This window comes from Roseicella aerolata, assembly GCF_020523605.1.
Lineage (GTDB): Bacteria > Pseudomonadota > Alphaproteobacteria > Acetobacterales > Acetobacteraceae > Paracraurococcus > Paracraurococcus aerolatus.
This window is the reverse complement of the sequence record NZ_JAJAQI010000008.1, coordinates 110,238-154,963: the sequence shown is the minus strand read 5'-3', so window position 1 is coordinate 154,963 and position 44,726 is coordinate 110,238. Positions and strand designations below refer to the sequence as shown.

Genomic DNA, 44,726 nt, shown 5'->3' with positions numbered 1-44,726 from the left:
GAATGGACCCTCGTCGCCCTCGCCTACAACTGCCGTAGGCTGCATCGCCTGCGGCCAGCCGCCTGATCCACAATCCAACAAACCCGTCGCCAGCAAACCCAAACCCGACAGGCTGCTAGGGCAGATCGCCGGAGGCCGTGAACGACCGAAGGCGTGAATCTGCTCGGAAAACAAGGAGCTACAACGGATAAGCGTTCAGTTCTGAACGCATTCCGCTGTAGCGCCGATCGTAGGACGCCGTGAACGACCGGGCGCGTGGATCCGCTCCCTGAGCAATGGCCCGCGGCGGATCGGCGGCCAGTTCCGGACGGCCGATCCGCCGCGGGTATCATACCAATCCGCATAAACGCTGACGCCTGCATGCGGCCTCAGTCGCCTGCGCCGCTCTGCGGCCCGGCGACGCGCCACCTGGCGCGGCACCCCCGGTGCCCATGGAAAATGCGGCCGGCATCTTCCATGGGGGCCCGGCCATTCGGGTGCTCGGCCGCCTGCAGCAGCGGCAGGTCAGGATTTATGCGGGTGGGTATCAGATCGGCCGAGGTATGCGAACTGCGACGTGTGCGCGCGGTCCGGAGCAGCAGCCGGCGGCGGTCAGACTGAGGCGCTTGAGCCTGCCCCGGCGACCCTGGCCCGGAGGGGGAAGCTGTGCTGTCCCGCAGGAAAGCCAAGGCATGGCTGCGGGACAGCATGGAACTATGCGGGGATCACCCGCTCCAGCGGCAGGCCGCGCACATCCATCTCGTATTCGAGGCCGACCACCGGCGGCCGGCAATGATGCCAGGTCACGCCGTGGCGCGCGGCGCCGCGCCGCACCAGTTCATCGCCCAGGATGGGGTGGATGTCGTGGATGGTGTAGACCTGCGCCGCCGTCGCCATGCCCCAGGAACCGCCGAGCGCCGCCATCCGCCGCTCCATCTCGTCCAGCACGAATTGCGCCTTGCGTCGCAGGCCGGAAGGCGAGGTGTCGCCGAGCGCGATGGTCTTCTCCTCGTAGCTCCCCTTCCCTTCCGTGCTCTCGCCGCTGCCCGCGGTGACGAAGCTGTGGGCGGCGCCGGCATCCGGCAGGGTGAAGCTGAAGCTGTGGAAGCCCGGCTCCGCCGGCGGGGTCAGTTCCGGGCAGACATTGCTGCGCGCCACCGGGTTGTAGCCCTCGGCCAGGATGCCCCATTCCTCCAGGGTCCTGGCATAGCCCAGGTTGAACTGGCGAAAGCCTTCCTCGGTGAACTGGCCGGGGGAGCGCAGCTCGCACTGGCAGAAGGCGGTCAGCGGCCGGCCGATGCCGCGGAGGTAATCCGCGATCTTCGTGAAGCCGGCCATCAGCGGCACCGGTTCGGCGAAGCGCACCCGCTCGATCCGGAAGCCCGGCAGCGCCGCGACGCCCGCCGAATACTGAAAGACCGCCGGGATTGCCTTGTAGCCATCCGCCGGCCTCTCGCGCGTCTCGTACATGCCTCGCCTCCTCACGCCTCGCTTTGGTGATGCCGGATTATCCGGGCGGAGGATAGCTTGCCAGCACGCCGCGCCCTGCTCCACCGGCTCCCCACGCGCCGTCCGGGCGGCCGCCCGGCGATCGAGGCGCCGCCCGGCAGCGGCGCGCGCGACCCGGCGCAGATGGCCGCGGCGCTGGCCAGGGCTGAGCCCTTCTCCACCGGCCCGGTCCCTGGCCAGTGCCGCGTCATGCGGGATGGCAGCGGGATCAACGCGAGGCAATGCGCCGCGCCCGAAGGCGCTCCGTTCCCTACCCGCGCCGTGCCGGTCCGCGCTGGAGCCCGACGCGCGCGGGGCGAAGCGGCCTGCCTCCGCCGTCAGACGATCTGCTGCCGCCCCCTCCGCAGCGAGTCCACCGTGGCCTGCGCCTCCTCCACCCCCACGCCCAGGCGACGCAGGGCGAAATCGGCGATGCCGAGGGCGATCTCCCGCTCCCCCATCACCGCCAGCGCCACGCCGCCCGCACCCAGCAGTTGCGCCATATCGGCATCGTCATGCGCTCGGGCCGCGGCCTGGATGTCCGGGTTCACGGCCCGGATCTGCTGCAGCACCCGCCGCGCCTCGGCGGCATCGGGCAGGGCCAGCACCACCAGCCGCGCCGCCTCCGGCCGCGCAGCCTCCAGCACCTCCGGCCGCGCGGCATCGCCCCAGATCACCGGCACCCCCAGGCTGCGGGCCCGCTCGGCGATGCGGCGGTCGGCCTCGATCACCACGAGGTCGAGGCCATGGCGCATCAACGCCGCCGCCACTACCCGCCCGACCCGGCCATGGCCGACGAGGATGGCATGGCCGGAGAGGCCGTCCGTCTCCGGCGGGCCGAAGCGCGGCCCCTGACCCGCCGCATGCCAGGACTGCCATCCTCGCGACGCCTCCAGTTGCCGCGCCGCCCAGGCGAAGCCGCGCTGGGAGAGCGGCAGCAGCAGGATGCCGCCGAAGGCCGCGGCCAGCAGCGGGGCGCTCGCCTCGGCCGGCAGCAGGCCAAGGCCGATCGCGAATTTCGCCAGCAGGAAGGAGAACTCGCCGATCTGCGCGAAGGCACCGCCGACCAGCGCGGCCGTTGCGGCCGGCACCCGGAAGGCCAGCAGCAGCAGGAAGGTGGTGATCCCGACCCCGATCACCACGGTCAGCAGCGCCCCGGCTGAGATCAGCGGCGCCGCCAGCAGCGCCGCCGGATCGAGCAGCATGCCGACCGAGACGAAGAACAGCGCGGCGAAGACCCGCTGCAGCGGCATCGCTTCCGCCGCGGCCTGGTGGCCGAGATCGCTCTCTCCCAGCAGGACGCCGGCGAAGAAGGCGCCCAGCGCAAAGGAAACATGAAAGAGTTCCGAGGCGGCATAGGCGGTGCCGAGCGCGGCGACGATGACGCCGAGGGTGAAGAGCTCCCGCGAGGGGCCGCGGGCGAGGCGGGACAGCAGCGCCGGCAGACCGCGCCGGCCGATCAGCAGCACGCAGGCGGCAAAGCCGACCAGTTCCAGCACCGCGGTGAGCAGCGCCGACGGCAACCCCTCCATCCCCGCCCCGGCCGCGGCCGGAACCATCACCAGGGCGAGCACGACGAGCAGGTCCTGCACCACCAGCCAGCCCAGGGCGATGCGCCCGGCCGGGCCGCTGAGATGCCCCCGCTCGGCCAGCATGCGGGTCGCGACCGCGGTGGAGGCGATGGCGAGCGCGAGCCCGAAGACCAGCGCCGCCCCCCAGTGCAGGCCGAAGCCGAGCGCGCCGAGCAGCCCGCCGAGCATCATGGCGAGGCCGACCTGGATCACCGCCCCCGGCAGGGCGATGCGCCAGACCGCCAGCAGATCGGCCAGGCGGAAATGCAGGCCGACGCCGAAGAGCAGCAGCGCCACGCCGACCTCCGCCAGGGTGGTGGTGAGCGCGGCATCGCCGACATAGCCCGGCGTGTGCGGGCTGAGCGCCACGCCGGCCACCAGGTATCCGAAGAGCGGCGGCAGGCGCAGCCAGCGTGCGAGGGTCCCGAAGGCCAGCGCCAGGGCGAGCGCGAGGACGAGCGTGACGAGCATCGGCGGTGCGGCATGCATGCCGCCCCTCTAGCGCAGATCGCGGAGGGGCGGGAACGACCCTGCCGCGAATCCACCCGGAGACCACGGGCCCGTGGCGGATGGCCTTCGGAGATGCCCGCCATCCGCCATCGTCTGGCCGCCGCCCCGCGGCAGCGTTCCTGCTGGCGATGATGCGCCGCGGCGCTACACTCCCGGCCAGCGGGGGCGACGCCCGCAGAGGAGACGGACATGGGCAAGAGCTTCCGGCTGGGCGATCTCGAGATCCATCGGGTGATCGAGGAGGAGGAGCCGCTCTTCGATCCGCTCGAATTCTTCCCCGGGCTGACGCAGGAGGTGCTCGACGAGAACCGGTCCTGGCTGGAGCCGCAGGCGATCGATCCCGCCACCGGCAAGGTCCGGCTCTGCATCCAGTCCTACCTGATCCGCACGCCGCACCACACCATCCTGGTGGATACCTGTGTCGGCAACCACAAGCACCGCCCGAACCGGCCCTTCTGGCACATGAAGACCGCCGAGACCTGGGAGCGGAACCTGGCCGCCACGGGCTTTTCCGTGAGCGACATCGACTATGTCATGTGCACCCACCTGCATGTCGACCATGTCGGCTGGAACACCCGGCTGGAGAACGGCCGCTGGGTGCCGACCTTCCCGAAGGCGCGCTACATCTTCGGCGAGAAGGAATATGCCTACTGGTCGGAGGAGCATGCGAGGGCGCCGAACCCGGTGATCGAGGACAGCGTGCTGCCGGTGGTCGCGGCCGGGCGGGCGGATCTCGTCGCCACCGACCATGCGCTGAACGACCATGTGCGCCTGACGCCGACGCCCGGCCACACGCCGGACCATTATGCGGTGGAACTCGGCAAGGGCGAGACCATCGCCGTGCTGACCGGCGACCTGATCCATTCGCCGCTGCAGGCGCGCTACCCGGAAATCTCCATGCGCGCCGATGTCGACCAGAAGCAGTCGGCAGTGACGCGGCGGCGCTTCCTGGAATGCCATTGCGATACCGGCCGGCTGATCTGCACCGCGCATTTCCCCTCCCCCTCCACAGGCCACCTGACGCGCTGGGGGGACGGCTTCCGCTTCATGCCGACGGAGGGCTGAGATGCGCGCCGCCCGCCGGCGCGCCCTGCTGGCCGGCGGGCTCGCCGCGCCGGCGCTCGCCCGGGCGCAGGACCGCGTCGTGCGCGTCATCAACGCCTATGGCGCGGGCGGCACCGCCGATACGGTCTGCCGCCTGCTCTTCGGCCGATTGGCGGAGCGGACCGGGCGGAGCTATCTGGTCGAGAACCGGCCCGGCGCCGCCGGCACCATCGCCGCGACGCTGGTGGCGCGCGCCCCGCCCGATGGCGGCACGCTGCTCTATGATGCGACGGCGCATTCGGTGAACCCGGCGCTGTTCGGGCCGCGGCTGCCCTACGACACCGGGCGCGACTTCCTGCCCGTCTTCCTCTCGCTGCTGACGCCGAACGCCATCCTGGCGGCGAACGACTTCCCGCCGCGCACAGTGCGGGCACTGATCGCGGCGGCGCAGGCGGCGCCGGGCAGGATCGATGCCGGCACCACCGGCATCGGCTCCGCCCAGCACATCACCCTCGCGCTGTTCAACCGGATGGCAGGGGTCCGGATCAACCATGTGGTCTACCGCGACGCGCCATCCGCGCGGCACGACCTGATGAACGGCCGCCTGCAGCTGCAATTCACCAATGTCCCGGGCAGCGTCGCGCATGCACGCAACGGCACGGCCCATGTCCTCGCGCATGCCGGACGCGGGCCGGTCGCGGTGCTGCCGGGAGTGGAGGCGATCGGCAGCACGCTGCCGGGCCTCGAGACCCATGAATGGAACGGCGTCTTCCTGCCGGCCGGCACGCCGGAAGACCTCCGCCGCGACCTGAACGCGGCGCTGAACGCGGTGGCCGCCGATCCGCCGGTGGCGGAGAAGCTCGCCGCGCTCGGCAACGAGGCGCCGCCCAACACGCCGGAGGAGTTCGCCGCCTTCCTCCGGGACCAGGCCGCCCTGCATGGCCGGGTGGTGCGGGAGGCGGATATCCGCGTGGACTGAACCCACCCGCGCCCCATATCCGCCGGAAGCGAGACGGGAGCGCGCGATGGGACGGATGGTGGACGGCGTCTGGTACGCCGATGAGGCCAGCATGCCAGGCGCGGGCGGGCGCTTCCAGCGGCCGGAAACACGCTTCCGCGACCGGATCGCGCCGGGCGGCCGCTTCCCGCCGGAAGCGGGGCGCTACCACCTCTATGTCTCCCTCGCCTGCCCCTGGGCGCATCGCACGCTGATCTTCCGCCGTCTGAAGGGCCTGGAGGGGATGATCAGCCTGTCGGTCACCCACTGGCTGATGGGCGAGCAGGGCTGGAATTTCGCCCCCAGCGAGGGTGTGGTGGCGGACAGCGTGAACGGCGCGCAGGCCCTGCACGAGGTCTATGCGAAGGCCGAGCCAGGCTATTCCGGCCGCGTGACGGTGCCGGTGCTGTGGGACCGCGCCACCGGCACCATCGTGAACAACGAGAGCGCGGAGATCATCCGCATGCTCAACCATGCCTTCGACGGCATCGGCGCCGCGCCGGGCGACTGGTACCCGGCGCCGCTGCGGACCGAGATCGATGCGGTGAATGAGCGCGTCTATGCCACGCTCAACAACGGCGTCTATCGCGCCGGCTTCGCCCGCAGCCAGGAAGCCCATGAGGAAGCGGTCATCCCGCTCTTCGAGACGCTGGACTGGCTGGAGGCGCGGCTATCGCGCCAGCCCTTCCTCTGCGGGGAAGCCGCGACCGAGGCCGACTGGCGGCTCTTCACCACACTCATCCGCTTCGACGCGGTCTATCACGGCCACTTCAAGTGCAACCTGCGCCGGATCCTGGACTACCCCGCGCTCTGGGACCACACGCGCTCGCTCTACCAGGTGCCGGGGATCGCGGAGACGGTCGATTTCGGCCATATCAAGCGGCACTACTACCAGAGCCACGCCTGGGTGAATCCCAGCGGCGTGGTGCCGCTCGGGCCGATGCTGGACCTGGACCGGCCGGGCAGCCGGACGGTCGCCCCGCTGGCCTGATAGGACCGGCCCCGATCATGGACCCTGCGGCGTGGGCGCCAGCCCACGCCGGGGCCGCCTCCGCGGCCCGCCGCAACTGCGGCGCTCCTGCCCGGATGCGGTCGCGCATCCGGGCCGTTGGTAGGACGCTCCGGGTGCAAGGGCCCGACCTTCGCGGGATCCGTCAGCGCGCGGAACCGGCGGGCAGGCGCGACGGAAACAAGCGCCTGCCGGCGGCGCGCGGCGCCGGGCGCCGCCGGCCCGGCTCAGCCCAGGGCGAGGGCCCGGGTGTGGCGCGCGATCATGCGCTCCTCGTCGGTCGGGATCACCCAGGCCTCCACCGCGCTGCCCGGCGCGCTGAGGCGCGGGCCATGCGCGGCATTGGCGGTTGCATCGAAGGCGAGGCCCAGCCAGCCCAGCGCCTGGCAGATCCGCGCCCGCACCGGCGCCGCGTTCTCGCCCACGCCGGCGGTGAAGACGATGCCGTCCAGCCCGCCCAGCGCGCAGGCGAGCGAGGCGATCTGCCGCGCCGTGCGGTAGCAGAAGACCTCGATCGCGAAGGCCGCGCGTGGATCGTCGCTCGCCAGCAGGTCGCGGAAGTCGGAGGAGATGCCGCCGGACAGGCCGAGCATCCCCGATTTTCTGTAGAGCAGGTCCTGGATCTGCGCCGCATCCATGCCGCGCTGCTGGATGAAGTGCAGCACCACGCCGGCATCCAACTCCCCCGTGCGGGTGCCCATCGGCAGCCCGTCCACTGCGGTGAAGCCCATGGTGGTGGCAATGGAGACGCCCGCCCGCAGCGCACAGGCCGAGGCGCCGTTGCCGAGATGCGCGACGATGCAGCGCCCCTCCGCCAGCCGCGGCGAGACCTCGGGCAGGACGGAGGCGATGTATTCGTAGGAGAGGCCGTGGAAGCCGTAGCGCCGCAGCCCCTCCTCGAACATGGCGCGCGGCAGGGCGAAGGCCTGCGCCACCTCCGGCATGGTGCGATGGAAGGCGGTGTCGAAGCAGGCGACCTGCGGCAGGTCCGGGTCCAGCGCCAGCACCGCCTTGATCGGCGCCAGGTTGTGCGGCTCATGCAGCGGGGCGAGCGGCACCAGCGCCTCCAGGTCCCGCACCACCTCCGGCGTCGCCCGCACCGGCTTCGCGTATCTGGTGCCGCCATGCACCACGCGGTGGCCGAGGGCGGCGATCCGGCGGCTGCCGAGCCGCTCGCGCAGCCAGGGTATCAGGGCCGGCACCACCTCCGCCGGCGTCTGCGGCGGCGGGTCCAGCGCGGGGGGCGCGATTGCCTCGCCGCCGGCATCCCTGGCGCGGGCCTGCGGCCTGACCCCGATTCCGTCCACCTGGCCGGCGAGCAGCCGGCGCTCGCCCTCGTAGAGCGCGAATTTCAGGGAGGAGGAACCGGCATTCACCACGCCGATCAGGTCATCGCTCATGCCGGGCATGCTCCCTGCGGCCGCGGTTGCGGTCCGCTCTCTGCGCGGCACGTCGCCATGGGGGGCTCCTGCGCGCGGCGCCCCTGTCCGGCGCGGCGGGCGGCCCCTTACGGCGACTCCAGGCCGGCGCGCGCACCGCAGCATGAGCAGGGCGGCCCGGGCAAGCCTGCGCCCATGGCCGCGGCCGGGCGATGCGCATCGCATCGCCCTGCCCTGGCTTGGCCTGCCGGGTGGCGATGGACACGGCCCGGCAGGGTCACGCCGCCGCCATCATGGAACGGCAGCGGAACCGCCCGCCTGAGCCGCCGTTCGCCCGTCATGACGCGCGCGCAAGGCTCTGTCCTGGTCCTCTTCGGGCTGCTGCTGGTCCTGCTCTGGCTGGTGCCGGAGGTGCCGCTGCTCGGCTTCGCCGCGGTGCTGCTGGCGACCGCCCTGCGCGCCGGGGCCGATCCGCTGGCGGCGCGCACCGGCCTGCCGGGCTGGGCCGCCGTGCTTATCGTCGCGGCGCTGGTCGCCGGCGCGCTCATGCTCGCCGCCTGGGCGGCCGCGGCGCCGTTGGCCGAGCAGGCGCGGCAGCTTGCCGAGAGCCTGCCGAAGAGCCTTGAGGCCCTCCGCGGGCAGATGGCCGGCACTGTCTGGGGCGACTGGCTGCTGCGGCAGGCGGAGCCGGGACGGCTGCTCGGCGGCGGCGGGGTCGAAGGCGCGGCAACTGCTGCGGCGCGGGCGGCCGGCAGTACGCTCGGCGGCCTCGGCAACCTCGCCCTGGTGGTGCTGGTCGCGCTCTACCTGGCCGCGCAGCCTGCGGGCTATCTCTCCGGCCTGCGCAGCCTGTTCGATCCGCGGCTGGACGGGCGGGTGCAGGCCACCCTGGCGGAGGCCGGCGAGACGCTGCGCGGCTGGCTGCTGGGCCAGGCCTTCGGCATGCTGGTGGTGGGCCTGCTGACCTGGCTCGGCCTCTGGGCGCTCGGCGTGCCGCTGGCCGGGCTGCTGGCAACCATCATCGGCCTGCTGAACTTCATCCCGATCCTCGGGCCGCTGATCGGCGGCATCCCGGCCGTGCTGCTGGCCCTGACGGAGGGGCCGGTGCTCGCCCTCTGGGTCGCCGGGCTGATCTTCGCGGTGCAGGTGGTGGAAGGCAATTTCCTCACGCCCATGGTGCAGGCGGAGACGGCGGACCTGCCGCCGGCGCTGCTGCTGCTGGTGCAGGTGCTGACCGGCGCGCTGTTCGGCCTGCTGGGCGTGGCGCTCGCGGCGCCGCTCTCGGCCGTCGGGCTGGTGCTGGCGCGGCGCGCCTATGTGGAGGGCTGGCTCGGGCGGGAGCCGCCCTGAGCGACAGCGGATGGCGCTCATATCCGAGGGCCAATCCGCTGGTCTTTTTGGTTTTCCAGCAGAGTCACGCGTCCGGTCGTTCACGGCCTTCCGCGGTCTGCTCTACAGCAGCGCTTCGCCCCGCAGCACCGGCACGCAGCCGCCGCCAACCGTGGCGCGGATGCCGCTCGGCGTCCGGCGCGCCGTGGTCCGCAGCAGGCTCGGCCGGCCCATCTCGACGCCCTGGGTGATGTCGAGGCGGGCGCTCTCCGCGCCGCTCAGATGCAGCAGGAAGCCGGCGAGCGGCGTCGCCGCGCTGCCGGTCGCCGGGTCCTCCCAGGTGCCGGTGAGCGGCGAGAACATGCGGGCCCGCACGCCCGCCCCGTCGCGCCGGTAGAGATAGAGGGAGAGCCTGCCGCCGAGCCCCGGATGCGCCGCCACCGTCCGGCGGAAGGCACCAAGTTCCGGCCGTGCCGCCGCCAGGGCGGCTTCCGTCACCTCCACCAGCACCCGCGGGTTGCCGCCATCCGCGGCCAGGGTCGGGACATGGCGGGCGGTGACGATGTCCCCCGGCGCGAGGCCGGCACAGGCGGCCACCGCCTCGGCCGGCAATTCGGCCCCGATGCAGAGCGGCTGCGGCGCACCGATGGCGGCGCCGGTCACCTGGCCCGCGGCATCGCGCCAGAGTTCGACCTCGACGATCCCGGCGATCTGCTCCAGCCGCAGCCTGCCATCGGCGCCGAGGCCGGATTGCGCCAGCACCCAGGCGGTACCGACGCTCGGATGGCCGGCGAAGGGCATCTCCGCGACACGGTTAAAGATGCGGACGCGCGCGCTGTTGGCCGGGTCTTCCGGCGGCAGGACGAAGGTCGTCTCGCTGAGATTGAACTCGGCCGCCAGCGCCTGCATCTCGGCATCGCCGATGCCGCGCGCATCCGGGAAGACCGCCAGCTGGTTGCCGCCGAAGCGCCGGTCGGTGAAGACATCGACCGTGACGAAGCGACAGCTCCGCATCAAAGCGCGGCGATCCGCGCGGGGTCCACCGTGACGCCATGATGGAGCGGGCCATGGCCGCGGCCGAGGCCGGGCGCGGCGAGGATGGCGGCCCGGACATAGGCGCGGGCCCGTGCCACGGCGTCGCGTAGCGGCATGCCCTGCGCCAGCCCGGCCGCGATCGCCGAGGCCAGGGTGCAGCCGGTGCCATGGGTGTGGCGCGTCTCGATCCGGGCGTCCTCGAAGCGCGTGATGCCCGCTGGCGTCGCCAGGATATCCACCACCCGCCCGCCCGGGAGATGGCCGCCCTTCAGCAGCACCGCACGCGGGCCCAGCGCGAGCAGCGCCTCCGCCGCCGCCGGCATTGCCGCCGCATCGGCGACGGGGCGGCCGAGCAGCACCTCGGCCTCCGGCAGGTTGGGCGTGATGACGGCCGCGATCGGCAGCAGGCGGCGCTTCAGCGTCTCCACCGCATCGGGCAGTAGCAGCGGATGCCCGCCCTTCGCCACCATGACGGGGTCGGCGACCAGCGGCACGCCCGGCGCCTCGGCGGCGATCTCCTCGCAGACCGCCTCGATGGTCGGAACGTCGTGCAGCATGCCGGTCTTCAGCGCATCCGCGCCGATGTCGCGCAGCACCACCTGGATCTGCCGGCGGAGGAATTCCGTCGGGATCGGCAGGACGCCATGCACGCCTTCGGTGTTCTGCGCCGTCAGCGCGGTGATGGCGGTGGCGGCATAGCCGCCAAGCGCCGTCACGGCCTTCAGGTCGGCCTGGATGCCCGCGCCGCCGCCGGAATCCGAGCCGGCGATGATGAGAACCCTGCCCATCGCCTGGCCTGGCCGGTCACCGGCAGTGGTCATGCCGGCACCTTGGCGCGCAGGCGGATGGCCTCGGCCAGAGTCTCCACCGTCTCGTTCACCAGCGCCTCCTCCTCCGCCTCCGCCATGACGCGGATCACGGGCTCGGTGCCGCTGGCACGGATCAGGACGCGGCCGCGCTCACCCAGCCGCTCCTCATGCGCCGCGATCTCCCGCTGCACCGCCGGGTCCTTCAGCGGGGAGGCGCCGCTGTAGCGCACATTGACCAGCCGCTGCGGCAGGGGACGGAAGCGGCGGCACACCTCGCTGGCGGGCCGGCCTTCCTCCACCAGCACCGCCAGCACCTGCAGGGCGGCAATCAGCCCGTCCCCGGTCGTGCCGAAATCGGTCATGATCATGTGGCCGGACTGCTCGCCGCCCAGATTGCAGCCCAACTCGCGCATCCGCTCGCCGACATAGCGGTCGCCGACCGGGGTGCGCAGCAGGCCAAGCCCACGCTCCCGCAGGTAGCGCTCCAGACCCATGTTCGACATGACCGTGGCGACGACATTGCCTCCCCGCAGCCTCTCCTGCGCATGCCAGGAGCCGGCGATGAGGGCGAGGATCTGGTCGCCATCGATGATCGCGCCTTTCTCGTCCACCAGCACCAGCCGGTCCGCATCGCCGTCGAGCGCGATACCGAGATCCGCCCGCCGCTCCCGCACGATCTCGGCCAGCCGGCCGGGCGCGGTGGAGCCGACGCCGTCATTGATGTTGAAGCCGTCCGGGGAGACCCCGACCGGCACCACCTCCGCCCCCAGTTCCCACAATACGGTGGGCGCCACCTTGTAGGCCGCGCCATGCGCGCAATCGACCACGATGCGCAGCCTCTCCAGCGTCAGGCCACGGGGGAAGGACTGCTTGGCCGCCTCGATGTAGCGGCCCGGGGCGTCCTCCATCCGGCTGGCGCGGCCGAGCCTGGCCGGGGCGACCAGGGCCTGGGTGAGGTCGCCGGCCATCAGCGTCTCGATCTCCACCTCCTGCGCATCGGAGAGCTTCAGCCCGTCCGGCCCGAACAGCTTGATCCCGTTATCCTCATAGGGGTTGTGGGAGGCGCTGATCATGACGCCGAGATCGGCGCGCAGGCTGCGCGTCAGCATGGCGATGGCCGGCGTCGGCAGCGGACCGACCAGCACCACATCCATCCCGGTGCCGATGAAGCCCGCGGTCAGCGCCGGCTCCAGCATATAGCCGGAGAGGCGGGTGTCCTTGCCGATCACCACCCGGTGCCGATGGGTGCCGCGGTTGAAGGTGCGCCCGGCCGCCTGGCCGAGCCGGAGCGCGGTCGCGGCGTCCATCGGCGCCTTGTTGGCGGTGCCGCGGATGCCGTCGGTGCCGAAGAGGCGGCGGGCAGGTGTCGTCATGTCGGACCCAATGCGCGGAACGGATGGAATGACGTAGCGAAGGCAGCGCCCGCGGTCCATCAACCTGTCCGCGAGATTCCCGGAGGCCGGGCTGCCCATGGCGGCTTTCAGCCCGGGCCGTGCTCCGGCGGCGCGCCGGTCGCCGCGGCGCGCCAGAGGGCGAGCGCCTGGACCGTCTCCGCCACGTCATGCACCCGCAGGATGGCGGCACCGCGGGAGGCGGCGAAGAGCGCGCCGGCGATGCTCGGCACCATGCGCTGGCCGGCCGCCGGGATGCCGGCGATGGTGCCGAGGAAGCGCTTGCGGGAGAGCCCGACCAGGACCGGGCAGCCAAGGCCGGCCAGCAGCGGCAGCCGCTCCAGCAGCGCCAGGTTGTGCGCCATGGTCTTGCCGAAGCCGATCCCGGGATCGAGCGCGATCCGCCCGCGCGGGATGCCGAGGCGCTCCAGCGTCTCGACCCGGTCGCGCAGGAAGCGCGCCACCTCCAGCACCACGTCGCCGTAGCGCGCCTCCGCCTGCATGCGGCGCGGGTCGGTGCCGGGCATGTGCATCAGCACCACGGGCGCCGCGGCACCGGCGACCACCCGCGGCGCCTCGCCATCATGGCGCAGGGCGGTGACGTCGTTGACGATCTCCGCCCCGGCCTCCAGCGCCACCGCCATGGTCGCGGCATGGCGGGTATCGACCGAGACGGGGGCGGCCCGCGCCAGGTCGCGCACCACCGGCAGGATGCGGCGGATCTCCTCCTCCGGCGTCACCGGATCGGCGCCCGGCCGGGTGCTCTCCCCGCCGATATCCAGGATGTCGGCCCCCGCCTCCAGCATGGCATGGCCGCGGGCGATCGCCGCCGCGGCCTCCGCGGTCTCGCCGCCATCCGAGAAACTGTCCGGCGTGACATTGACGATCCCCATGACCAGCGGCCGGCCCGCCTCCGGCGGCTCGATGCCGGCGAAGGCGGGCGGGCGGCGGGTCAGCGCCGGCAGCAGGTGCTGGAATTCATCCGGGATGGCGGTGACCGGCAGGATGCCGCGCCCGGCCCCGTCCTCGATCAGCCGGACCAGCGGGAAGGCGGCGTGGCCGCCCTGCAGCGGCAGGGCGATCCCCTCGCGCACCGCAAAAAAAGCCGCCGGGCCCTCCAGCAGGCCCAGCGGCTCGATCCATCGTTCGGTCATCGCAGTTCCTGGATCCGGGGCCGGTCCGGCCGGACCGATCGGTGCCGGCCCGGGGAGCGATGGCGCCCCGGGCCGCCCGTCTCAGGTCGCCGGCGCCGCGCCGGGATTCAGCCCGCCGCCGGTATTCGGGCGCGGGGAGCGGCCGCTGGTCGGCACGCTGCCGCGGCCCTGCGGCACCGGCTCGTCCGGGCGGTTGCGGATGATCGGCTCGCCGCGGATCACCAGCCGGATCTCGTCGCCCGAGAGGGTCTCGTGCTCCAGCAGGCCCTTGGCCAGCAGGTGCAGCTCGTCGATGTTCTCGGACAGCAGTTGCTTCGAGCGGGCATAGGCCTCGTCGATGATCCGGCGGATCTCGGCATCGATCTGCCGCGCCGTCTCCTCCGAGAGGTTCTTGGACTGGGTCACGGAGTGGCCCAGGAAGACCTCCTGGCTGTTCTCGCCATAGGCGATCATGCCGAGCTTCTCGGACATGCCCCATTCGGTGACCATCCGGCGGGCCTGGTCGGTCGCCATCTTGATGTCGCCCGAGGCGCCGTTCGAGACCTTGTCCGAGCCGAAGATCAGCTCCTCCGCCACGCGACCGCCCATGGCCATGGCCAGTTCCGAGAGCAGCTTCGACTTGTGCTTGGAGTAGCGGTCGCCCTCCGGCAGGGACATCACCAGGCCGAGCGCGCGGCCGCGCGGAATGATGGTCGCCTTGTGGACCGGGTCGCATTCCGGAAGCTTGAGGGCGCAGAGCGCGTGGCCCGCCTCGTGATAGGCGGTCATGCGCTTCTCGTCCTCGGACATCACCAGGCTGCGGCGCTCGGCGCCCATCAGCACCTTGTCCTTGGCCTGCTCGAACTCGTGCATGCCGACGGTGCGGCGGCCGGTGCGGGCCGCCAGCAGCGCCGCCTCGTTCACGAGGTTCGCCAGGTCGGCGCCCGAGAAGCCCGGCGTGCCGCGCGCGATCACCTTCGGATCAACGTCCGAGGCCAGCGGCACCTTCCGCATATGGACGCGGAGGATCTTCTCGCGGCCCATCACGTCCGGGTTCGGCACCACCACCTGCCGGTCGAACCGGCCCGGGCGCAGCAGGGCGGGGTCGAGCACGTCCGGGCGGTTGGTCGCGGCGATGAGGATCACGCCCTCGTTGGACTCGAAGCCGTCCATCTCGACGAGCATCTGGTTCAGCGTCTGCTCGCGCTCGTCATTGCCGCCGCCGAGGCCGGCGCCGCGATGCCGGCCGACCGCGTCGATCTCGTCGATGAAGATGATGCAGGGGGCGTTCTTCTTGCCCTGCTCGAACATGTCGCGCACCCGGCTGGCGCCGACGCCCACGAACATCTCGACGAAATCGGAGCCCGAGATCGTGAAGAAGGGGACATTCGCCTCACCCGCGATCGCACGGGCGAGCAGCGTCTTGCCGGTGCCGGGCGGGCCGACCAGAAGGCAGCCCTTCGGGATCTTGCCGCCGAGGCGCTGGAACTTCTGCGGGTCACGCAGGAACTCGACGATCTCCTCGAGCTCGCCCTTGGCCTCGTCGATGCCGGCCACGTCCTCGAAGGTCACGCGGCCCTGCTTTTCCGTGAGAAGCCGGGCGCGGGACTTGCCGAAGCCCATGGCCCGGCCGCCGCCCGACTGCATCTGGCGCATGAAGAAGATCCAGACGCCAATCAGCAGCAGCATCGGGAACCAGGAGAGCAGGTAGTGGAAGAGCGGGTTGACGTCGCTCTCCTCCGGCCGCGCCACGACGCGGACGCCCTTCTCCGTCAGCTTCTGCACCAGCGCCGGATCCTCCGGCGTATAGGTCTGGAAGGTCCTGCCGTCGGAGAGCTGGCCGCTCACCGTCCGCCCCTGGATCACAACATCTCGAACATGGCCGGCGCCGACCTCGTTCAAGAAGTCGGAATAGGCCACCTGCTGCGCCCCACGCTGGCCGGAGCCGCTGGGCTGGAACAGGTTGAAGAGCGCCACCAGCAGCAGCGCCACGATGACCCAAAGCGCCAGGTTGCGGCCGAAATTGTTCACCGATTCATATCCCGTTCCCGCCACGGCCCCGAACCGGGCCATGAACCCTTGGGCATGATGCCCTCGATCCTGCCGGTCCTAGATAGGGATTCCGTCCCGGCAGTTAATGGGCCAAGCGACCCCGCCATTCGGCTCCCCCGGTGACCGGACCACCGGCCGGGGTGAAGTCGAGCGCGAAGACCGCACAGCTTTGCAGATCAGGATAGCCGAGCAGCGGCACCGCGGCCAGCATGCCGTGCTCCCGGATGGCGGGGAGGGTGGCGAGCAGGGCGGCGGGCCAGTGCGGCGCCCTTTCGCGCAGCGCCGCCGCATCCCGTGCCCCGAGCGCGCCCAAGCTGTGGCCCGGCCGCCCGGCCGCCCGCAGCCGGAAGCGCCCGTCCCAGCGCATCCCGGCGTCCGCCGGCACCGGCGGCGCGACCGCGCCCGGCTCGCGCAGCAGGATCCAGCCCGGCCCGCGCCGCCGCAGCCAGGTGCCGGCCAGCGTCCCCTCCCCCCGCCGCAGCAGCGCCGCGACCGCCTCGGGCGGCGGCGCGAATTCCGCCCCGGCGACGGTGCGGATCAGGGCGGCCAGCACCGCCTCGGCGACCGGATCCGCGCCGAGCGCGCCGGGGTCGATCACGGCATGGCCGGTCGGGAAGAGTTGCGCCGCCCGGGCGAGCCGCACGGCCAGCGCCGCCTCCGCCCGCCTCCGGCGCGCGGCGAAGGCACACGCCGCCGCGGCCAGCGCCGTGCTGGCCGGGCCCTCCCCCGCTGGGTCACCGAGCGCGACGCGCAGCGCGACGCGCGCGAAACGTTGATCCGCATTGCTCGGGTCCCGCACCGGGGCGAGGCCGGCTTCGGCCACCACCGCTTCCAGCCGCGCCGGCGGCAGGCCGAGCAGCGGCCGCAGCACCAGCGCCGCCGCCTCCGCCCGCGCCGGCGGCATGGCGGCGAGCCCGGCCGCGCCGCTGCCGCGCAGCGCCCGGAACAGCAGCGTCTCCGCCTGGTCGGCGCGATGATGGCCGAGCAGCAGCCAGGGCGCGCCCGCCGCCCGGCAGGCCTCCAGCAGGGCGGCCTGCCGCCCCGCCCGCGCCCGCGCCTGCAGGCCCCGGCCCGGCGGCAGGCCGAGCGGCAGGATACGCGCCGCGATGCCGCGCCCGGCCAGCAGGGCGGCGACGCCGGCCGCCTCCGCCGCGCTCTCCGGCCGCAGCCCGTGATCGACGATGCAGGCGAGCAGCATGCCGCCGCGGCGGCGCGCCCAGGCATCGGCCAGCAGGGCGAGCGCCAGGCTGTGCGGGCCGCCGGAGACGCCGGCGAGGATCCGGGGGGCCAGGCCGAAGGGGCCGAGCGGCGCCATCAGCGCCGCGAATTCCGCCTCCCCGATCGGCGCCGCTGCGGCCGGCATGGTCAGAGACTCCGCTGGGGGGCCGGCGCCCTCGTGGCGGGCCGGTCAGGCCCCGAGCCGCCGGTCAGCGGCAGCCGGCGCGCTGCCGGCCGGCGTCCAGCCGCTCCTTCAGCGCGCCGCGGAGCTGCGGGTACTCGCTCTGCACCACGCCGAAGGCTTCGCAGGCCTCCCGCCGCTGGTTGAGGTTGGCCAGCGAGGTGCCGAAGCCGATCAGCGCCTCGGCCGCGCGGCTGCCGCGCTGATTGGCCTTGTAGGCCTCGCCATAGGCGACCGCGGCGTCCTGCCAGTTGCGCTGGCCGAACTCTGCATCCGCCAGTAGGAAGCGCGCGTCATAGGCGCGCGGGCTGCCGCGCGCCGCCAGCACCTCCCGCGCCGCGGCCTCGGCGGCAGCGAAGTCGCGCCGGGCAAGCGCCGCCTGGCCATCGGCCAGGGCCTTTTCCGGCGTGCGGGCGGCGGCGGCCGCCGGGGCGGTCGAGGGGCCCGGCCCCGCGACGGGCGGCAGGGATTGCGTGGGCGAGGCCGGGCGCGCCGCCGGGGCGGCGGGCGCGGCGGCGCGCGGCGCCCCGCCCCCGCCGCCCTCGATCTGCTGCAGGCGGTAATCGAGGTCACCCTGCAGCTTCTCGACCTGCTGGGAGAGGTTGCGGTTCTGGAACTCGGCCTGTTCCAGCCGGCCGCGCAGGCGGCGCGTCTCCTCCTCGAGCGTCGAGACGCGGTCGAGCAGCGCGCCCACCAGCTCGCCCTGCGGCCCGGCGGGCACGGCGCCACGCTGGGGTGCGACCGGCGCCGCCATGCCGCCGCGGCGGAGCTGATCCAGCTCCTGCCGCAGCTGGAGGATCTGGTTCTGCAGGTAGATGCCCTCGCGGCTCTCGGCCTGGGCGCGGGCGGGCCCCGCCTCGGCGAGGGCCAGCGGCGTGGCGAGGAGCAGGGCGGCGAGTGCGCGTCGCATCACGGGCCTCCGATGGAGCAGGCGCCCGCGGGCGTGACTCTGCTCTGCCAAGACAGACATGGATCGGGACAACGCTGCACCCGCCGCGTCGCCGCCTGGATCATCCCGGCCGGGTCCGCCGGGGGCCGCAGGGTCCCCGGCCTTGTAGCGACCGGGCGCGGCAGGCCGAAGCCCACCCTGCAACACATCGGATTTAGCGCAGGTCGCGGAAGGCCGCGGGGGACCGGGGGCGACACCGGATCGCCACGGGGCCGCAGAGCCCGGACGCATGATGCCGCCCGCAGGCACGGGCCAGGGCGTTCCCACGCCGCATGGCCGGCGCGCCATCGGTCTACAGCGGATTGCGTTCAGAACTGAACGCTCATCCGCTGGTGCTCCTTGTCTTCCGAGCAGAGTCACGCCTTCGGTCGCTCACGGCCTCAGGCGATCTGCTCTAGCGGACCACCGTCACCGCGCGGCGGTTCTGCGCCCAGGCTTCCTCGGTGGAGCCGAGCGCCGCCGGGCGGTCCTTGCCGTAGGAGATGGTGGTGATGCGCCCGCCGGCGACGCCGCCCGCCACCAGCGCGTCGCGCGCCGCATTGGCACGGCGCTGGCCGAGCGCCAGGTTGTACTCGCGCGTGCCGCGCTCATCGGCATGGCCCTCGACCTGCACGGTCGCGGCGGCATGCTGCTGCATCCAGCCGGCCTGGCGCTGCAGGACCGGGCGCTGGTCGGCGCGGATGACGCTGCTGTCGGTGTCGAAGAAGACGCGGTCGCCGATATTGGCAACCAGGTCCTCCTGCGTGCCCGGGCGGATGGTGCTGCCCGTGGTCGCCGCGCCAGCGCCGGTCGCCGCCGTATCGGTCGCGGACTCGCAGGCGGCGAGCAGGGCGAGCGCGGCGAATGCGCCGAGCGCCTTGGTGGTCCTCATTCCTCTGTCCCTTTCCCAGAAGCAGCGCGGTGCTGCGGAAAATTCATCGGCCGCGTTACAACCCACAGTCGAGAGGGTCAAGGATATCGAACACTTCTTTGTCAAAGTTGCGGCAACGTCATGCGATGCTTGCCGGCCGGAAACAAGCGGCACAACCGGGCCCGGTCATCTCCGGCGCGAGGCATGCCACGCCGGCAATCGGCACCTGGAAGAGGCAGCGCAGGGGCGGGCCGGAGGGTCGGCGCCCGGCCCGGATCAGGCGATTCCGCGATAGCTTCCCCCATCCGAAGGCGGTGGGGCGGAGGCCGGGCCGCGCCGCCCGCCCTCCCTGGCACGAGATCAGGACAGCAGCGGCGACCAGGCGGGGTCGGAGGCATCGGTAGGCGTCACGATCTGCCGCTCGTTGAAGCCGGCGATGTCGATCGAGGCGAGGCGGGAGGAATAGCCGCCGCCCCGCGCGTCGCGCGCCGGCGTCTCGCGGAAGAACATCAGCACCCGGCCATTGGGGGCGAAGGTCGGCCCCTCCATGCCCCAGCCCTCGGTCAGGATGCGCTCGCCCGAACCGTCCGGGCGCATGACGCCGATGGCGAACTGCCCGCCCGAGATTCGGGTGAAGGCGATCAGGTCGCCGCGCGGCGACCAGACCGGCGTCGCATAGCGGCCGCGGCCGAAGGAGATGCGCCGGATGCCGCCGCCATCCGCGCCCATGACATAGAGCTGCTGGTCGCCGCCGCGGTCGGAGTTGAAGACGATCTGCGTGCCGTCCGGGGAGAAGCAGGGCGAGACATCGAGCCCGCCGCCCGAGGTCAGCTGCCGCTCCCGCCGCGAGCCGAGATCGACCACGTAGATATTGGCGTCGTTGCCGCGCGTCGCGGACATCACCACGCTTCGCCCGTCCGGGCTGAAGCGGGGCGAGAGGGTCATGCCGGCGAAATTGCCCAGGGGCTCCGGCCGCCCGCCATCGAGGCTGAAGAGGAAGACCCGCGGCTCCCCGCGCGCATAGGACATGAAGGCGATCTGCCGCGCATTGGGGTGGAAGCGCGGCGTCAGCGCGGCGGAGGAGCCGTCGGTCAGGAAGCGGTGGTTCTCGCCATCCTGGTCCATGATGGCCAGGCGCCGGGTGCGGCGGTCGCGCGGCCCGGTCTCGGCCACATAGACCACCTGGGTGTCGAAATAGCCCTTCTCGCCCAGCAGCCGCTCATAGATCACGTCCGAGATGAGATGCGCGATCTTGCGCCAGTTGGCGGCATTGGCGGTGAAGGCGGTGCCCTGGATCTGCTGCTCCGGCAGCACGTCCCACAGCCGGAACTCGACGCGCGCGCGGTCCCCGCCGGAATCCACCCGGCCGGTCACCAGCGCCTGGGCGCCGATGACGCGCCAGTCCTGGAAGCGCGGCACCGCCGCCGCCGCCTCGGCGGTCTGGATGAAGGCGGCGCGCTCCACCGGGCGGAACAGGCCGGAATTCTTCAGGTTGTTCGCCACCACGCGGGCGATGTCCCGGCCGACGCGCTGGCCCTCGCCCTGGCCGGCGAAATCCGGGATGGCGATCGGGATCGGGTCGGTGCGGGCGCGGGTGATATCGACCACCGAGCTCTGCGCGAGCGCCGAGGCGGGCAGCCCGGCGATCGCCGGCAGGCCGAGGGCCATCCCGCCGAACAGCGCGGCGCGGCGCGAGACGAAGCCTGCCATCGCCTTGTCGATCGGGGTCATGCGGCATCTCCTGCAGATGTCGGTGCGCACCATGGCGGCGCACCGCGGCGGGTCAAGCCCGCCGCGGCGGCGTCAGCGCAGGCCAAGGTCGCGCGGGTTGAAGCGGAAGACGGTGTCGCGCAGCGCCGCCAGCCGCTCCCGCGGCAGGGGCAGCGGGTTGCATTTCGGATCCAGCAGCGCGCGCCGCGCGGCCTCATAGACCGCCCTGGCGCGCGGGTCGCCCGGCGGCGGGCCGTCGGAGCGGACATTCCGCACCACGCCGCCGGCATCCACCTCGACGCGCAGCGAGACCACGACATCCCGCACGCCGAGGCCGCCGCCATCGACCGACCAGCATTCGCTGATCTTGTCGGCCAGGCCGGCCTTCTCCCCGGCCGAGAGCGCGGCGGTGCCGGTCGGGGTGCCGCCGCCCTGCTGCGGGCTGCCGGCCTGCGGGCTCGGCCGGCCGGTCGGCGGCTGGTTCGCGGGGCGGCTCGCCTGCAGGCGCTCGAGCGTGTTCAGCACGCTGCGGCTGTCCGCCTGCGGGCGCTGCACCGGCGGCGTCTGGCCGGTCCCGGCCTCGCGCACCGGCTCGCGCGCCGGCGGGGTGGGCGGGCGCGGCGGCGCCGGGTCCGGCCGGGGCGGCGCGGGTGTCGGCGCCGGCGGTTCCGGCTTCGCCTGGGCCTGCTGCTGCGGCTGGGGCGGGCGCGGCGCCGGCGGGGCCGGCGGCGGGGGCGGCGGCGGCAGGGGCAGCGGGGTCGGCGCCACCTCGGGCGGCGGCGGCTCCGGCCGCGGCCTTGCCTCCGCCACCTGCTGCGGCGGGCGCGGCGGGGTCGGCAGCGGCTCGGGCGGCGGCGGGGCCGGGCGCGGCTGCGCCTGCTGCGGCGGCGCGGGCGCCGGGGCCGGCGCCGGGGGTGGCGGCGGCGGCGGCGGCGGTGGCGGCGGGCTCGGCAGGCTCTCCCGCACCTGCTCGCCGGGCGGCTCGGGCCGCGGCGGCTGGGTCACGTTGGGCGGGCCCGGCACCGGCGCCGGGCGCTCGCCCTGGGCCTGCTGCGGGGCGGCGACGATCTCGACCGCCACCGCCTGCTCCTCCGGCTCCTGCAGCGGCCTGGGCAGGCCGAAGACGAGGCCGAACACCAGCAGCGCGACATGCATCGCGGCCGATACCAGCCCCCAGAACCGCATTCCCCTCGGCCGCATCCTTGCGCCCCCCGGCGCCGAAACCCGTCGCAACAAAACCTGTCATGCCCCGGCGATTCCCGCCCACGGCCGGTCCGCCGCGGGGGATCGCCGGCCAAGGCGGCCTGCGTTCGGGATCGAACGCGCCTCCGCCCTGGCCTCCTGGTCGAGGCGCGGTGCGACGCAGCCGGTCGCACACGCCCTCCGCACTCTGCTCTGCCCTAGCCCCGCGGCGGCGGCCCGTTCTGGGCACGCGGCGCCTGCGGTGGCGGCTGCGGCCGGCCGCCCGGGGGGGAGGCGGTCGGCGCAGCCGGGCCGGCAGCGCCGCCGGCGGCGGGCCGCCCGGAGGGCTGCTCGGCCAGCAGGGCCACCTTGCTGAAGCCGCCGGCGCTGATCGTGCCCATCACCTCCATGACGCGGCCATAGCTGATGGCCTTGTCGCCACGGACGAAGATGCGGCGCTCCGGCGCGCCGGCCGGCTGGTTGCGGGCGATCGCCTGCAGCTGCGCGACCAGCCCCTCGATCGGCACCTCGGTCTCCTGCAGGAAGATCCTGCCCTCCGGGTTCACCGTGATGGTGATCGGCTCATTGTCCTGGTTCAGCGCCGCCGCCTGGGTCTTCGGCAGGTCCACCGGCACGCCGACGGTCATCAGCGGCGCCGCGACCATGAAGATGATCAGCAGCACCAGCATCACGTCGACCAGCGGCGTGACGTTGATCTCGGCCATCGGCCGGTAGCGGCCGCGCCCCTTGCCGGTGTTCAGCGAGACGGCCACGGGCTCACTCCGCCACCGGCGCCGGGGCGGCGGCGCGCCCGGGCTCGGCCATCACGCTCTCGGTCTGCCGCGCCAGGATGCCGCCGAATTCGGCCGCGAAACCCTCCAGCCGGGCGGCATAGCGCGCCAGGTCGGTGTTGATCTTGTTGTAGGCGAGCACCGCCGGGATGGCGGCGACCAGGCCGATGGCGGTGGCGAACAGCGCCTCCGCGATGCCGGGCGCGACCACCGCCAGGTTGGTGTTCTGCATGCCGGCGATGGCGGCGAAGGAGTTCATGATGCCCCAGACCGTGCCGAACAGGCCGATGAAGGGCGCAACCGAGCCGACCGAAGCGAGGAAGACCATCCAGCGCTCCAGCCGCTCCATCTCCCGCTGCACGGTGACGGCCATGCTGCGCTCGATCCGCTCCTTCAGGCCGGCCGCGACCAGTTCGGAGCCGGTGAGCCGCTGGGCGCCGCGCCGCCATTCCCGCATGGCGGAGACGAAGACCGCCGCCATGGGGTGGGAGGGCTGGTCGCCCTCCTTGCGGTAGAGGTCGTCCAGGCTGCCGCCGGACCAGAAGGCGTCCTCGAACTCGTCGGCCGCGCGGTTGGCGCGGCGGAGGCTGGTCACCTTCTCGAAGACGATCGCCCAGACCCAGACGCTGGCGAGCAGCAGCCCGAGCATGACGAGTTTCACGACCCAGTCGGCCTGGAGGAACAGGCCCCAGAGCGACAGGTCGTGCATCGCGCCGCCCAGGCTCTCCGTCGTCACGCTGCGATCCACCGCAAAACTCCATTCTCTGTGGCGGCCGATCCGTGGCCGGCCGCCCCGCTAGACTATGGGCCCCTCGCCCGCCCCCGCCCCGGCCGCCCTGGCCTCCAGCGCCGAGCGCCAGGGCTCCGGGATGCGCTTCGGCCGCAGGCCGTCCCGGTCGATGCAGGCGAGATCCACCCGCAGCGCCGCCAGCGGCTCCGCCCCCGCCCCTGCCACCTCCGGCACCACCCGCTGGTCGAGCAGGATGGTGACCCCCCGGACGGCAATCACGCGGGTTTCAACCACGACTGCGTCATCAAGCCGGGCGGGCCGCCAATACTCCACTTCGATGCGCCGCACCACGAGTATCGAATTGTGATCTTGCATGAGCATCTGATGCGGCAAGCCCATGGCACGCAAGGATTCCGTGCGGGCGCGCTCGGCCCAGCGGAGATAGTTGGCGTGATAGGCCATCCCGCCGGCATCCGTGTCTTCGAAATAGACGCGGAGCGGCCAGCGATGCGCGGGTGCCTCGGGCGGCCGGATCAGGCCGCCGCGCGATGCCGCGCCCCGGCCACCGGATGCCGTCACGGCTCGCCCCCCGCGAGCAGGTCCGGCTGGATGGCGAAGCCCGCCGGCGGGCTGAGGCCGAGATGCTGCCAGCCCGGCAGGCCGAGGACGCGCCCGCGCGGGGTGCGGAGCACCAGCCCCTCCTGGATCAGGTAGGGCTCGATGACATCCTCCAGCGTGTCGCGCGATTCGGCCAGCGCCGCGGCCAGCGTCTCGACCCCGACCGGCCCGCCATTGTGGTGCACGGCGATGCGGCGGAGGTAGCGGCGGTCCATGGCATCGAGGCCCTTGGCGTCCACCTCCAGCCGGTTCAGCGCGCCATCCACCATGGCGCGGTCGGCCGCGATGCCGGCGACCGCCGCGAAGTCCCGCACCCGGCGCAGCAGCCGCCCGGCGATGCGCGGCGTGCCGCGGGAACGGCGGGCGATCTCCCAGGCGCCGTCCTCGGACAGGGCGAAGCCGAGCTTCTGGGCGCCGCGCGTGACGATCCGGAGCAATTCCTCCGGCGTGTAGAATTGCAGGCGCAGCGGGATGCCGAAGCGGTCGCGCAGCGGCTGGGCCAGCAGGCCCGAGCGGGTGGTGGCGCCGACCAGGGTGAAGGGCGGCAGGTCGATGCGCACCGTGCGCGCCGCCGGCCCCTCCCCGATGATGAGGTCGAGCTGGAAATCCTCCATCGCGGGATAGAGGGTCTCCTCGAGCGCCGGCTGCAGCCGGTGGATCTCATCGACGAAGAGGACGTCGCGCGGCTGGAGATTGGTCAGGATCGCCGCCAGGTCGCCGGCGCGCTGCAGGATGGGGCCGCTGGTCGCGCGGAAGCCGACGCCGAGCTCGCGCGCCACGATCTGGGCGAGGGTGGTCTTGCCGAGGCCGGGGGGGCCGTGCAGCAGGACATGGTCCAGCGCCTCCCCCCGCGCGCGGGCGGCCTGGATGAAGATCGCCAGGTTCTCGCGCAGCGCCTGCTGGCCGGTGAAGTCGGCCAGGGTCTGCGGGCGGAGCGTCGCCTCGGCGGCGTCCTCCTCGGTACGGATGGGCGTGGTGATCCGCTCATCGGCCGCGGGCTCGGGCGGCGGCGCCTTGCCGCGGCGGCCGCTCACCGCGCCAGCTCCTTCAGGCTGTCACGGATCAGGCCCTCAAGCGGCGCGCCCTCGCCCAGCCGGGCCCTGGCGCGGTTCACCGCCGCCTGCGCCTCCGGCCGCTTCCAGCCGAGATTGACGAGGGCCGAGACGGCATCCGCCTCCGCCCCCGCCGGGGCCGCGGCCGTGGCCGGCGCGGCGGAGACGGCGATGCCGGAGGGCGGCTGGATGGCGCCGGCCCAGTCGCGCAGCTCGGTCACCAGCCGGTCTGCCAGCCTGGGCCCGACGCCATTCGCCTGGCGCAGCCCGGTGCGGTCGCCGGCCCGCACCGCGGCGGCCAGTTCCTCCGGGCCGAAGGCCGAGAGTATGTCGAGCGCGACCTTGGGCCCGACGCCCTGGATGGAGGTGAGCTTCACGAAGGTGTCGCGTTCCTGCGGCATGGCGAAGCCGAAGAGGACGATGGCGTCCTGGCGCACATGCGTCTCCACCAGCACCCGGGCCGCCTGGGGCGCGTCCCTGAGCCGGTCCAGGGTCTTGGTGGAGCAGGAGAGCAGGTAGCCGACTCCGTTCACGTCGAGGATGCAGCCCCCCTCATGGACGCTGTCGAGCTTGCCGGTGAGTTTCCCGATCATCGAAAACCCACGCCGGTCCGGGCCAGGTTCCGGCCTGGCGGGGGAGGTTGGGAGAGGGCAGCAGGCCTCATGCCGGCGCGTATCCCCTGGCGAAGGCGAGCCTGGTCCCGCGATGATGCGCATGGCAGATGGCCACGGCCAGCGCATCCGCCGCGTCGGAGCGCCGGATGGTCGCGCCCGGCAGCAGGCGCCGCACCATGGCCTCGACCTGCGGCTTCTCGGCATGCCCGGTGCCGACCACGGCGCGCTTCACTTCCATGGCCTGGTATTCGGCGACCCGGATGCCGGCCAGCGCCGGCGCCAGCAGCACCACGCCGCGCGCCTGGCCGAGCTTCAGCGCGGCGCCGGGGTTCTTGTTGACATAGGTATGCTCGACCGCCGCCTCGTCCGGCCGCCACTGCTCCAGCAGGACCATCAGGGCGCGGTGCAGGGTGCAGAGCCGCTCGGCCAGCGGCTGGTCGGCATCGGTCGAGATCACGCCATCGCCGAGATGGCGCAGCCGGCTGCCCGCGCTCTCCACCAGGCCCCAGCCGGTGTGCTGGAGGCCGGGATCAAGTCCGAGGAGCCGGACCGGTCCGCTCAGGCCGAGAGCCGCTGCGACACGGCCTCCGACACCTCGAAATTGGCGTAGACGTTCTGCACGTCGTCGCTCTCGTCCAGGCGGTCGATCAGCTTCAGGATGTCGCGCGCCTTCTCCTCATCGAGGTCGATGCGGACATTCGGCACCCATTCCACCCTGGCGCTTTCCGGGCTGCCGAACCTGGCCTCGAGCGCATCGCGCACGGCGAAGAAATCCTCCGGCGCGCAGGTGACCTCGTGGCCCTCCTCATCCGATTCGACGTCGAGCGCGCCGGCCTCGATCGCCGCCTCCAGCATCTCCTCGGCCTTGTCGGCCAGGCCGGGGAACCAGATGACGCCCTTGCGCTCGAACTGGAAGGAGACCGAGTTGGTCTCGCCCAGCGCCCCGCCGGCCTTGGCGAAGGCGCTGCGGATGTCGCCGGCGGTGCGGTTGCGGTTGTCGGTAAGCGCCTCGACGATCACGGCGACGCCATAGGGGCCGTAGCCCTCGTAGCGGACCTCTTGGTAGTCCTCGCCCTGGGCACCCGTGGCCGCGCGCTTGATGGCGCGGTCGATCGTGTCCCTGGTCATGTTGGCGGTCAGCGCCGCCTTCACCGCGGCGCGCAGGCGCGGGTTCATGGCCGGGTCGGGCAGGCCCATCCTGGCCGAGACGGTGATCTCGCGGATCAGCTTGGCGAAGGCCTGGGCCTTCTTCGCGCCCTGGGCCGCCTTGCGGTGCATGATGTTCTTGGCGTGCGAATGGCCCGCCATGGCCGGGGCTCCAGCATCTTCAGATTGCGGTTGAGGAAAGGCTTATAGCGGCGTGGGCCGGCCAGCGCCACCATGGGCCTTGCCGCCCCGGCCCGAGCCGGTCCAGGCTACCGGCCCATGGATGCCGTGACCCCTACCGATCTCTTCGCCGTCACCAGCCTCGACCAGCTCGCGACGCTCTACGACCCGCCGCGGGAGCTGGTGCTGAAGAAGGTCACCCACCGGCTGGAGGACCGCACCCGCGCCTTCATCGCCGCCGCCCCCTTCGCCATCCTGGCGACGGTGGGCCCGAACGGGGTGCATGCGACGCCGCGGGGCGATGCGCCCGGCTTCATCGAGCCGCTGGACGAGGTGACCCTGGCCCTGCCGGACCGGCGCGGCAACAACCGGCTGGATGCGCTGCGGGACATCATCGCCAACCCGGCGGTCGCCCTGCTCTTCCTGATCCCCGGCGCGGGGGAGACGCTCAGGGTGAACGGCACGGCGCGCATCACCACCGACCCCGCCCTCCGCGCCCGCTTCGCGGTGGGGGGCAAGGAGCCGGCGACGGTCGTGCTGATCACCATCCGCGAGATCTACATGCAATGCGCCAAGGCCATTATGCGCTCGAAGCTATGGGGCGAGCGGGCGCGGCCGGCGGCGGTGCCGAGCATGGGCGAGCTGATCTCGGCCCATACCGGCGGGCTGGTCGAGCCGGTCAGCTACGACGCCGAGGCGCCGCAGCGGCTGCGCGACACGATGTACTGACGGCGGGGTGCTGAGGGCGGCGGGCCGGGCGTGCCGCAGCCGCGCCGCACCCCCTACCCGCGCGCCCTATTGCCCCGCGATCCGCGCCTGGGCGGAACGCGCAACCTCCGGCCGCGGGGCCTGGACCTGGGCGCGCGGCACCATCCGGCTCCGTCCCGCCCCCAGCCGGCGGGAGCGTTCCTCCTGCGCGACCGCGTCGCGCATCAGCCCCTCATAGCTCAGCCCGCAGGACGCTCCGCCCAGGATGGAGGCGCCTGGCGCGAAGGGCCGCCTTCCATGGCGATCCATGATCGTCTCCCCGCTCTGCGAGAACGGAGTTTGCCGAAGGTCAGAGCTGCGAAGCGGTGACAAACGAGTGATTGCAGGAAACTGCAATCATTTACTCACAAGTTGTGCGGGCGCACCGACCCCCGCCTTTCAGAGGACAGGCAGCGCCTGGGACAACCGCCCGCCCTGCCGCACCGGCTCGACCCGCCGCGCCAGGCCGGTCGCATCATCGGTCTCGACGAAGAGGCCGCAGAGCGTCGCGGCGCCCTCCGCCGGGGCCAGCTTCTCGCCGGGCATCTTGCGCCAGAAGCGCAGCGCCGCGCCGCCCTTCTGCATGCCGATCACGCTGTCATAGTCGCCGCACATGCCGGCATCGGTCATATAGGCGGTGCCGCCGGGCAGCACCTGGTGGTCCGCGGTCGGGACATGGGTATGGGTGCCGACCACCAGGCTCACCAGCCCGTCGAAGCTGTGGCCGAAGGCCTGCTTCTCCGAACTCGCCTCGGCATGCACATCGATCACGCTCGCCTGGATGGTGCCGCCGGCGCCCAGCCGGTGCTTCTGCACCTCCGCCTGCACGGCGCGGAAAGGATCGTCGAGCGGGTCCATGAAGAGCCGGCCCATGACATTCACCACCAGCGCCTTGCGGTTGCCGGGCACCTCCACCACCACGGCGCCGCGGCCGGGGGTGCCGGGCGGGAAGTTCACGGGACGGATGACCCGCGGCTCCTGCTCCAGATAGGGGATGATCTCCTTGCGGTCCCAGGCATGGTTGCCGAGGGTGATGACATCGGCCCCCGCGCCCAGGATGGCGCGCGCCATGTCGGGGGCGAGGCCGAAGCCGTGGCTGGCATTCTCGCCGTTCACCACCACCAGATCGGCCTGCAGCGCCGATTTCAGCTTCGGCAGGCCGGCGACCACCGCATCCCGGCCGGACCGGCCGACCACATCGCCCAGGAAGAGAATGCGCACTCCCGCTGGCTCCCACGCGCGCCCGCAGGCTCAGCGGGTCTCGGCTTTCCAGATGCCCCGGCCGGCCTCCCGCGCGGCCTGCTCCGCATAGCGGTAGGCATCGGAAGCGGCGGGGCTGGCCCGGGCGAGGCCGTTGTAGAGGGCCGCCTCCGCCAGGTCTATGCCATCCCCGGTGGTGCAGCGATGGCCGGGCGCGCCGGGCACCGGCAGGCAGTGCGCGTACCCGCCGCGGCGGGCCAGGAACTGGCCGGGCAGGCGGGGATCCGTCCCCTCCCCCGGCTCCACCGCCGCAAGGTCCACCGGCACGCCGGAGACCAGCAGGCGGGCCGGCCCCGGCGCCTCGGCCGGACCGGCGACCGGCCCCGGCGCGGCGGGCGGCGGCAAGGCAGCGGCGACTGGCGGCGGCGCCCTGCCCTCCGGCAGCGGGGCATCGGGCGGCCGGACCGGCATCCGCCAGAGGGCCGGCATCAGCACCGGCGGCACGAGAGAGCCGAACCCCGCCCGCTCCGGCGCCGCGGGCAGCAGGGGCTCGGGCCCGGCGGCCTGCGGCAGGGGCAGCGGGACCGGCTCCTCCGCCCGGCCAGCCAGGCGGGGGATGCCCGGGTTCGGCGCCGCCAGGGCCTCGGCGAGGCGACGCGCCCAGGCGACCTGGCCGGGGGTCGCCGCCAGCAGCCGGTAGGCGCGGCCTTCCAGCCGCCCGGGTTCCGAGGCGATGCGGTGCCGCCTCGCGCCGGGGGTCTCGCCCGCCAGGGGCAGCACGCGGATGAGCAGATCGCCGCCGCGGGGCCCGATCACCCCGGCATGCAGCCCGGCCCGGCAGGGGGCAGAGGCGGCGGCATAGAACCCGTCGCCATGGACGGGGCCGGTCCGCAAGGCGGCGGGCGCGCACCGGCAAAGCCGGATGCCGTCGGGAAAGGCCGCGAGGCTCGCGGGGCAGCCGGGCGGCATTGGCCGGGAAGGCCCGGAGGCCCGGCCGGCGGCCATCGCCGTGGCGGCCCCCCCGCCGGGCCGCGGCGGCTCCGCGGGCGAGACCTGCAACCCTGCGGAAGCGGGCCGCCGCGCGGTGGTCCCGGCCTTCCGCGCTGCCAATGCCGGGGCCTGCCTGGCAGGCGGCCGCAGCCTGGCCGCGGGCCGACCCGCCGCGGCGACCGGGCGGCGGGCCGCCGCGACCGGCGGGCGGGGTGGACCGGCCTGCCCGGCCTCGCGCGCGGTCGCGGCCGGCCGCGACGCGTCCTGCGCCGTCGCCTTCGCCAGCGGCAGGAGCAGCAGCAGGAGGGCCGCCAAGGTACCGCGCATGCCGCTCAGTCCAGCGCAATTCGGGCGATCAGCCGCGGCGTCTCCTTCGCCGTGCAGCCGAACAGCCCATCCAGGGTCCGCACCTCGCTGAGACGGAGGGCGAGGCTGCAGGCCTCCTGCGCCACCCCGCCGACCAGCAGGGGCTGCCCCGGCCCGGCCGGGCGCAGCGCCACCGTCATCTCGCTGCGGCCGAGCGCGCCGGTCGCGCGCGCGGTGCCGCCGCCGAGGCGGGCCATGCCGGTGAAGCTGCCGGTCGCCGGGTTGATGTCCTCCAGCACAATTGCGAAGCCGGAGAGCGAGGCCACGACCTCCTGCGGGTTGCCCTGGCCCGGCCCCACCACGGCGGGCGCGAAGGTGACCACCTGCAATTCGGGCTTCTGCACAAGGGTCAGGCGCAGGGCGAGGCCGATCGCCGCGGCATCCTGGGAGGCGAGCGCCGCCTCGAAGCCGAGGGCACGGATGGCCGGGTCCCCGCTGCGCATCGCCTGGTCGAGCGCCGCGAGGCGGGTGTTGCGGTCGCCGGCGAAGCGGGTGCGCAACTCGGCGATCTGCCGGGCGCGCGCCTCGATCACCATGCGCTGGGCCGCGGCCTCCCGCAGCACCGCCGCCTCTAGCGCCTCGGCCGCGTCCCGCCGGGCTTCGGCGAGGCGCCGCGCTTCCTCCGCCTCCTGCCGCCTTGCCTCGGCGGCGCGGGCCTCCTCGGCCAGCACACGCGCCGCCGCGGCCTGGCGCCGGGCCGCCGCTTCCGCTTCCGCCACCCCCTGCTCCGTGGCCAGGGCGGCGGCCCGGCGCTGCGCGGCGAGCGCCGCCGCATGCCCTGCCTCGTCCGCCGCCGCCCGGGCGGCGCGCAGCCGTGCCTCCTCCTCGGAGCCGAGCATGACGACGCGCCCCGGCAGTGCGGCGGCGGGCAGGCCGGGCACGGCCAGCGCCGAGTCCGGCTCCAGCGTGATGCGGGTCTCCCAGCGCCCATCCCTGCGGGTGGAGATGGCGAGGCCCTGCACCGCGCGGCGATATCCCTCCGGTGCCACCGGCCGGGCGAAGGTGATCTCGCCCTCGCGCCCCGCCGGCTCGAAGGTCGGCAGGGCCAGCGCCAGCATGGCGAGCAGGCGGCTGTGGATCTCGGGGGCGGCGGCGCTGCCGAGATCGGCCTGTGCCTCCAGCCGCAGCTCGGCGAGGCGCCAGGGGCTGGGCAGGCGGACGGCCAGCTCCTGCTGCAGCAGCGCGGCGGTCACGGCGCCCGGGTCGGCCGGTGCCTCCTGCGCGCCGAGGGGATGCCCGGTGAGCAGGGCCAGGGCCAGCAGCGCGGCGGGCAGCAGGCGCCCGGGCGGCGCGCGGCGGGGGTATCCCGGCACGGGGACGGCGCCGGCGCCAATCAGTATCACGGTTCTGTGTACCCTTCCGGCAGGGGCCGGAGGGATGCCAGAAACGCGGAAGCGGTAAAAGCCCTGCGCGGTCCTTGCCGCGTGGTTGCAGGCACTCGTACCGGCCGCACAAGTGTCCGGTCCGGGTCAGGGTCCGGCATGCAGCCGCCACACCAACCCTGCGCGCCGATATCCCGTGCAGGAGGTCAGCGCTTTCGGCGCGGGGTCAGGGGCTATCAGGCCGGCCGGATGATCCCCGCCTCGGTGGCGATGGCATCCAGCCGCCAGTCTTCCGGACCCGCCGGCACCTCCGGCATTTCCTGGCAGGCATAGGCGCAGCCGATGGCGACGGCGCCCGGCAGCCCGGCGAGCGTCCGGTCGTAATAGCCCGCGCCATAGCCGAGCCGCCGCCCGGCGCGGTCGAAGGCCAGCAGCGGCACCAGCAGGAAGGAGGGGCGGAGATCCTCGCCCGAGGCCGGCTGGCGGGTGCCCATCGGCCCGCGGGCCAGGTCCTCCCCCGGCCGCCAGCGGCGGAACAGCAGCGGCAGGCCGCGCTTGGGTGTGACCGGCAGGGCGATGGGATGGCCGCGCTCCGCCAGCGCCAGCAGCAGCGGGCGGATGTCGATCTCCTGGCCCATGGGCCAGAAGCCGGCGACGACGGCGCCGGCAGGCGGCGGCGCCTCCGCCAGCACATGCTGGACGAGCCGCGCCCCGAGGGCCGGGTCGCAGCCCTCCCGCCGGGCGAGCGCCGCGCGCCGCGCCTCGGCCTTCAGCTCCCGCAGGAGCACGTCGCAATAGGGGGAAGAAGACAAGTGCGGAGCCACCATGGCCGTTGGCGTCTCACCCTCCCAAGGCCTGCTAGCGCAGGTGGGCGCCAGATACCCGGACCACGATCCGGACAGAGCCAGCTCCCGGAGGATGCTTATTGGCCCCGGGGATGAATTGCCTGACGCGCCGGGCAGCCCCGCCCACGCCATATAGGGGCACGGGGGCCGCAGGACCAGCGGCAGGGGCCGGAAAAGCGATGCCCGCGCGAGAACCCCGGCATGACGGCGCAGCAATGGAACCGGCCGCGCTCAGGGCTTGTCGAGCGACTGCGCCAGCCCCTCGATCCGCTCGGCGATCCGGGCCAGGCGCTCGGCCAGTTGCGGGTCGGGCTGCGCCGGCGGCGGCGCGATGCCGGCCCGCGCGCGGCCGAGCTCCGTCCGCAGGTCCGCGGCCTCGTCGGCCAGCAGCAGCGCGACATGCAGCAGCATGCGGGATTCGGAGAATTGCCCGCCCATCGCGCGGATCAGCCGCACCTTGTCCTCGATCTGGTTGATCAGATCGAGGACATGCTGCTCCTCGCCATCCTTGCAGCCGATGGTGTGCTGGTAGCCGTTGACCCGGACGGTGACCTGCCCCACGCGCTACTCCCCTTCCCGCTCGCCGGCCCGCAATTCCTCGGCCAGGGCGAGGCGGAGCCGGGCAATGGTGGCATCCAGCCGCTCCGCCATGGCGGCGACCTCGGCACGCGGGACCATGTCGCTCTCATCCGCCGGCGGCCGTGGCCGGCTCAGGGTGGCGATGAGCCTGTCCACGGCGCTCTCCAGCCGGGCCGCCGCCATCGCCACCGGGTCCTTCGAAGACTCGCTCATGCAGATCCCGCAACTGAGGCCGCCGGCCGCGCTGGACGCGGGATTCCGGGCGTGCTGGAAGCCTTGGCATGGCGACCGGGACGGGTCAACGGCGGCGCGGGCCGGCGGAAAGCGAGGCGGGGCGCGGCGATCCGCCGGCCGTGACGGTGCACGATGCCGCGGGGGCGGCGCTGGCGCTGGCGCTGGCGGGACCGCAAGGCGCGTTGCTGCTTTCGGCGCCCGGGGCGGGCGGTTTCCTGGGCGCCCCCTGGTTCCTGGCCATCATCGCCGAGGCCGCCGCCGCCCATCCGGGCGTTCCACACAAGGCCGTGCTCGACTGCGCCGATTCGCCCGGCCACGCGCTGGCGGCGCTGCGCGCAGGGCTGCGGGAGGTGGTGCTGGACCCCCGCTGCCCGGCCTTCCCCCAGGTCGCCGGGGCGGCGGCGGAACTCGGCGTCCGGATTCGCGCGGCGCGGCCGCCCGCCCTCGACCTCGCCTCGCTCGACCTGCGGCGGCCGGGCGCGCGCGCAAAGCTCAAGGCTTGGCTGGCGGCGGCCGGGTGACAGGCCCGCAACCTCGCGCTACATCGCGGCAACCCAGATTGGCCGCCACGAAAGGGCAAACGCCATGCAGCTCACGCCGAAGGTGAAAGAGATCCTCTCCTGGTACGAGAGCGACAATCCCGGCACCAAGGCGAACCTCGCCCGGATCCTGATGGAAGGGAAGCTGGGCGGCACGGGCCGCATGGTCATCCTGCCGGTGGACCAGGGCTTCGAGCATGGCCCGGCCCGCTCCTTCGCGCCGAACCCGGCCGGCTATGACCCGCGCTACATGTTCGAGCTGGCGATTGAGGCCGGCCTCAACGCCTATGCCGCGCCGCTCGGCATGATCGAGGCCGGCGCCGCCACCTATGCCGGCGCCATCCCGACCATCCTGAAGGTCAACTCCTCCAACAGCCTGTCCACCACCAAGGACCAGGCGGTGACCGGCAGCGTCTCCGATGCCCTCCGCCTCGGCTGCTCGGCGATCGGGTTCACCATCTACCCGTCCTCCGAATACCAGTTCGAGATGATCGAGGAGCTGCGCGAGTTGGCCGAGGAGGCCAAGGCGGCGGGCCTCGCGGTCGTGGTGTGGAGCTACCCGCGCGGCCCGATGCTGGACAAGACCGGCGAGACCGCGCTCGACATCTGCGCCTATGCCGCGCACATGGCGGCGCTGATCGGCGCGCACATCATCAAGGTGAAGCCGCCGACCGCGGCGATCAGCCTCGATGCCGCGAAGAAGACCTATGAGAAGCACCCGGTCGAGGTGAACGACCCCGTTGCCCGCTTCAAGCACGTGGTGCAGGCCTGCTTCGGCGGCCGTCGCCTGGTGGTCTTCTCGGGCGGCGAGGCGAAGGGCACCGAGGACATCCTGCAGGAGGTCCGCGCCATCCACGCCGCCGGCGGCAACGGCTCCATCATGGGCCGCAACGCCTTCCAGCGGTCAAAGGCGGATGCGCTGAACCTGCTGAACGCCATCATCGACATCTACAAGGCGCCGGTGGGCTGAAACCGGCGGGGCCCGGGGCGGCGCCCCCGGGCCGCCTGATCCCGATCGGAACCGAACCCTGCGATGGCCGGCCTTGTGCCGGCCATCTGCGTTTCGGGCCCATGCTAGCCCGATCATGGCCCGGCGGCGGCGCCCGGGGGCGTCAGGTGAAGGCGAAGTCGGCCGCATCGAGCGTGGCCTTGGCGGTGCCGGCCAGGGTGATGGAGGAGCCGGCGCCGGTGGCGATGACGGTATCGGCACCGACCTGCCGCACCGCGTCCATCGCCTGGGCGAAGCTGGTCAGGCCCGTGCCCAGGATGCGCAGGATATCGGCCGCCGGGTCGAAATCCGTGACGAGGTCATGGCCATGGCCGGCGGCGAAGACCAGCATGTCCGCCCCCAGCCCACCCGTCAGCGTATCGTCGCCTGCATCGCCCATGATGGTATCGTTGCCGCCGCGCCCGTTGATCACGTCGTCGCCGCCGAGCCCGGCGATGGTATCGGCCTTGGGGCCACCGGCCAGGAACCGGTCCGGCCCCTCGGTCGCCGCGGTGGTCCTGGGCGAGAGCAGGATGAAGAAGCCGTCCTCGTGATCGGCATAGGTCCGCTGATGCAGCACGAGCGGTGGCGGGAAGGCATTGGGGTTGTTGGGGTCGGGCACGAAATCGGGATCGTCGTAGAGGCCCCAATGCGCGGTGACGCCGGCCGCGACCGTGCCGTTGAGCTGGATATTGGCCGGGACCGGCAGCGTGGTGCTGTTGCCATCCCCGGCGGGGCGGCCGAGCGTGTCGGTCGTCCCGATGGTGAAGGCGCGGAAATTGTCCCGGGTGACCTGGTGGAAATGGGCATAGCCCGGATGGAATTGCGCCGGGTCCAGCGCCCCGCTGCCGGGGGCGAGCTGGATGTCGAACCCGGTCCAGAGGACGCCGAGGGCATTGGTGATGGTGAGCTCGATATCGGTTCGCAGCCCTCCGCCGGCATCGCTGGTGAGGTTGCCGGCAGGCTCCTTCACCTGGATCGCCACCACGCCGAGGCTGTTGTCGAGGAAATCGGCCTCGTCATAGGTGAGGGTGATGGCGAGAAGCTGCCGGCCCGCATGCGGACCCTGGGTCATCGTCGCCGCGGTGACCTTGACGTCATCGGGATGGATGAGGGTCCAGGCACCACCTTGCCCCTGGTAGGACGGAACGCTCGTCGTCGTCGCCATCGGGTTGCCTCCTCCCTGGCCCCCGGGCCGTGGCCCCTGTGGCGTGGCCGTGGTCCCGCGGCGCTGGCGCCCTGCCTCGGTACCGCGGCGCGGTTCCGCTCGGGGGACAGCACCGGAAAGCCTACAGCATCCCGTCCCGGACTGCTGCGACCCAGGTCACAGCCGCTCGCCTCCTGCGCCGTCCCGGCCCGGACCCGGACCGGCTCCCGCGGAGGATCGCCGCTATCGGTGGAGCCAGGCCGGCATGGCGAATGCCGGGCCAGCGCCTGACGGGGCGAACCTGATCCGCCCGGGGGCCCGGGACGTCCCTTGCCCCCTCCATGCGCGGGTGCGCTCCGGTCACGGCCGACGCCGCCGGGCGCGGATCGCCAGGGCTGCCCGCGGGCGGCGCGAGGGCGCTTCCCAAACCCGCCGCCACGCGCAATCTAGCCGGCATGGACGACCCCTGCCGGCTCTACCTCATCACCCCGCCCGTGCTGCCCCCGGGCTTCGCGGACCAGCTCGCCGCGGCGCTCGATGCCGGCGATGTCGCCTGCCTGCAGCTCCGCCTCAAGGACGCACCGCGGGACGAGGTGAAGCGCGCGATTGAGCAACTCATGCCCATCGCCCAGGCGCGCGACGTTGCCTTCCTGCTGAACGACGACGCCATCCTCGCCGCCGAGATGGGCTGCGACGGGGCGCATCTCGGCCAGCAGGACGGCGATCATGCCGGGGCGCGCATGCTGCTCTCCGGCAGGATCCTCGGCATCACCTGCCATGACAGCCGGCACCTCGCCATGGTCGCGGGCGAGATGGGCGCCGACTACGTCGCCTTCGGCGCCTTCTTCCCGACCAGCACCAAGGAGGCGCAATACCGCGCCACCACCGACCTGCTCGAATGGTGGTCGGAGATCGCCGAGATCCCCTGCGTCGCCATTGGCGGCATCACCGCGGCGAATTGCGCGCCCCTGGTCCGGGCGGGAGCGGATTTCCTCGCCGTGGTCGGCGCGGTCTGGAACCATCCGGAGGGACCGGCGGCCGGGGTGCGGGCGATGAACGCGGCGATCGCGGCGGCGTCCCATGCGGCTTGAATTCGAGACCTGCGACGTCTTCACCGACACCCGCTTCGGCGGCAACCCGCTGGCGATCGTGCATGGCGCCGAGGGGCTGGACGGCACGGCCATGCAGCGCGTGGCGCGGGAGTTCAACCTCTCCGAGACCGTCTTCGTCCTGCCGCCGGAGGCGCCCGGCGCCGCCGCCCGGATCCGCATCTTTACCCCGGGCGCCGAGATCCCCTTCGCCGGCCATCCGAATGTCGGCACCGCCGTGATGCTGGCGCGGCGGCTGGGCGTCGTGGGTGAGGTGATCGCGCTCGACCAGGCGGCGGGGCGCGTCACGGCGCGGCTCTCACGCGACCCCGCCGGGCTGGTGACGGCGGCGGAGATCAAGGCGCCGCAGCCCTTCGCCACCACCGCGCCCCTTCCGCCCGCGGCGGTCGCTGCCTGCATCGGCCTGCCTGCCGGGGCGGTGGTGACCACCACCCATGCGTCGGTGATCGGCGGCTGCGGCAACAGCATGGCTTTCGCCGAGCTCTCGGACCTCGCCGCGCTCGCCGCCGCCACGCCCGACACCGCCGCCTTCCGCGCCCACCTGCCTGCCGCGGCGGCGGTCGGTCTGCACCTGCATGTCGCCCTGCCGGATGGCAGCCGGCGCGCCCGCATGTTCGGCCCGCTGGTCGGCGTGCCCGAGGACCCGGCTACCGGCAGCGCCAATCTCGGCCTGGCCGGGCTGCTGCTGCAGGCGCAGGGCGGGGACTCGCTCGCGCTGACCGTGGCGCAGGGCATCGAGATGGGCCGCCCCTCCCGCCTCGCGCTGCGGGCCTGGCGCGAGGCGGGAGGCGCCATCCGCGCCGCGGTCGGCGGCGGGGTGGTGGCGGTGTCGGAGGGGCGGGTCACCCTCGGCTGAGCCGGCCACCTCGCCGCCCCGTCAGTGGAGATGGCCGGCGGCCGGTGCCTCCCGCAATCCGGAGAGCGCCCGCGGCGGCCGTTCCGCGCCGAGCGCGCCATCGGCCAGGACCTCGCCCGCCGGCCGCAGCATGTTGGCGATGGCCGCGCGCGTGGCGCCGAAGCCCTCGCGGCCCTGCATCAGCTCGATCTCGCCGCGCTGGGCGTGGCGGATGGCGTGCGACATCAGCCGCAGCCGGATCGTGCCCGCCTCACGGATCGCCTGGTCGGCCATGGCGATCGCACCCTGGTGGTGGAAGGTCATGAGGGCGATGAAGCGCGCATCGAAGCTCCCGGCCGGCAGCTGCGCGAGTTCCGCGAGATCCTCGGGCCGCAGCATGCCGGGCATGGTCGCATGGTCCTCGGGCGTGGCCTGCGGCAGCGCGCCCTCGAACCAGCTCCGCCACCAGTTCGCGAAGATCTCGGTCTCGCCCTTCTGGTTGGCGACGATCAGCCGGGCGAGCGCGCGCAGATGCGGGTCCTCCGCGCGCTCCACCGCGATCAGGCCGAGCTCGATCCCCTGCGCATGATGCGCCGCCATGCGGCGCATATAGGCCTGGTCGAATTCGACGTTCCGTCCGGGATGCGGCGGCCATTCGCGGTCCTGCGTGCCCAGGAAGGCGAGCAGCCCGAGCCCCGCCGCGACCACCATCGCCCCGCCCGCCCAGCCCGCCGCGACGCGGCGATGCGGCGAGGGGCGCCGATTCGCCATCCAGTCCCGGAGATAGGGAAAGAGCGGGTAGAGCGCGGCGGCGCTGACATGCACCAGCGCGCCGATCCAGTAGGGCTGGCTCAGCGTGAAGATGGGCTGCGCGAAGGGCAGCACCGGCACCAGCAGCAGCCATTCGGTGCCCGAGGTGAAGAGCGCCCAGGGCACCGCGATCAGCGCGAGGGTCCGGGGCCTGAGCTGCGCGGTCCAGCGCTGCAGCAGGCCGAAGAAGATGACGGCCCAGGAGAAATCGGCCCATTGGTGGAAGAGGATGCCGGCCAGGATCACGCCCCAGTCGGGCTCTGCCTGGATCGCTCAGTCGCGCAGCGGGATCGCCGCGACCACCATCCAGTCGGCCAGGGCGTCGCGCCCGATGCGGGCCGCAGTGAACTGGCTGAGCAGGGTCGAATAGGTGCTGACGATGACGCCCATCAGCAGGGCCGCGCGCCATGTGGCGCGCCGGTCCGGCGCGGAGGCTCCCGGCATGTGCTTTGTCCTTGATCGGGCCTTGGCCTGGGGAAGGCCCCTGCCCCGCCGGGGTTCATTCGGCGGCCAGGGCGCTGGCGCGGGCGTGACCGCTCGCGGCGCCGGCTCGGGCCGCCCGGGGCCGGGACGCCGACCGTCCGCGCGCGGTCGCCGGGGCCGCCAGCCCCGCGGCCGGACCGCCGCCCCGCCCCGTGCCGCCTGGACAGGACGCTCCGCGGGCGGCAGCGTGCCGGCGCGGCAACGGCCAGGGAGCGGCAGGGACATGGACGAACTCGGCTTCCACCGGACCCTGTACCGCCCGGGCACGCTGCTGGATGTCGGCGCCCATGACGGCGCCTTCACCCTGCCCTTCGCCGCCCTGCCCGGCAGCCGGGTGCTCGCCTTCGAGCCGCTGCCGGCCGCCTTCGCGCGCCTCCGGGCCGCGGCCGGCGGCCTGCCCAATGTCACCCTGCGGCCGGAGGCGCTGGGCGATGCCGAGGGCGAGATCACCCTGACCCTGCCGGTGCTGGAGGGCGTGCCGCAGGAGCAATGGGCGAGCACCGCCAAGGGCTATGCCGGGCTCGATGCCCGCGTGACGGAGCAGCGCCACACCGTCCCGCTCCGTCGGCTGGACGGCCTCGGCCTTACGGAACTGACGGCCGTGAAGCTGGATGCCGAGGGGGCGGAGTACGAGGTGCTGCGCGGGGCGCGCGAGACCCTGCTGCGCTGCCGCCCCATCCTCTCGATCGAGATCGAGGAGCGGCACCGCCCCGGCTCCACCTGGGCGGTCCCGGCCTATCTGGACGCCCTCGGCTACGATGCCTTCTGGGAGTTCTGGGGCGACTGGCGGCCCATGGCCTCCTTCGACCGCGCGGCCATGCAGCGCGCCAGCCCGAACCCGGCGGTGTTCGAGGCCTCGGACCCCTATGTCTTCGTCTTCTACTTCCTGCCGCGGGAGCAGGCGCCGGCGATGCTGGCGGTGCTGCGGGCCGCGGAGGCCGCCGCGAGCGCCTGAACCCCGCCGCCGCCCCGCCGTTCTGCCCGCCACAGCCAGGAGGCGAGCATGGTCAACGCGGAACGGGCCGGGCGCGGCGAGATCCAGCACCACATGCCGGTCATCGGCAGCGACGGCCGCCATGTCGGCACGGTGGACGGCATTGATGGCGACTACATCAGGCTGACCCGCTCCGATGCCGATGCCGGCGGCCGCCACCGCTGGATCCCGCAGACGCTGCTGGCCGGGCTGGATGGCGGCCAGGTGCGCCTCTCCGTGCCCGCGGCCCAGGCCGAGGAGGCGGTGCTGGACGAGGACGAGGTGCAGCGCCGTGTCGCGCTCGACCCCAACGGCCCGGCGGAGTTCGGCGTGCCGGATGAGGGCGCGCCGCATGGCAGCCGCGCCCATGCGCATGGCGGGCCGAAGGGCCAGCGAGAGCAGGGCCAGTCCGGCTCGGTCACCGGCAACCGTTCGGACCAGCGGGGGCAGACCGCCGCCGGCGCCGATACCAACCGCCGGTGAGGACCGGCGGCATGGCGATACCGGCCCGGCAGCTCTCGCGCGAGCTGCGCACCGCCTCCACGCCGGACCTGCGCCGGCGGCGCTGGATCTTCGGCCTCTCCCTGATCGGGACGCTGGCGGCGCAGATCGTCGGCCTGTTTCAGATGGGGCTGCTGCGGCGGCTGCCGGACCCGCCGGTCGGGCCCTTCGACTCCAGCCGCGTGGATGCGTCCGACTACGGCCACAGCCGGCTGCAGATGCCGGATGCCGGGCTGATGCTGTTGACATACGGGGTCACGGCCGCGCTTGCCATGGCGGGCGCGGCGGACCGGGCGCGGCGCAATCCGGCCCTGCCGCTCGCCCTCGCCGCCAAGACGGCCTATGACAGCGCCACCTGCCTGAAGCTCGCGCAGGAGGAATGGGCGGAGAACCGGGCCTTCTGCGCCTATTGCCAGGCGGCGACCCTCGTCTCGCTGGCCAGCTTCGCGCTGTCGCTGCCCGAGGCGGGGCGGGCGCTGGGCAGCCTCACGGGACGAAGGGCAGCCAGAGCACGTCGCTGATCGACCGGGCACCGGCGGCCAGCATGGCCAGCCGGTCGAAGCCCAGCGCGATGCCGCTGCCCTCCGGCATCCCGTGCTCGAGCGCTGAGAGGAACTCCTCGTCCACCTCCCAGCCCTCCCCGCCGTAGCGGGCGCGGCGCTCGGCGGCATCCGCCGCGAAGCGGGCGCGCTGCTCGGCCGGGTCGGTGAGCTCGTCGAAGGCATTGGCCAGCTCGATCCCCGCGGCGAAGAGCTCGAAGCGCAGCGCGGCGCGCGGCTCGGCCGGGTCGCGGCGGGCGAGCGCCGCCTGCGGCGCCGGCCAGTGGGTGAGGAAGGTGGCGCGGTCGCGGCCGATGCGGGGCTCCACCCGTTCCAGCAGCAGGCGGAAGAACAGGTCCTCCCATCCCTCCCCCTCGCGCGGCGGGATGCCGATAGCGGCGGCGGCGGCGCGGAGCGCCCCGGCATCGCCCTGGCCCTCCGGCGTCACCGTCGCCAGCAGGTCGAGGCCGTCGCACCACCTGGAAAAAGCTTCCGCCATGGTGAGCCGCTCGAAGCGCCGCGTCAGGTCCGTGGTGACGCCGGCATGGCTGACGGCGGGCGGGCAGACCGCGCGCAGATACGCCTCCGTCTCCTCCATCAGCCCATCAAGGCCGAGGCCGGGGCGGTACCATTCCAGCATGGTGAATTCCGGGGCGTGGCGCGGGCTCGCCTCGCCGTTCCGCCAGACCCGCGCCAGCTCGAAGACCGGGCCGGCCCCGGCCACCAGCAGCCGCTTCAGGGCGAGTTCCGGCGAGGTCCGCAGCCAGAGCGTCCGCCGCGCCCCGACGCCGAGATGCGGGAGGTATTCGCTGCGGAAGGCGTGCAGATGCACCTCCATGCCGGGCACCGGGACCAGGCAGGGCGTCTCCACCTCCTGATAGCCGCGGCCCTGGAAGAAGGCGCGGGTCGCGGCGGTGAGTTCGGCGCGGCGGCGGAGGAAGGGCAGCCGGGCGGCGAGGCTCTCGGGGTGCCAGGTCGGGGTGGTCGTCATCGCGGGCCTCTCGTCGCATGGAATGCGGCGCGCCGCACGGCCCTTCCCCCGCGGGGCGCGGGAGGGTGGGGTGCGCCGACAGCGGGCCGCCCGGCGTTCCAGCCCCGCCCCCCTTGCCCTATATGCCGCGGACCATGCCCGACGGCACCCCGCCCCGCCCCGCCCGGACCCTCAGGACGCCCGAGGCCCTGCACGCCGCCGGCCTGCTGCCCGCCGGGGCGCTGGCGGGGGCGGCGGCGGTCGCGGAACGCTACAGCATCGCCGTCACGCCTGCCGTCGCCGCCCTGATCGACCCGGCCGATCCCGCCGACCCGATCGCCCGGCAGTACATCCCCGATGCGGCGGAACTGGTCACCGCGCCGCATGAGCTGGAAGACCCTACCGCGGACGCCCCCTTCACCCCGGTCAAGGGCGTGGTGCACCGCTACCCCGACCGTGCCCTGCTGAAACCCCTGCTCGCCTGCCCGGTCTATTGCCGCTTCTGCTTCCGGCGGGAGGCGGTGGGGCCGGATGGCGGGCTGCTGACCGAGGCGGAGCTGGAGGATGCCCTCGCCTGGTTCGCCCGCACGCCCGAGGTGCGGGAGGCGATCCTGACCGGCGGCGACCCGCTGATGCTCTCCCCCCGGCGGCTGGGGGAGATCCTCGGCCGGCTGGCCGCCCTGCCGCATATCGAGTTGCTGCGCATCCATTCCCGCGTGCCGGTCGCGGCGCCGGGCCTGGTGAGCGAAGCGCTGGCGGCGGCGCTGGAGGCCGGGAAGCCGCTCTATCTCTGCGTCCATGCCAACCATGCGCGGGAATTCACCCCGGCGGCCATCGGGGCGCTGGGGCGCCTCGTCCGCGCCGGCGTGGTGCTGCTGGGCCAGAGCGTTCTGCTGCGCGGCGTGAACGATTCCGCCGGGGCGCTGGAAGACCTGTTCCGCGCCATGCTGCGGGCCCGGGTGAAGCCCTATTACCTGCATCAGCTCGACCCCGCCCCGGGCACCGCCCGCTTCGCCGTGCCGGTCGAGGAGGGCCGCGCCCTGCTGCGCCGCTTGCGCGGCCGCGTCACCGGCCTCGCCTGGCCGACCTATGTGCAGGAACGGCCGGCGGGCGGCGGCAAGGTGCCGCTCGGTCCGGAATACCCGCCCGCCGGCTGAGGCCGGGTCCATGGCATGCCGGGGTATGTCATCCTCGGACGCCGGCGGCCCTCCGGGCCTTGGCGGCACCGCACAGGTGGCGGGCCGCATCCGCGGCCTCGGCCGGCTGACGCCGGCCGCATATCATCCTCAGGCGCCGGCGGCCCTCCGGGCCTTGGCTGCGCCGCACAGGCGGCGGGCCGCATCCGCGGCCTCGGCCGGCTGACGCCGGCCGCAGGTGAGGACTCAACGGGCCGGGACTGAGGCCGCCTCCGGACCCGGCCGGCGGGATCACGGAGGGCCCGGGGTCTTCCCCCCGGTCACGGTCCGCGGCCGGCCGGCGCGCCGCGCCGCCAGCAGGGGCAGCCCGGCGAGCAGCAGCAGCACCGCGGCGCCGACGGCCAGCCGCAGCAGGTCAGGCACCCCATGGTAGAAGGCGGCGAAGAGCCCCGCCGCCGCCAGCAGCAGCCGCGCGACGAGGCCCATCGGCCGCAGCAGGAAGCCTGCATAGGCCGCGCAGATCGCGGTCAGCGCCACCACCTGGATCGCGGTGGCCAGCAGGATGGCGCCGGGCGATCCGCGCATCATGATGCCGGGGTCGTAGAGGAAGGCGAAGCCCACGGTGAAGCCGGCGATGCCGAGCCGCGTCGCATGCAGGCTGGTGACCAGCGGGCTGGCCTTGCCGATCGCCGCCGCCGCGAAGGCCGCCGCCGCGACGGGCGGCGAGGCATCCGCCAGCACCGCGAAGTAGAAGATGAAGAGATGCGCCGGCAGCAGCAGCGCCTGCGGCGGGAGGCCGAGCGCCTGGCTGCCGAGGTCGAGGATCTGCGGCACGCCGATGGCGGCGGCGATGATGTAGCTCGGCGTGGTCGGCAGCCCCATGCCCAGCACCAGCACCGCGACGGCCAGCAGCACCAGCAGCAGCGGGAAGCTGCCCGCCGCGATGTCCTTGATGATGCCGCCGAGCGCCACGACCATGCCGGTCGCGGTGAGGGCCGAGACGACGATGCCCGCGCCGGCGATGGAGACGGCAAGCGGCGCCATGGTGCGCCCGGCCTGCGCCAGGCTCTCCAGCACCTCCCGCCAGCCCATGCGGGTGCGCCGCCGCAGCACGGCGATGCCGACCATGGCGAGGGTCGCGCAGAAGGCCGCGAAATTGCCGGACCAGCGATCCGCCATCAGCCAGACCAGCACGGCGATCGGGATGACCAGATGCGCGTCCTGCGCCACCTCCCGCCAGGGCGGGATGTCGGCGGCCGGCATGGGCGCCATGCCCTCCTTCTTCGCCTCCACATGCACCGCGACCAGGATGGCGAAGTAGTAGAGGACAGCGCCGATCGCCGCGGCGACGAGGATCTCCGCATAGGCGATGTTGGTGATCTCCGCCATCACGAAGGCCGCCGCCCCCATCACCGGCGGCATCAGCGCGCCGCCGACCGAGGCGGCGGTCTCGATGCCGCCCGCGA

The 44,726-nt window shown here is 73.5% G+C and carries 45 protein-coding genes and 1 other RNA gene (1 of these 46 only partly in view); 13 read left to right on the top strand and 33 right to left on the bottom strand.

Annotation, left to right across the window (positions count from 1 at the left end):
- Positions 1-693 precede the first annotated feature (693 nt).
- Positions 694-1,449 carry a 2-amino-5-chloromuconate deaminase CnbZ gene (gene cnbZ, locus LHA35_RS07570; protein WP_226606510.1) on the bottom strand — a complete coding sequence of 252 codons (756 nt, stop codon included), beginning with the start codon at positions 1,447-1,449 and terminating at the stop codon, positions 694-696.
- A gap of 356 nt (positions 1,450-1,805) precedes the next feature.
- Complete coding sequence (locus tag LHA35_RS07565) at positions 1,806-3,527, bottom strand: cation:proton antiporter (protein ID WP_226606508.1); 1,722 nt, start codon at positions 3,525-3,527, stop codon at positions 1,806-1,808.
- 210 nt (positions 3,528-3,737) lie between these two features.
- Between LHA35_RS07565 and LHA35_RS07560 the strand changes: the two genes are divergently transcribed.
- Genes LHA35_RS07560 through LHA35_RS07550 form a run of 3 tightly spaced genes read left to right on the top strand, consistent with a single transcriptional unit; the run spans position 3,738 to position 6,580 of the window.
- The gene (locus LHA35_RS07560; protein WP_226606506.1) at positions 3,738-4,613 is read left to right on the top strand and encodes an MBL fold metallo-hydrolase; all 876 of its coding nucleotides are present in this window, start codon (positions 3,738-3,740) and stop codon (positions 4,611-4,613) included.
- Between the two features lies 1 nt (position 4,614).
- The gene (locus tag LHA35_RS07555; protein ID WP_226606504.1) at positions 4,615-5,571 is read left to right on the top strand and encodes a tripartite tricarboxylate transporter substrate-binding protein; all 957 of its coding nucleotides are present in this window, start codon (positions 4,615-4,617) and stop codon (positions 5,569-5,571) included.
- Positions 5,572-5,617: 46 nt separating this feature from the next.
- Positions 5,618-6,580 carry a glutathione S-transferase family protein gene (locus LHA35_RS07550; RefSeq protein WP_226606503.1) on the top strand — a complete coding sequence of 321 codons (963 nt, stop codon included), beginning with the start codon at positions 5,618-5,620 and terminating at the stop codon, positions 6,578-6,580.
- A gap of 245 nt (positions 6,581-6,825) precedes the next feature.
- Here the strand turns inward: LHA35_RS07550 and LHA35_RS07545 are convergent, their stop codons facing one another.
- Entirely contained in the window at positions 6,826-7,998 is a 1,173-nt protein-coding gene (locus LHA35_RS07545) for an acetate/propionate family kinase (RefSeq protein ID WP_226606500.1), read from the bottom strand.
- 318 nt (positions 7,999-8,316) lie between these two features.
- Here LHA35_RS07545 and LHA35_RS07540 point away from each other — a divergent pair, with 318 nt between their 5' ends.
- Positions 8,317-9,327 (top strand): AI-2E family transporter, encoded by a 1,011-nt coding sequence (locus LHA35_RS07540; RefSeq protein WP_226606497.1) that lies wholly within the window; start codon positions 8,317-8,319, stop codon positions 9,325-9,327.
- A 102-nt stretch (positions 9,328-9,429) separates the two neighbouring features.
- Here the strand turns inward: LHA35_RS07540 and LHA35_RS07535 are convergent, their stop codons facing one another.
- The 17 genes from LHA35_RS07535 to LHA35_RS07455 form a co-directional block, all read right to left on the bottom strand.
- Positions 9,430-10,320, bottom strand: coding sequence for a PhzF family phenazine biosynthesis protein (locus LHA35_RS07535; protein ID WP_226606494.1), 891 nt, complete (start codon positions 10,318-10,320; stop codon positions 9,430-9,432).
- Positions 10,320-11,129 carry a bifunctional hydroxymethylpyrimidine kinase/phosphomethylpyrimidine kinase gene (thiD, locus tag LHA35_RS07530; protein WP_226606490.1) on the bottom strand — a complete coding sequence of 270 codons (810 nt, stop codon included), beginning with the start codon at positions 11,127-11,129 and terminating at the stop codon, positions 10,320-10,322. Before thiD ends, LHA35_RS07535 begins: the two co-directional genes overlap by 1 nt.
- A gap of 29 nt (positions 11,130-11,158) precedes the next feature.
- Positions 11,159-12,523: a phosphoglucosamine mutase gene (gene glmM / locus LHA35_RS07525; RefSeq protein ID WP_226606487.1), complete on the bottom strand. Its 1,365-nt coding sequence runs from the start codon at positions 12,521-12,523 to the stop codon at positions 11,159-11,161.
- Positions 12,524-12,630: 107 nt separating this feature from the next.
- Entirely contained in the window at positions 12,631-13,695 is a 1,065-nt protein-coding gene (gene folP / locus LHA35_RS07520) for a dihydropteroate synthase (RefSeq protein WP_226606484.1), read from the bottom strand.
- 81 nt (positions 13,696-13,776) lie between these two features.
- Complete coding sequence (gene ftsH, locus LHA35_RS07515) at positions 13,777-15,705, bottom strand: ATP-dependent zinc metalloprotease FtsH (RefSeq protein WP_226606541.1); 1,929 nt, start codon at positions 15,703-15,705, stop codon at positions 13,777-13,779.
- Positions 15,706-15,808: 103 nt separating this feature from the next.
- Positions 15,809-17,089, bottom strand: coding sequence for a tRNA lysidine(34) synthetase TilS (gene tilS, locus LHA35_RS07510; protein WP_226606482.1), 1,281 nt, complete (start codon positions 17,087-17,089; stop codon positions 15,809-15,811).
- A 64-nt stretch (positions 17,090-17,153) separates the two neighbouring features.
- The gene (locus LHA35_RS07505) at positions 17,154-18,035 is read right to left on the bottom strand and encodes a YbgF trimerization domain-containing protein (protein WP_226606479.1); all 882 of its coding nucleotides are present in this window, start codon (positions 18,033-18,035) and stop codon (positions 17,154-17,156) included.
- Between the two features lie 433 nt (positions 18,036-18,468).
- Positions 18,469-18,945 (bottom strand): peptidoglycan-associated lipoprotein Pal, encoded by a 477-nt coding sequence (gene pal, locus LHA35_RS07500; RefSeq protein ID WP_226606476.1) that lies wholly within the window; start codon positions 18,943-18,945, stop codon positions 18,469-18,471.
- Between the two features lie 339 nt (positions 18,946-19,284).
- Positions 19,285-20,655, bottom strand: coding sequence for a Tol-Pal system beta propeller repeat protein TolB (gene tolB / locus LHA35_RS07495; protein ID WP_226606473.1), 1,371 nt, complete (start codon positions 20,653-20,655; stop codon positions 19,285-19,287).
- A 72-nt stretch (positions 20,656-20,727) separates the two neighbouring features.
- Positions 20,728-21,819, bottom strand: coding sequence for a hypothetical protein (locus tag LHA35_RS07490; RefSeq protein WP_226606470.1), 1,092 nt, complete (start codon positions 21,817-21,819; stop codon positions 20,728-20,730).
- A 215-nt stretch (positions 21,820-22,034) separates the two neighbouring features.
- Positions 22,035-22,541: a protein TolR gene (tolR, locus tag LHA35_RS07485; protein WP_226606539.1), complete on the bottom strand. Its 507-nt coding sequence runs from the start codon at positions 22,539-22,541 to the stop codon at positions 22,035-22,037.
- 52 nt (positions 22,542-22,593) lie between these two features.
- Entirely contained in the window at positions 22,594-23,355 is a 762-nt protein-coding gene (gene tolQ / locus LHA35_RS07480; RefSeq protein WP_408902307.1) for a protein TolQ, read from the bottom strand.
- A gap of 48 nt (positions 23,356-23,403) precedes the next feature.
- Positions 23,404-23,916, bottom strand: coding sequence for a YbgC/FadM family acyl-CoA thioesterase (locus LHA35_RS07475; RefSeq protein ID WP_226606468.1), 513 nt, complete (start codon positions 23,914-23,916; stop codon positions 23,404-23,406).
- A complete protein-coding gene (gene ruvB, locus LHA35_RS07470; protein WP_226606532.1) occupies positions 23,913-24,935 on the bottom strand; it encodes a Holliday junction branch migration DNA helicase RuvB in 1,023 nt (340 codons plus the stop codon). Before ruvB ends, LHA35_RS07475 begins: the two co-directional genes overlap by 4 nt.
- Before the next feature lie 50 nt (positions 24,936-24,985).
- On the bottom strand, positions 24,986-25,600 hold the full coding sequence (gene ruvA / locus LHA35_RS07465) for a Holliday junction branch migration protein RuvA (RefSeq protein ID WP_226606465.1): 615 nt from the start codon (positions 25,598-25,600) through the stop codon (positions 24,986-24,988).
- Between the two features lie 67 nt (positions 25,601-25,667).
- A complete protein-coding gene (ruvC, locus tag LHA35_RS07460) occupies positions 25,668-26,183 on the bottom strand; it encodes a crossover junction endodeoxyribonuclease RuvC (RefSeq protein ID WP_226606530.1) in 516 nt (171 codons plus the stop codon).
- Positions 26,180-26,929 (bottom strand): YebC/PmpR family DNA-binding transcriptional regulator, encoded by a 750-nt coding sequence (locus LHA35_RS07455; RefSeq protein WP_226606462.1) that lies wholly within the window; start codon positions 26,927-26,929, stop codon positions 26,180-26,182. Before LHA35_RS07455 ends, ruvC begins: the two co-directional genes overlap by 4 nt.
- Before the next feature lie 117 nt (positions 26,930-27,046).
- Here LHA35_RS07455 and LHA35_RS07450 point away from each other — a divergent pair, with 117 nt between their 5' ends.
- Positions 27,047-27,676, top strand: a complete 630-nt coding sequence (locus LHA35_RS07450) for an MSMEG_1061 family FMN-dependent PPOX-type flavoprotein (protein ID WP_226606459.1) — start codon at positions 27,047-27,049, stop codon at positions 27,674-27,676.
- Between the two features lie 66 nt (positions 27,677-27,742).
- On the opposite strand, the gene LHA35_RS07445 is transcribed toward LHA35_RS07450, so the two are convergent.
- The 8 genes from LHA35_RS07445 to LHA35_RS07410 form a co-directional block, all read right to left on the bottom strand.
- Positions 27,743-27,964, bottom strand: a complete 222-nt coding sequence (locus LHA35_RS07445; RefSeq protein ID WP_226606455.1) for a hypothetical protein — start codon at positions 27,962-27,964, stop codon at positions 27,743-27,745.
- A 129-nt stretch (positions 27,965-28,093) separates the two neighbouring features.
- Complete coding sequence (locus LHA35_RS07440; protein ID WP_226606452.1) at positions 28,094-28,915, bottom strand: TIGR00282 family metallophosphoesterase; 822 nt, start codon at positions 28,913-28,915, stop codon at positions 28,094-28,096.
- Positions 28,916-28,945: 30 nt separating this feature from the next.
- Positions 28,946-29,863 carry an LCCL domain-containing protein gene (locus LHA35_RS07435; RefSeq protein WP_338050847.1) on the bottom strand — a complete coding sequence of 306 codons (918 nt, stop codon included), beginning with the start codon at positions 29,861-29,863 and terminating at the stop codon, positions 28,946-28,948.
- 353 nt (positions 29,864-30,216) lie between these two features.
- Positions 30,217-31,593, bottom strand: coding sequence for a hypothetical protein (locus tag LHA35_RS07430; protein ID WP_226606446.1), 1,377 nt, complete (start codon positions 31,591-31,593; stop codon positions 30,217-30,219).
- 215 nt (positions 31,594-31,808) lie between these two features.
- Positions 31,809-32,399 carry a 5-formyltetrahydrofolate cyclo-ligase gene (locus tag LHA35_RS07425; RefSeq protein WP_226606443.1) on the bottom strand — a complete coding sequence of 197 codons (591 nt, stop codon included), beginning with the start codon at positions 32,397-32,399 and terminating at the stop codon, positions 31,809-31,811.
- Positions 32,386-32,540, bottom strand: a non-coding RNA gene (ssrS, locus tag LHA35_RS07420) — 6S RNA. The genes LHA35_RS07425 and ssrS overlap by 14 nt, the downstream gene beginning before the upstream one ends.
- Positions 32,541-32,648: 108 nt before the next feature.
- Positions 32,649-32,978: a cell division protein ZapA gene (locus LHA35_RS07415; RefSeq protein WP_226606441.1), complete on the bottom strand. Its 330-nt coding sequence runs from the start codon at positions 32,976-32,978 to the stop codon at positions 32,649-32,651.
- A 3-nt stretch (positions 32,979-32,981) separates the two neighbouring features.
- The gene (locus tag LHA35_RS07410) at positions 32,982-33,209 is read right to left on the bottom strand and encodes a hypothetical protein (protein WP_226606439.1); all 228 of its coding nucleotides are present in this window, start codon (positions 33,207-33,209) and stop codon (positions 32,982-32,984) included.
- Positions 33,210-33,277: 68 nt separating this feature from the next.
- On the opposite strand from LHA35_RS07410, the gene LHA35_RS07405 reads away from it, so the two are divergent.
- Both LHA35_RS07405 and LHA35_RS07400 read left to right on the top strand, forming a co-directional pair.
- The gene (locus LHA35_RS07405) at positions 33,278-33,751 is read left to right on the top strand and encodes a hypothetical protein (RefSeq protein WP_226606437.1); all 474 of its coding nucleotides are present in this window, start codon (positions 33,278-33,280) and stop codon (positions 33,749-33,751) included.
- 64 nt (positions 33,752-33,815) lie between these two features.
- Complete coding sequence (locus LHA35_RS07400) at positions 33,816-34,739, top strand: class I fructose-bisphosphate aldolase (RefSeq protein ID WP_226606435.1); 924 nt, start codon at positions 33,816-33,818, stop codon at positions 34,737-34,739.
- Positions 34,740-34,881: 142 nt separating this feature from the next.
- Here the strand turns inward: LHA35_RS07400 and LHA35_RS28605 are convergent, their stop codons facing one another.
- Positions 34,882-35,925 carry a calcium-binding protein gene (locus LHA35_RS28605; RefSeq protein WP_264185411.1) on the bottom strand — a complete coding sequence of 348 codons (1,044 nt, stop codon included), beginning with the start codon at positions 35,923-35,925 and terminating at the stop codon, positions 34,882-34,884.
- Positions 35,926-36,359: 434 nt separating this feature from the next.
- Here LHA35_RS28605 and thiE point away from each other — a divergent pair, with 434 nt between their 5' ends.
- Both thiE and LHA35_RS07385 read left to right on the top strand, forming a co-directional pair.
- Entirely contained in the window at positions 36,360-36,995 is a 636-nt protein-coding gene (thiE, locus tag LHA35_RS07390) for a thiamine phosphate synthase (protein WP_226606433.1), read from the top strand.
- On the top strand, positions 36,985-37,869 hold the full coding sequence (locus LHA35_RS07385; protein WP_226606431.1) for a PhzF family phenazine biosynthesis protein: 885 nt from the start codon (positions 36,985-36,987) through the stop codon (positions 37,867-37,869). Before thiE ends, LHA35_RS07385 begins: the two co-directional genes overlap by 11 nt.
- A gap of 21 nt (positions 37,870-37,890) precedes the next feature.
- Here LHA35_RS07385 and LHA35_RS07380 read toward each other — a convergent pair whose 3' ends face one another.
- Both LHA35_RS07380 and LHA35_RS07375 read right to left on the bottom strand, forming a co-directional pair.
- On the bottom strand, positions 37,891-38,904 hold the full coding sequence (locus tag LHA35_RS07380; protein WP_226606429.1) for a DUF305 domain-containing protein: 1,014 nt from the start codon (positions 38,902-38,904) through the stop codon (positions 37,891-37,893).
- A gap of 27 nt (positions 38,905-38,931) precedes the next feature.
- A complete protein-coding gene (locus LHA35_RS07375) occupies positions 38,932-39,102 on the bottom strand; it encodes a hypothetical protein (protein WP_226606427.1) in 171 nt (56 codons plus the stop codon).
- A 262-nt stretch (positions 39,103-39,364) separates the two neighbouring features.
- On the opposite strand from LHA35_RS07375, the gene LHA35_RS07370 reads away from it, so the two are divergent.
- From LHA35_RS07370 to LHA35_RS07360, 3 genes are read left to right on the top strand one after another with little or no spacing between them, the layout of a single operon-like run.
- Positions 39,365-40,096 (top strand): FkbM family methyltransferase, encoded by a 732-nt coding sequence (locus LHA35_RS07370; protein ID WP_226606425.1) that lies wholly within the window; start codon positions 39,365-39,367, stop codon positions 40,094-40,096.
- A 48-nt stretch (positions 40,097-40,144) separates the two neighbouring features.
- Positions 40,145-40,597 carry a DUF2171 domain-containing protein gene (locus LHA35_RS07365; protein ID WP_226606423.1) on the top strand — a complete coding sequence of 151 codons (453 nt, stop codon included), beginning with the start codon at positions 40,145-40,147 and terminating at the stop codon, positions 40,595-40,597.
- A gap of 11 nt (positions 40,598-40,608) precedes the next feature.
- A complete protein-coding gene (locus LHA35_RS07360) occupies positions 40,609-41,136 on the top strand; it encodes a vitamin K epoxide reductase family protein (protein WP_226606421.1) in 528 nt (175 codons plus the stop codon).
- Here LHA35_RS07360 and epmA read toward each other — a convergent pair.
- Positions 41,102-42,145, bottom strand: a complete 1,044-nt coding sequence (gene epmA, locus LHA35_RS07355; RefSeq protein ID WP_226606418.1) for an EF-P lysine aminoacylase EpmA — start codon at positions 42,143-42,145, stop codon at positions 41,102-41,104. The two genes, LHA35_RS07360 and epmA, sit on opposite strands and share 35 nt — an antisense overlap.
- Positions 42,146-42,279: 134 nt before the next feature.
- Between epmA and LHA35_RS07350 the strand changes: the two genes are divergently transcribed.
- The gene (locus LHA35_RS07350) at positions 42,280-43,281 is read left to right on the top strand and encodes a lysine-2,3-aminomutase-like protein (RefSeq protein ID WP_226606415.1); all 1,002 of its coding nucleotides are present in this window, start codon (positions 42,280-42,282) and stop codon (positions 43,279-43,281) included.
- A gap of 270 nt (positions 43,282-43,551) precedes the next feature.
- Here the strand turns inward: LHA35_RS07350 and LHA35_RS07345 are convergent, their stop codons facing one another.
- Positions 43,552-44,726, bottom strand: partial view of a TRAP transporter permease gene (locus tag LHA35_RS07345; protein WP_226606412.1) — the 3' portion only. 772 nt of this gene lie beyond the right edge of the window; 1,175 of the gene's 1,947 nt are visible here — the last part of the coding sequence; its start codon lies off the right edge, out of view; its stop codon occupies positions 43,552-43,554.

What these genes read in the sequence shown, in the direction of transcription:
- epmA (WP_226606418.1), bottom strand. Translation starts at nt 42,145, where the DNA reads ATGACGACCACCCCGACCTGGCACCCCGAGAGCCTCGCCGCCCGGCTG.
- LHA35_RS07450 (WP_226606459.1), top strand. Translation starts at nt 27,047, where the DNA reads ATGGATGCCGTGACCCCTACCGATCTCTTCGCCGTCACCAGCCTCGAC.
- LHA35_RS07535 (WP_226606494.1), bottom strand. Translation starts at nt 10,320, where the DNA reads ATGCGGAGCTGTCGCTTCGTCACGGTCGATGTCTTCACCGACCGGCGC.
- LHA35_RS28605 (WP_264185411.1), bottom strand. Translation starts at nt 35,925, where the DNA reads ATGGCGACGACGACGAGCGTTCCGTCCTACCAGGGGCAAGGTGGTGCC.
- LHA35_RS07555 (WP_226606504.1), top strand. Translation starts at nt 4,615, where the DNA reads ATGCGCGCCGCCCGCCGGCGCGCCCTGCTGGCCGGCGGGCTCGCCGCG.
- LHA35_RS07455 (WP_226606462.1), bottom strand. Translation starts at nt 26,929, where the DNA reads ATGGCGGGCCATTCGCACGCCAAGAACATCATGCACCGCAAGGCGGCC.
- ruvA (WP_226606465.1), bottom strand. Translation starts at nt 25,600, where the DNA reads ATGATCGGGAAACTCACCGGCAAGCTCGACAGCGTCCATGAGGGGGGC.
- tolR (WP_226606539.1), bottom strand. Translation starts at nt 22,541, where the DNA reads ATGGCCGAGATCAACGTCACGCCGCTGGTCGACGTGATGCTGGTGCTG.
- LHA35_RS07505 (WP_226606479.1), bottom strand. Translation starts at nt 18,035, where the DNA reads ATGCGACGCGCACTCGCCGCCCTGCTCCTCGCCACGCCGCTGGCCCTC.
- thiD (WP_226606490.1), bottom strand. Translation starts at nt 11,129, where the DNA reads ATGGGCAGGGTTCTCATCATCGCCGGCTCGGATTCCGGCGGCGGCGCG.
- LHA35_RS07445 (WP_226606455.1), bottom strand. Translation starts at nt 27,964, where the DNA reads ATGGATCGCCATGGAAGGCGGCCCTTCGCGCCAGGCGCCTCCATCCTG.
- thiE (WP_226606433.1), top strand. Translation starts at nt 36,360, where the DNA reads ATGGACGACCCCTGCCGGCTCTACCTCATCACCCCGCCCGTGCTGCCC.
- LHA35_RS07400 (WP_226606435.1), top strand. Translation starts at nt 33,816, where the DNA reads ATGCAGCTCACGCCGAAGGTGAAAGAGATCCTCTCCTGGTACGAGAGC.
- LHA35_RS07490 (WP_226606470.1), bottom strand. Translation starts at nt 21,819, where the DNA reads ATGCGGTTCTGGGGGCTGGTATCGGCCGCGATGCATGTCGCGCTGCTG.
- LHA35_RS07545 (WP_226606500.1), bottom strand. Translation starts at nt 7,998, where the DNA reads ATGAGCGATGACCTGATCGGCGTGGTGAATGCCGGTTCCTCCTCCCTG.
- pal (WP_226606476.1), bottom strand. Translation starts at nt 18,945, where the DNA reads ATGAGGACCACCAAGGCGCTCGGCGCATTCGCCGCGCTCGCCCTGCTC.
- LHA35_RS07350 (WP_226606415.1), top strand. Translation starts at nt 42,280, where the DNA reads ATGCCCGACGGCACCCCGCCCCGCCCCGCCCGGACCCTCAGGACGCCC.
- LHA35_RS07560 (WP_226606506.1), top strand. Translation starts at nt 3,738, where the DNA reads ATGGGCAAGAGCTTCCGGCTGGGCGATCTCGAGATCCATCGGGTGATC.
- LHA35_RS07370 (WP_226606425.1), top strand. Translation starts at nt 39,365, where the DNA reads ATGGACGAACTCGGCTTCCACCGGACCCTGTACCGCCCGGGCACGCTG.
- folP (WP_226606484.1), bottom strand. Translation starts at nt 13,695, where the DNA reads ATGACCGAACGATGGATCGAGCCGCTGGGCCTGCTGGAGGGCCCGGCG.
- tolB (WP_226606473.1), bottom strand. Translation starts at nt 20,655, where the DNA reads ATGACCCCGATCGACAAGGCGATGGCAGGCTTCGTCTCGCGCCGCGCC.
- LHA35_RS07435 (WP_338050847.1), bottom strand. Translation starts at nt 29,863, where the DNA reads ATGCCGCCCGGCTGCCCCGCGAGCCTCGCGGCCTTTCCCGACGGCATC.
- LHA35_RS07405 (WP_226606437.1), top strand. Translation starts at nt 33,278, where the DNA reads ATGGCGACCGGGACGGGTCAACGGCGGCGCGGGCCGGCGGAAAGCGAG.
- cnbZ (WP_226606510.1), bottom strand. Translation starts at nt 1,449, where the DNA reads ATGTACGAGACGCGCGAGAGGCCGGCGGATGGCTACAAGGCAATCCCG.
- tilS (WP_226606482.1), bottom strand. Translation starts at nt 17,089, where the DNA reads ATGCCGGCCGCAGCGGCGCCGATCGGGGAGGCGGAATTCGCGGCGCTG.
- LHA35_RS07550 (WP_226606503.1), top strand. Translation starts at nt 5,618, where the DNA reads ATGGGACGGATGGTGGACGGCGTCTGGTACGCCGATGAGGCCAGCATG.
- LHA35_RS07565 (WP_226606508.1), bottom strand. Translation starts at nt 3,527, where the DNA reads ATGCATGCCGCACCGCCGATGCTCGTCACGCTCGTCCTCGCGCTCGCC.
- LHA35_RS07540 (WP_226606497.1), top strand. Translation starts at nt 8,317, where the DNA reads ATGACGCGCGCGCAAGGCTCTGTCCTGGTCCTCTTCGGGCTGCTGCTG.
- LHA35_RS07365 (WP_226606423.1), top strand. Translation starts at nt 40,145, where the DNA reads ATGGTCAACGCGGAACGGGCCGGGCGCGGCGAGATCCAGCACCACATG.
- glmM (WP_226606487.1), bottom strand. Translation starts at nt 12,523, where the DNA reads ATGACGACACCTGCCCGCCGCCTCTTCGGCACCGACGGCATCCGCGGC.
- LHA35_RS07360 (WP_226606421.1), top strand. Translation starts at nt 40,609, where the DNA reads ATGGCGATACCGGCCCGGCAGCTCTCGCGCGAGCTGCGCACCGCCTCC.
- LHA35_RS07375 (WP_226606427.1), bottom strand. Translation starts at nt 39,102, where the DNA reads ATGCCGGGAGCCTCCGCGCCGGACCGGCGCGCCACATGGCGCGCGGCC.
- LHA35_RS07425 (WP_226606443.1), bottom strand. Translation starts at nt 32,399, where the DNA reads ATGGTGGCTCCGCACTTGTCTTCTTCCCCCTATTGCGACGTGCTCCTG.
- LHA35_RS07385 (WP_226606431.1), top strand. Translation starts at nt 36,985, where the DNA reads ATGCGGCTTGAATTCGAGACCTGCGACGTCTTCACCGACACCCGCTTC.
- LHA35_RS07410 (WP_226606439.1), bottom strand. Translation starts at nt 33,209, where the DNA reads ATGAGCGAGTCTTCGAAGGACCCGGTGGCGATGGCGGCGGCCCGGCTG.